Source organism: Chitinibacter sp. ZOR0017, assembly GCF_000799095.1.
Classification (GTDB): domain Bacteria; phylum Pseudomonadota; class Gammaproteobacteria; order Burkholderiales; family Chitinibacteraceae; genus Chitinibacter; species Chitinibacter tainanensis.
In genome coordinates this window covers 1-56,871 of the sequence record NZ_JTLG01000023.1, presented here as the reverse complement: position 1 = coordinate 56,871, position 56,871 = coordinate 1, and the positions used below count along the sequence as shown (strand labels likewise).

The following is a 56,871-nucleotide window of genomic DNA, read 5'->3' as shown; positions in this document are numbered from 1 at the left end:
ACCATTCACCGCGCGCCTCAATTGCTGTGATGCGCTTCACTTGACCGCCTGGCGGCCTCTTCCAACTATCGTTGCTACGTACTTGATTGCTTGGTTTTTTTAGTCCGGTAATCGGGGTACGGTGCGCAGCGGAAAGCCTGCAGAAAGACGGGCGCTCCGCGCTTTTATTTTAAAAAGAATTAGGAAGAGACATGCAAACAAACCACACCGCACTGCGCCGCGCAGTGCTGGGCGCGCTCTTGGCTGCCCAATTCAGTACCCCGATTGCCGCCGCCGTACCAGGCTGGTCTAGCAGCAAAATTTCGATGGGTGGCGTGATTAACGGGGGCTCGGAGCTACCGCTGTTGCAGCAGCGCCCGGTCGATGCGCTGTTTAGCTATGCCGGGCAGGGCGGAGATGGCGATCGCGAGAGCATTCTGACCACTGATGTGAAGGTGGAACGGCTGATGCACTATATCCGCGCGATGGAAAGCAATCTGGCCGGGCAGACCTTCATGCCGACGATTGTGTTTTATACCGTGGATGGCAGCTCCAGCCACTACACCATCCAGCTCGATCTCAGTAATGACAGCAGCAAACATTATCTGCGCAATCACTACATTAATCTGATTAGCCTCTTGAAACAGCTGGAAGGCTACAAGGATGCCAAGCATCCGGTGCCGGCCACTTTGCTGCTCAATCCTGACTTTCTGGGTGAAATGCATAAATCCTGCCAGCCCGGCTATTGCCCAACGTCGTTTGATTACGCTGTACCGGTAGCCAGCGGCTTGACCGAGGCGTTTGATTATCTGGGCCTGAATAAAGCCGATATTCCGGCTGAGTTTATGGCGGCTAACACCACCTTGCCCAATTACATTCGCTCTCTCAATTGGCTGGTGCGCAAGTTTGGCCCGAATATCCCGTATGGCTGGCATTACAACGTGTGGGCGGGTGATCAAACCGGCCACGGCTGGCTGCATCAGGCCAGCCAAAATTCGGCCTTGATCGCGCCACACGCCAAGGCGGTGAAAGATTTTCTCTACACCATGAAGGCCTACGGCAACCCCGAGGCGCAGCTCAATCCCGACTTTATCGCCTTTGATAAATGGGAGCGCGATGTCTTCTCGAAAATGGCGCTCAATGGCCTGCAGGGCGGTTATTTATACAATGCGCCCACCTATGGCGTGTACACCGAATACGTGAAGCAGGTGTCGCAATTGCTGGGCAATCAGCCAGTGATGCTGTGGCAAGTGCCAGGTGGGCATTTGCAAGTGAATGGCGATGTCGATACCCGCGGCGATCACGCTAGCTCCGATGCGACATATTTCCTGGGCGACGCCAATGTGGATTCGGCGGCGAGCAATCTGCAGGCCTATTACGGCAATCTGGCGATGCCGACTAATAGCTCTTATGTGCTTAATGGCGCCGTCACCGTAAAAGATTTCCTCAAATGCCCAAGCAGCGAAAGCGCATGCTGGCAAACCGGGCATTTGGCGCAGCTGAAAGCGGCAAATGTGTTTTCGGTGATCTGGGGTGGTGGCTCAACCACGTCGATTGCCGGCACCGATAATGTGGCCGACGATGGTGGCTGGTTGTGGAATCGACTCAAAGCGCTGGGGCTGAATAATGGCACCGGTAGCAGTGCGCCCATCCCTACCTTGCCACCGAAAGCCACCAATGCGCCGGGCGCTGGCTGCAATGCTTGGGAAGCCACTGCGGTGTATCAGGCTGGAGCCTGCGTGACTAAAGGCGGCCAGACCTATACCGCCATGTGGTATAGCCAGGGCAATGATCCAGCCACCGAGTCTGGCCCGGATGGTAGCGGTAAAGTCTGGCGCATTGTCGCCAGCGCCGCCACGGCCACACCTAGTGCGCAGCCCACCGCGACCCCAAGCGTGACGCCCGCGCCGACCGCGGTTCCCACTGCCGTGCCGACGGCTACACCAGCGCCCACCGCAGCCCCAACGGCGACGCCCACGGTGAAACCCAGCGCGACGCCAAGCCCGGACCCCACCGCCACCCCCACCGTGAAACCAACGGCCAGCCCGAGCCCTGCACCGACGGCAACACCGGGTAGTGGCGTCACCGTCTGCGCCCCCGCCTGGTCGGCCAGCACGCAATACAGCGTGGCGGGCACCGTGGTGTCGTTCGGCGGGCATAATTACCAATCCAAATGGTGGACGGTGAACGAAAACCCAAGCCAGAGCGGCACCTGGGGGGTATGGCAAGATCTGGGCGTTTGTCGCTAAATCTTGCGCGGAACCGCTGTTTAACCAAACCGCCCCTCGGGGCGGTTTTTTATTGGCCGTACTGATCAAGTTGGGCGGTAGCCAGGCAGGCTGCTAAGGTAAAGGCTCATTCGCAAACGGGGGAAGGCGATGTTTGATGGCAATCTGCCGCAATTGATGGCGGCCTACAATCAGTGGCAAAACCGGCAGGTGTATCAGGCCGCGGCACAGCTGAGCGAAGAGCAGCGGCAGGCCGATCGCGGGGCGTTTTTCCGCTCGGTACATGGCACGCTCGATCATCTGCTGTGGGGCGATTTAATCTGGCTGGGGCGCTTTACCGAGCAGACGCTGGTGACGCAGCCCTGTGGTGAGCTGCTCCATCCCGATTTTGCCAGCCTCAGCGCTGCGCGCGAGGTGCTGGATCAACAGCTGATCAGCTGGGCTGCCGGCCTGAGCGCCGAGTGGCTGGCCGAGCCGGTGACGTGGACGAGCCGGCTCTATCAATTTACCCAGACCGTGCCACGCTGGGTGCTGGTGCAGCATATGTTCAACCACCAAACCCATCATCGCGGGCAAGTGGGCACTTTATTGCAGCAGCTGGGGGTGGAGGTGGGGATTACCGATTTGCCGCTACTGGATATCTTGCAGCAAGGTCCGTCGCAGTAGCACGTGATTTATAGGGTATGGCCTGCAAGCGATTGTTGGGTAGGCTTTTAAGGCTAATACCCTACTGGGTATGTGGTGGGTAGGTTTAGCGCAGCTTATTCCAGTTGGCGATGGCTTCTTTCTTGCTGCTGCCTTGTTGGCTGATGGCGTTGCAATTGCCGTTTTTGCCAAACTTGCTGCACTGTACCCAGTAGCGATTCGAGCCTGCTTTCTGCGGTTCGGCCGGGGCACCGCATTTGGGGCAGGCTTGGGCGGAAGTGGTAGGCGTTGGGTTGGTAGGGCTTATGCTCATGGGCTGACTCACTGTCGAAGGTCGGCAAGGATAACGCGCCGGCCAGGAAAATGCATCTGTGCGCCAGCGGCTTTAGCATAGACGCCCCGCGCGCCAGAGGGGCGGCGGGGCGATCAGAGGTACTGCTGGATGAGCCGGGGGGGCTAAGTGGCCGGCTTAATGCACGGCTTGCAGCATTTCTTCGACGACTTTTTTCGCGTCGCCAAACACCATCATGGTTTTATCCATGTAAAACAGCTCATTATCCAGCCCGGCATAGCCGGCATTCATCGAGCGTTTGACCACCATCACGGTGCGCGCTTTGTAGGCATCCAGAATGGGCATGCCGTAAATCGCGCTGCTGGGGTCGTTTTTCGCCGCAGGGTTCACCACGTCGTTCGCGCCGATGACTAAAACAACATCCGCGCTGGAAAACTCGCTATTGATCTCTTCCATTTCCACGACTTTTTCATACGGTACTTCTGCCTCGGCCAAGAGCACATTCATATGCCCGGGCATGCGGCCCGCCACCGGGTGAATCGCGTAGCGCACATCCACGCCGCGCTCGGTAAGCAGATCAGTCAGCTCTTGCAGCGCATGCTGGGCGCGCGATACCGCCAAACCATAGCCAGGGATGATGATGACTTTTTCGGCGTTTTCCATCAAAAAGGCCGCATCATCGGCCGAGCCCGAGCGATAATTCTTCGCCCCGCCCGCCGCGCCATTGCCGGCGCTCACTTCGGCACCGAAACCACCGAGCAGCACCGAAATGATGGAACGGTTCATGGCTTTACACATGATGTAGGAAAGAATCGCCCCCGAGGCGCCCACGCAGGCGCCGGCGATAATCAGCACCGGGTTATCCAGCGTAAAGCCAATCCCGGCGGCGGCCCAGCCCGAATACGAATTCAGCATGGACACCACCACCGGCATATCCGCACCACCGATGGGCACAATCAGCAGTACCCCCAGTGCCAAGGCCACGGCCAGCATCATTAAAAACGCCGCCGCGCTGCCGGTGGCGTAATACACCAGCCCCAAGCCCAGCATGGTGAGCGCCAAGACCAGATTCAGCAGATGTTGGCCTTTGAAATTGAGCGCTTTGGCGCCAAAACGGCCAGAGAGCTTGCCATACGCTACCACCGAGGCGGTGAAGGTAATTGCGCCGATAAAGGCGCCGATAAACAGCTCGATTTGCTGCGCGCCACTGTGGCTGACGCCGGTGTGGAACACCGCCGCCACCGCAATCAGCACCGCCGAGAGCCCCACCAGCGAGTGCATGGCGGCAACTAGCTCTGGCATGGCCGTCATGGCCACGGTGCGGGCTTTGTAGGCGCCCACCAGGCCACCGGCGGCCATCGCGGCCAAAATCAGCCAGATGACCGGCTCATTGGCGACAAAAAAGGTGGTCAGAATGGCGATGGTCATCCCGACCATGCCATACAGATTGCCGCGCAGCGCGGTTTTGGGCGAAGAGAGGCCGCGCAGCGACAGAATAAACAGCACCGCCGCGACGAGGTATAACAGCGCAGTCAGATTAGCCATGCTCAGCGCTCCCCTTTTTTGCTTTTAAACATATCCAGCATGCGTTGGGTAACCAAAAAGCCGCCAAAGATATTGATGCTGGCGAGGAAAATCGCGATCGCGCCCAGCACGCTGGTGAGAGTGATCTGCTGGGCGTGGATATCCACCACCTGCAGCATGGCGCCCACCACGATAATGCCGGAAATCGCATTGGTGACCGCCATCAGCGGCGTATGCAGGGCGGGGGTGACATTCCATACCACGTGATAACCGACAAAAATCGCCAGCACGAAAATCGTGAGACTGGCGATGATGGGGTCGGGCCCGCTGGTGGCGGGCAGATGAGCTGCAGCAGATGCTGCCAGGGCTAGGCTTGACATGCGGACTCCTCAACTTCCTTGTTGTTATTCTGGGTATGGCTCTGCAGGGCAGGCGCAGCTTGGGCTGCAGCGAAATACACACTCTGGGCATGGGTGACCAGCGTGGCTTTCACGATGTCGTCATCCAGCTGAGGCGCATAGTGGCCGTCGGCATTCAGCAGCAGGCCAAGGAAAGTCAGTACATTGCGGGCAAACATCGCCGAGGCATCAGCCGGCATCAGCGCAGGCAGATTGGCTTGGCCGACGATGCTGACGCCGTTGACCGTGCGCACCACGTCTTGCGGGTGTGACAGCGGGCAATTGCCGCCGCCATTGGCGCCCAGACCCGCTGCCAGATCCACAATCACGCTGCCCTGACGCATGGCGGCCACGGTGTCGGCGCTGATCAGCTCAGGCGCGGGTTTGCCCGGAATCAGGGCGGTGGTGATGATGATGTCGGCCAGCGCCGCTTGCTGGGCAATCAGCGCCTGCTGGCGGGCCTGATAATCAGCCGACATTTCTTTGGCATAACCGCCGGTATGGGCAAAGGCGGCTTGTTCTTCAGCGGTGAGGGCTACTTCGATAAATTTGGCACCCAGCGATTCCACCTGTTCACGGGTAGCGGGGCGCACGTCAAAGACTTCCACAATCGCGCCCAAGCGTTTGGCAGTGGCAATGGCTTGCAAACCGGCCACGCCGGCGCCCAAAATCAGCACCCGCGCCGGTTTCACCGAGCCGGCGGCGGTCATAAACATCGGCATAAAGCGCGGGAAATACTGCGCCGCCAGCAGCACCGCGCGGTAGCCGGCAATATTGGCCTGGCTGGACAGTACATCCATGCTTTGGCCGCGGGTAATGCGCGGGATTAGCTCGAGCGCGTAGGTATCAATTTGCCGGGCCGCCAGTTGCGGCAGATGCTGAAAGCGATGGATGTGCAGCTGCGCAATCAAGACCGAGCCGGCGGCGTATTGATCAATCTCGTGGGTATCGGGCGCCGCGACTTTTAAAATAATGCCTTTGGCGGCATACAGAGTGGTGGTATCTGCGGCAATGCTGGCGCCGGCCAGCGAATAGGCTTCATCGGTCCAGCCGGCCGCCAGGCCCGCCTGACTTTGCACCAGCACCTGATGGCCCTGTTGCACCAGTTTTTTCACCGTATCGGGTGACGCCGCGACGCGGGTTTCGTCGCGCTGGATTTCTTTGGGAATCAAAAACAGCATCGGTGGAGTCCTTATGTGTGGCCGCCAGCGGACACCGGGGCCGCGCGCGGGGCGCCTTACCACTGCCTGCGCAGCGAGGTGAGGGTATTAAGCCGCAACTGTGGGCCCGTCCGTTTGACCCAGCGCAACCCCCGCCCGCCGCAGCAGCGGTGAATTTGCGCTAGCGCAAACTTTGCGCCGTTCATAGAAAATTCACACTAATGCTATTGAGAATAATTATCGTTTATATGATAATCATTCTCATCTGAACTGAAACTGACAAGGAAGCCGCAATGAACGCCTATCTGGTTGGTGCCGACGTCCTCGGCAATATCCCGCAAGTCCTGGCCGAGCACGGGATTAAAGTGCATAAACATGTGAGCGGCCGCAATGTGGCCCATCAGCGCAAACCGGCCAGCCTCAATGGCGCTGATTTGCTGATCCTGTTTACCGATTTTCTCAGCCACAACGTGATGAAAGCCTACCGCGAGCTGGCCAATGAAGAGAATGTGCGTTTCCTCGCCTGCCGTCGCTCGGTCTGTGCCTTGAGCCAGAGCCTGGAAAAACTCAATGAGGTAAAAGACTGCACGCAGTGCCCGAAGCGGAAAAAATGCAAATAAGCACAGCGGTTTGGCAGCGGTGTGTAGCCGGTGCGAACTGTGCTACAAAACCGACACTGCCGGATAAAAATTAAGGGAAAACCGCCGACTCCATTACCCTTTTGGGCATACCCACAAGGCTTGATTTGGAGGAGTTGTCGTGAAAAAGCTGTTATTACCTTTGTTGCTGGCCAGTGCCTTTGCCCACGCGGAAAACGTGGTGTTTGAGGATGATTTCAATACCGATCTTGCCAAATGGGTAGGTCAGGGTGGCGAAGATAAATCACCTATCTTTACTTCGATTCAGCCCGATCCATTAAACCCGGAAAACAAAGCCGCGCGCTTTGATAAACCGGTGAATATCGGCGATATTTTCAGCCGCCAGAAGTTTCCGGCCGGCAAATATAAGATCGTATTTGATTATCTGGGCATGTGCGGTAATAACTGCGGCGGTACGTTGGGGATTGATGATGGTCATCCTGGGCGCAAGGAGTATTGGATCGCCAGTACGGCCAATGGCTTTCCTAACCGCCTGAAAGACAGCAAAAAATGGGAACACTACGAGCTGGATTTTCGCGCGCGCTTTGATTTTCATATCAAGTGGGAACAATGGGATTCAGCCAAAGGCGCGGGCAAAGACGCCTATATCGACAATCTGAAACTGATTGCAGTGGAAGTAGCCAAGGACGATAGCAAACCGACTGGCATCGCCCCTGTCACCGCCGGTGTGGCCGGCCCGACTAGCCCGCAATCGGTGATGTACTTCCCGGCATGGGCAAAACACACAACGCAGTTCTATGCGAAAACCCTCGATACCAGCGGCGCAGCTGGCAAAATCACCGTGCTGGAATACGCATTCGGCAATGTGAAAGACAATCGCTGCGTGGTGGGCGTGGATAAAGAGGGCGTGGGCGCGGCGGGTGATGATTACTGGCACCCGATCGATGCGGCCTACACTCTCGATGGCAAAGAAGACAAAGGGGACAATGGCCTGTTTGGTCATTGGAATCAGCTCAAACAGCTGAAAAAGAAATACCCGAATCTGAAAGTGGTGATCAGTCTGGGTGGCTGGAACTGGTCGAAATACTTCTCGGATGCGGCCTTGCCGGCTAATCGCGCGGCCTTTGTGAAGTCGTGTGTGGATGCCTACATCAAAGGCGATGTACCAGATCAAAACGGTAAAGTCGTACCAGGCCTCGCGGCCGGGGTATTTGACGGCTTTGATATCGACTGGGAATACCCAGCGGCAGCCGGGGCGGACGGTAATATTGTGCGCCCTGAAGACACGCAAAACTTTACCGCGTTGTTGGCCGAATTCCGTAAACAGCTCGATGCGGTTAAACCGGGGCAGTTGTTAACGATTGCCGCGCCAGCGCCGACGTCTAAATCCGAGAAAATGGAGCTCGATAAGATTATTCCATCGCTGAACTGGATTAATCTGATGACCTACGATTTTACCGGCCCTTGGTCGGCCACAACGGGTCACCATGCCACCTTGATTGGCGGCGCGAAAGACCGCGTTTCGGTGGATAGCACGGTGGATGACTACCTGAACCGCGGGGTGCCAAGCAATAAGCTGGTGCTGGGCGTGCCATTCTATGGTTATGGCTGGACCGTCAATAGCCTAGAAAACAATGGCATGTATCAGCCTGTCATTGCCAAAGCCAAAGGCCCCTTAGAGCCCGGCGTGGCGCCCTATTCTTACCTGAAAAACCTGCCAGGCACGGTATTTAGGGATGAGAAAACTCGCGCAGCTTGGAAAGTGAATGGCAAAGACGTGTGGGTATACGACGATGTGCAGCTGATCAAAGAAAAGATCGAGTTTGCCAAGAAGAAAAAACTGGGCGGGATTATGGCCTGGGAAATTTCGCAAGACATGCCCGATGCCGAATTGGTGAACACCATCTATAACGGCCTGCTGAAGAAATAAGGCAAGTTTTCGCCCTACCTAGCACCCGCCAGCTTGCTGGCGGGTTTTTTATTGCCTAGAGACAGCTCAGCCTAAAACCCGCTGCGCCGCCTGTTCGCCCCACCAGCTGGCTTCTTCGAATACCGATAGCCCGCTTAAATCACTGTGCGCAAACAAAATCTGCCCGCTGTGCTGGCGCAGGGCGGCGAGGCCGCTGTGGCTTAAAAAACCAGGAATCGGGCTGCTCATGGCGTGGCCGCGTAGGGTGATTTCGACGGCGGCGATGTGTTCCTGGGCGATGATGGGGCGATCGAACCCGTACACGGTGGCCAAATCTTGCACTGCGGTTTGATAGAGCGCATCTGCATTGGCACTGGCTAAGTGCGCGCGCACCTGGCGTGGGTCTTGGCCGGCGTAGGCGTGATAGGCAGTAAAGACGGTGTGCGCGGGTTTGGCGGCGCGGATCAGCTGGTGAGTGCTATTCACAAAGCCCAAGCTGGGGCTGCCGTACACCACATTATCCCAGCTCAGCGGCGTGTGCGCGGGCTCGGCCGGATAACGTTTGAGCAGAAAATTACTCACCTGCCAGGCCGCATGCGGCAAGGCTTGGGCGGGCTCATAGCCCAGCGTGCGTAAATCCAGCAAACGCTGCGCCACATGCAGCGGCATGGCGCAGATCACCCGCTCGGCCAGCAGGCGGATCACTTTGCCTTGCTGCCATATATCCACCGCCATGTGCTGATCTTCTGGCTGCAGCGCCACCGCCATACCCGGCAGCCAGCCACCGGCTTGGCGTAGGGGCTGTTGCATAAATTGCAAAATTGGATTGAGCCCGGTGGGCCAGGTAAGCACTGCGCCCGGCTCGGCATTTTGCGCTTCGCCGCCGCGCGCGGCGAAATAGTGCAACCCAGCCCAGGCCGAGGTTTGCGCCAGGCCAATGCCATAATCATCGCGGCAGGCGTAATCGAGATACCACAAGAGGCTGGGCGCGCGGTAGCCTTGTTGCGCCAGCCACTGGGCAAAACTGAGTTGATCCAGCCTGCGCCACTGTGGGTCCTGGCTTGAGAGCGCCAGCGGTATCGCAAACACTTTGCGCCCATCCGCGCCCACCGCATGCTGCAGCTGCTGCATGGCGGCCATAAAGCGTTGCTGCTCGGCGATTTCGGCCGCGGGGATGCCTTGATGTGGCAACAAGCCTTCTTGCCATTGCCCACGTACCCACAGCCGCTCTTGCGGCGCATGAATCAGCGCGGTTTCGTTGTAGCGGGGGCGTTCGCTGTACGGGTCGGCTTCGATGACGCCCATGGCCGCCAATAGCTCGCGCACATGGCGCGAGGCCAGCGATGGCAGGGGCAAATAGTGAGCCCCACGCGGATAGGAGCTCTCCGCGCTGGCGCCAAATTGCCCAGCGGCGGCATTGCCGGCCGGCTCGGGGCCACTGACTAAGACCACATCGCGCAACCCGGCCTGCTGTAGCCGCCAGCCGGCAAACGAGCCCGCCACGCCCGAGCCCAAAATCGCCACTTTCACTCGACGAGTTTCGCTCGGTTTGGGCAGGGGGGTATGGTCGCGCAAGCGATGCCCCTCCTGCATGCCAGGCAGATACACCCGGATAGGGATGCCCCAGTGGCTCAGCTCGCGACAGGCCGGTAGCGTCATCGCCAGCCCCAGTGCGGCGCTGTTTTGCAAAAATTGGCGGCGATTCATCGCAAACATCAGCGAATCACCTGCGACCAATCTTGCTCGAAATAATGCACCAGCGATTGGTTATTCAACTGGTTTGCTTCGACCTTAACCGGCTGCATATCGGGCGGGAAAAAGAACATCTGTCGCGTGGTTTCGCCATCGAGAAATTTCGTTTTCACGCGGTACGACGTCGGTGGCGTATAGCCGGGCTTGTTGCTCGCCAGAATAAAACCCCATTCGCCAAACGACGGCACAAAGGCATGATATGGGGTGGTATATAGTCCTACGGCTTTTAAGGTCTCGTTGATACACCAATACGAGCGGGGGGCATGCAAGGGGGACGTCGATTGCACCACCATCAGCCCGTTTTCACTCAGGTGTTTTTTCACCAGGCGATACATCGGCACCGAATACAATTTGCCCAGTGCAAAATTACTCGGGTCGGGGAAGTCAATAATTATTGCATCGAAAATCTGCTGGTTTTGCTCGATCCACTGTGCTGCGTCGGCGTTCACGACTTTGACTTTCGGGTTGGATAGCGAGTGTTGATTAAACCCGACCAGTTTTTCGTTATGCGTAAATAAATCAGTCATCGCCGGGTCAAGGTCGACCAAGGTGATGTGCTCGATCTGCGGGTATTTCAAAATCTCACGCACCGCCAGCCCATCGCCACCACCGAGCACCAGCACCGATTTGGCCTGCGGCAGTTTTTCCAGCACCGGATGAACTAGCGCTTCGTGGTAGCGGTATTCATCGCGGCTGGAGAACTGCAGATTGCCGTTGATGTAGAGGCGCGTGTCGTTTTTCCACTGCGTAATCAATAGCCGCTGATACGGCGTGGTTTGCGCGTGGATGATTTCATCGCCATACAGGGTTTTTTCGCTCCATTTGGTGAGCTTATCCGCTCCCAATAGCGCGCCCAGCAACACCAGCGCCACCACGCCGCCGCGTAACAGATGCAGCTTGGCGTGGGCTAATTCGTGGCGGAAGATTTTGGTGGTGAGTAAGGCAATGCCCACGTTCACCAAACCAAATAGCAGCGCCGATCTCGCCAGCCCCAGATGCGGTGCCAGCACTAGGGGAAACAGCAGCGATACGGCTAGCGCGCCCATATAGTCAAACGTCAGCACGCGGCTGACCAGCTCGGCAAAATCGGTTTTGCGCTGATTCAGTACCCGCATTACCAGCGGAATCTCCATTCCCACCAACGTACCGGTAAGAAACACCAAGGCATACAGCACCGAGCGAAACGGCGCGGCCGCCCAGGCAAACACTACAAACAGCAAGGTCGCCGATAAGCCGCCAATCAGGCCCACCAGCAGCTCAATCTCGATAAAGCGATCCAGCGTGCGTCCTTCGGGCACGTATTTGGATAAATGCGAGCCAATGCCCATCGCAAACAGATAGCAGCCAATGATCGAGGAAAACTGCAACACCGAATCGCCCATCAAATAGCTGGCCAGGGCCGCGGCGATCAGCTCATAGGCCAGCCCGCAAGAGGCAACAATAAAAACCGAAAGGATCAGCAGTTTTTCTCGCATGGATATTTCGATAGCTTTAGAGCAAAATGACAGCATTATGCCTGAGACAAGTAAGGAATACCCATGTTTGCCAGCTACTTGCCCCCGCTGATTGGCTATTTCAGCTACCTCGCCAGCGGCGTCGCGATGCTGATTGTGTTTGCGATGCTGTACATCAAAATTACGCCCTACGACGAATTGAAGCTGATCCGTGAAGGCAACGTGGCCGCGGCCTTATCGCTGGCCGGCGCGCTGATCGGGTTTTCGTTGGCGCTGGCCTCTAGCGCCTGGCACTTAAACCGCCTGGAATTCTTTTTAATCTGGGGCGCGCTGGCTGGGGTAGTGCAGATTGGTGTGTATGCCTTTCTGGTGAAATGCATCAAGGGTATGCCCGCGCAGATCGCGGCCAATAATGTGGCGGTGGGGATACTCGCCGGGTGTATCTCGGTGGCCGTCGGGGTGATTAATGCGGGGTGTTTGTCTTAATTTACGTGTTGGAGAATCAATATGGTTTTTCAGTCGTCGGTATTTGAAACGCGTCAAAAGATCGATGGTTTCCATCTGGGGCATCTAGAAGTCAAAGCCGGGCAAATCTGCAAAGTAGATGGCTTTGTGTTTGGCTCAATTACGATACGAGCTGGCGCTAAAATTAAAGTCGATGGTTTTGTATTCGGTAATGTCATTAATTTTGGCGGGGAATTCACCATCAACGGGTTTTTATTCGGGCGCCAAATTAACTCCGAACAAGGCGATGACCTGCGAGTGATCAATCCTACTTCGGCCTTACCCAAACCCCAAGCGACGGCCAGTTTAAGTCGACGTATTACGCGCAAATAATCTCCCACCGCGGTTAGTGAGTAAATGATGGGTACGCGAGAGAAAGATCAGTTGCGATCCGATTTACTGGAAGAAGCGATCGAATGGGGCTTAGAGTTCGGCCTCGATGCTATTTTGGACATTTTAAGCGGTTTATTTTAAGCATTTTTCTGCTTGGCAGATGGAGCACATCATGAGTCTCGGTTCGTTTATTAAAAAGCAATTTATCGACATTCTGCAGTGGAATGAGGACAGCGATGGCGTGTTGGCGTATCGCTATCCGATGGCCGATTTCGAGATTCAGTATGGTGCCAGCCTCACGGTGCGCGAATCGCAAGCGGCGGTGTTTATTAATGAAGGCCAAGTCGCTGATGTGTTTGGCGCGGGCATGTATAAGCTCACCACGCAAACGCTGCCGGTGCTCACTTACCTGAAAAACTGGGACAAGCTGTTCGAGTCGCCGTTTAAATCAGACGTGTATTTCTTTAGCACCCGCCTGCAGCTCGGTCGCAAATGGGGTACGCCGCAGCCGATTACGATTCGCGACGCCGATTTTGGCATGGTGCGGATGCGCGCGTTTGGCGTGTATTCGTACAAATTGGTCGACCCGAAACTGTTCTTTAGCGAAATCAGCGGCACCCGTGAGGTGTACACGCGGGATGATCTCGAGCTGCAATTGCGCAACCTCGTCGTCGCCACGATGACCTCGGCCTTGGGCGGCGCGGGCGTGCCTTTCCTCGATATGGCGGGCAATCAGGGGCTGATGAGTCAGAAAATCAGCGAAGCTTTAACGCCGGTGTTTGCCAAATACGGCCTTGAGCTCGATAACTTCGCGGTAGAAAACATCAGCCTGCCCGAAGAACTGCAAAAAGCCATCGACACGCGCATCACGATGGGCATGATCGGCAATATGCAAACCTACACCCAATACCAAGCCGCCAACGCCATTCCGCTCGCAGCGCAAAACGAAGGCGGTCTGGCGGGTATCGGCGCCGGTATGGCCGCTGGGGTGGGTGTGGGGCAAGTGATGGCCGGTGCAATGACCAATGCCCTGGGGCTAGGCGGCGCAGCAGCGCCAGCGGGCGCCGGGGTGGTGATTGGCACTGATGGGGGTATGGGTGTGGGAGTTATGGCAGGTGGAGTTCAGCAGCCAGTACCTCAGCAGGGTACTGCACCGGCCGCAGATCCAAACAGCCCGCAAGCCAAACTCGGCCAGCTTAAAGGCTTGCTCGATCAAGGCTTGATTAGCCAGGCCGATTACGACAGCGCGAAAGCGGAAGTGCTGAAAAAACTGATTGGTTAATTCTGGAGCAATGCGATGAGTACACTGGTGATGATTTTGGGTGTGGTCGGCGCAGTCTGCATGATGTGGGCGTACTGGGCGTTTGATGAATACCACAAGGACAAAGAATGAGCATACAGGGAGCCTGCGCCTGCGGTCAGGTGCAATATGAAGTGGATGAGTTTTTTACCCCGGTAATTCATTGCAATTGCGATACTTGCCGCCGCGTACTCGGTACGCCATTTAATAGCGTGGCGGGCGCCAAGCGTGCGCATTTTCGGGTGCTGGCGGGGCAAAATAAGCTCAAATTCTTTGAATCATCACCGGGCAAAGCGCGCTATTTTTGCGGCGAATGCGGCACGCATTTGTATGGTGAAAAAGCCGGGCAAGAAAACCTGATTGTGCGCGTAGGTACCTTGCAAGACGATCCGGGGATTCGAGGCGGGATGCATATCTGGACTTCACACCGTAAGGCTTGGCTGGGGTATGAGGGCTTGGCTGAATATGCAGAGTGGCAGCCGGGGCGATAACAGAATGAAGGATGATTGTTGATGTTCCGTGCCGCTTGCCCCTCGTGTGGCGCTGAGGTGCTTTTTCGCTCCACCATTTCTGCTTTGGCGGTCTGCGAGTATTGCCAGAGCCGGGTGCTGCGCAATGCTGACGAGGTGAAAGACCTTGGCAAGATTGGGCAGGTGCTCGAAGACTATTCGCCGCTGCAAATTGGCGCCAGCGGCGTCTTTGCCGGGAGCGCGTTTACGGTGCTGGGGCGGATTCAGTTGCGCTACGCCGCAGGCCTGTGGAATGAGTGGTTTATTGGTTTTGCTGATGGCAAATTTGGCTGGCTAGCCGATGCCAGCGGCCAGTATATGGTGACTTTGCCGTTGGGGCTGGCCAGCAATGCGCCAGCCTGGACAGCGCTGCAGCCCGAAGGGCGTTACGAGCACGGCGGGCGAGCATTTGTGGTGACCGACAAGCGGGTGGCCAATTGCGTCGGCGGGCAGGGCGAATTGCCCTTTGTGGTAGGCAACGGCTATCAGGCGCAGGTTGTGGATTGTCGCAGTGGCGAGCGCTTTCTGACGCTGGATTATTCCGATGTATCCGCAACGCAAACCCAGCCGCAACTCTATGTGGGTGAGGCGGTGCAGCTTGCGGCGCTGCAAATGCAATTGCTGCGCAGTGATGAAGATATTCAGCGTAGTGCCGGGCGCATCAAGGGTGCGGCGCATGTGCTCGACTGCCCCAATTGCGGCAGCCCTTTGCCGTATCGAGCCGGGGTGGCGACGCAACTGGTCTGCGCGGCGTGTGGTTCGGAAGTCGATTGCTCGGGCGATCGGGCGCTGGTGCTGGCCAAGCACACCGAGGCCGAGCGCTATCATGCCACGCTGGATTGCGGCGATGGCGCGATGATCGAAGGCGTGAAATGGACCGTCATCGGCCTGATCGAAATGGCCGAAACCGATGATGCGGATAGCCACTGGACCGAATACCTGCTGTACAACTGGCAGCAAGGCTTTCGCTGGCTGGTGGAAGCGCAAGATGGCTGGAGCTGGGTGACGGTGCTCAATCGTCTGCCGGAGAGCTGGAGCGCGCAGCATGTGGTGCTCGATGGCCAGCGCTATCCACAGCGTTTTCCCGCCTATGGCGCCAAAGTGCTGTATGCCGCCGGGGCGTTTAACTGGCGGGTGAGCGTTGGCGATCGGGTGCATTTGCAGGAATACCGGCAGGGCGAATTCACGCTCAGTAAAGAAGTCAACGCCGAAGAAGTCGTGTGGTCGCAAGCCAAGGTGGTGAGTAATCAGCAAATCGCGCAGTGGTTTGGTAAACAAGACATTAAAAGCCTGCGCCCAGCGGGCGACGATGGCGAGGTGAGCCGTAGCCTGGCCTGGCGCTATACGCTGATTTTGCTGGCCATTAATCTGCCGCTGGCGCTGTTTGCCGATGAGCTGATCGAGCAGCTGTTCTGGACGGGGATTGCCGCCTATGCGCTGCATTGGCCGCTGAGTCAAGGCAATGGGGATGATGAATGAAAGCCGGTTTGTATAAGCTCTACTGTATAGCCATCATCACCATCTGCACCTTGTTTAATCTCTCGTCTTGCAGTGAGTCATCGTCGTCTTCATCCGGGGGCAGCCGAGGCTGGAGTAGTGGCTCGTCCTCAGGTGGCTGGAGCTCGGGTGGGGGGCATAAATGAAGCGTGATGCGCAGGCGCTGGCCAGCTTGGCCCCGCCTAATCTGGCCGTGGGCCGGCATTTAATCGCCGACTTGAGCGGCTGCCCGGCCAGCTGCTTGGCCGATCCAGACCTAATCGCCGCCGCCATGCTGGCCGCCGCCCGTGCCGGGCAAGCACAGGTGTTGCAGCAGCATTTTCATCATTTTGGCCCTGCGCAAGGGGTGACTGGCATGCTGCTACTGATGGAATCGCACATCAGCATCCATACCTGGCCCGAGCATGGCTATGCGGCGGTGGATTTATTCATGTGCGGTGCTGCCAATGCCGCGGCCGCGCTAGCGGTGTTGCAAGTGCAGCTGCAGGCCAGTACGGTGCGCGAGCAGGTGATTATGCGCGGTTGCTAGTGTCGGGGGTATGGCCCTAGAGGCTAATGCCAATATTGATTTGAAAGGGATACCTGTTTGGGTATCCCTTTTTTATTGCGATTGCCGCATGGCTGCTAGCCGTGGCGGCAAGCCTTGCCGCTGCCGCCGAGCGGTTTTGCCCATTGCGCCCGCAGATCGGCCCCGGGGCGTGCTAAAAGTGCCATTAAATCAGGCGCTCAGCGCGGGAAGCTGAGTGCGTTTAGCGTTGGCATATTTTGTGCTTGCATTAGGCTGTTCTTATGGAGCTCCTCGGCATGCTGTCAAAAATCGACAATCATTTTCGCAATCAGGAAACAGCGCTCAAGCTGCGTTCGTACCGCCAGGAAGTGCTGGCTTCCAATATTGCCAATGCAGATACGCCCAACTACAAGGCGCGCGATTTTGACTTTAAAGCGGCCTACGAGGCGGCGCGCCAGCAGCAGGCCCCGGCGCAGCTGGCCACCAGCAATGCCCGGCATCTGCAGCCCAGCCAAACCATCGATCTCTTTACCCCGGGGCTGCAGTACCGCAACGAGCGGCAGCCCTCGATCGATGGCAATACCGTCGATATGGATACCGAGATGAAAGAATTTACCGACAATGCGATCCGCTATCAGGCCTCTGTCACCTTCCTGCAGCGGCGCATTGAATCGATGAAAACGGCACTGACCGGCCAGTAATCAAGTAAAAGGCGCACAACAGCATGTCGATGTTTCGAGTATTTGATGTGGCGGCTTCGGGGATGCGGGCGCAATCGGCGCGCCTGAATGCCGTGGCCAGTAATCTGGCCAATGCGGAATCGATTACCAGCTCCAACGGCCAACCCTACCGTGCCAAGCAGGTGGTGTTTCAGGCTCAGCCTTTAACGGCGAGTAACAAGCAATCGGTGGGAGTGCAGGTGGCGGGGGTGATCGAAGATCAATCACCGCCCAAGATGGTGTTTGACCCGAAAAGCCCGTTTGCCGATGCCAATGGCTATGTGGCAATGCCGAATGTGAATGTGGTGGATGAGATGACCAATATGATCTCGGCCTCGCGTTCTTACCAAACCAATATTGATGTGATGAATACCGCCAAAACCCTGCTGATGCGTACGCTGTCGCTGGGTCAGGTGTAATTGAGGAGTTAAATCATGGCTACCACCCCAGTTTCTGGTTCTTCGTTTGATTACAGCTCGCTCAATACGCGCAAAACCACGACCAAAACGGAAATGGAAGAGCAGCAAGATCGCTTTATGAAATTGCTGGTCAAGCAGCTGCAAACTCAAGATCCGATGAATCCGATGGATAACGCGCAAACCACCAGCCAGATCGCTCAGATCAATACGGTGAGCGGGATCGAAAAACTCAACCAAACCATGTCGCAAATGGCCGGCATGTATGCCGGCACGCAGGTGATGCAGGCGGCAAATCTGATCGGCAAAGAAATCCTCTCGCCCGGCAACGGTTTCCGCTTTGATGGCTCAACGGCTGCAGATCTGCGCGTTACCGTGCCAGATGGGGCGAGTAATGGCTTTGTGACGATTCGCGACGAAAAAGGCGTGGAAGTGACCAAATTGCCAGTCAATACCACGACATCCGGTCTGGTGCAGGTGAATTGGGATGGTAAAAAACCGGACGGCAGCATGGCCGCGGCCGGTAATTACACGATTACCGCCTCGGCCGTGAAAGATGGCAAGGATATTGCTTTACTGCCAACGACCTGGCAAATCGCCAAGTCAGTCGAGTTTGGTAGCGATGGCGTGAGTGTCTATCTCACCAACGGTAATAAAACAGGATTCGGCACCATCGTGCAGATCCGCGATGCGAAAGCCTAAGTAAGGAGCGAATCATGGGTTTCCAGCAAGGTTTAAGTGGCCTGAATGCAGCGGCCAAAAATCTGGACGTGATCGGCAATAACGTTGCCAACGTGAATACCGTTGGCTTTAAAGGCTCGCGCGCTGAATTTGCCGATATTTATGCCAGCACCTTTGGTACTGCCGCCAATATTGCCGGGATTGGTGCCAAAGTGACCACGATTGCCCAGCAGTTTTCGCAGGGTAATACCACCACCACCAATAGCCCGCTGGATATTGCGATTACCGGGAATGGTTTTTTCCGTATGCAGGATCAAACCGGCAGTATCAGCTATGCGCGTAATGGCCAGTTTCAGCTGGATAAAGAAGGTTTTATCGTGAATAACGGCCAGTTTTTAACTGGCTGGCCAGTGGATGCCGGTACCGGTATTTTCCTGGAAGGCTCTACACCACAGCCGATTCAGCTGCAGTTTTCCAATATTGGCGCGCGTGCCACTGGTGCCTCAGGCGTGACCGGCGCAGGTTTGACCATGGGTCTGAACCTGAATGCGGCGGATAAAGTGATTCCGGCCAGCATTACGTTCTCATCGACTGACCCAACCACTTACAACTACTCGACCTCGGCGACAGTCTATGACTCGCTGGGTGTGGCGCATACGCAGACTTATTACTTCCGCAAGCAAGACCCGGCTGCAGGTGGCGCGACCAATACTTGGGATGTGCGCTACACCTTGGATGGCAAGGTGGTGAATTCTGATGCCTCAATCGGGGTGCAATCAGCGGCAACGATTTCTGCTGCCACGACCGCAGCCTCGATTGGTGGTGCGACAGCCGCTTCGGTGAATGCCGCAATCGCGGCCGCAGCCGCCACCGAAGGTACCGCAGCGGCAGCTGCAGTGGCCACCGCGGCAGCCACCGCGGCGGCAGCGCCCGGCGCAACTGCTGCAACAGTACTGGCCGCCGCACAAACGGCATCGGCCACCGCGGCCGCTGCGGCAGGCCTGAAAACCACGCTGACTTTCGATACCAATGGTAAGCCCACCGGCTTGCCAACCGGCGGCAGCACCTTCTCGGTGAGTGCCGCCGCACTGAATAATGGTTCGTCTGGGCTGAATTTCCAGATGTACTTTGATAAATCGACCCAGTTTGGTAGCCCGTATAACGTGAATACCCTCACGCAAGATGGTTATACCGATGGGATTTTGACCGGTATTTCGGTGAGTAAAGAAGGGGTCGTGCAAGGGCGCTATTCCAATGGGCAAAGCCGCAATGTGGCCAAGATCGTGCTCTCAACCTTCACCAATCCACAGGGCTTGCAGCCACTGGGTGATAACCGCTGGGCCGAGTCGTTTAACTCTGGGCAACCGCTGACCAATGCCCCGGGTCGTGGTAATACCGGTTTGCTGCAAGCCGCCGCTTTGGAAGACTCCAACGTCGATCTGACTAGCGAGCTGGTGAACCTGATTACCGCCCAGCGTAACTATCAGGCCAATGCGCAGACCGTCAAAGCGCAAGACACCATCATGCAAACCATTGTGAACCTGCGATAAGTCTTAATTCATGGATAGACTGATTTATGTGGCGATGACTGGCGCCCGCAATAGTGAAGTGCGCCAGACCACCATCGCCAATAATCTGGCCAATACCTCAACGCCAGGTTTTCGGGCCGAGTTGGCTGCCGCCCGGGCTATTCCGGTCTTGGGTGGCCCTGGCCTCTCAACTCGCGCGTTTACGGTGCAGCAAACCCCTGGCGCAGATATGACTGCCGGCAGCTTTCAGCAAACCGGCCGTGATCTGGATATCGCGATTCGTGAAAAAGGCTGGCTCACCGTGCAAACCGCAACCGGCGAAGCCTATACCCGCAATGGCAGCTTGATGGTGGATGCCAGTGGTTTGCTGAAAAACACCGCCGGTGAAATTGTGCAGGGCGAAAATGGCCCGCTCACGGTGCCGGAAAATAGCCGGGTGGTGTTTGCACTGGATGGCACGGTGAGTGCGATTGATATCACCAACCCCGGGCAGGTGGTGGAAGTTGGCCGGCTGAAGCTGGTGAATCCGCCGGAAAACCAGCTCGAAAAAGGCATGGATGGCTTATTTCGCCTGCGCGATGGGCAAGTGGCCCAAGCCGATCCGGCGGTGACCGTGGCTTCAGGGGTGATTGAAGGTAGTAATGTTAATGCGGTGGAACAGCTGGTGAATATGATCTCTACCCAGCGCCACTTTGATTTGCAGATCAAGTTGCTGCAAACCGCTGATCAAAATGCCCGCTCAGCCAGCTCGCTGCTGAATCTGAACGGCTAATCGATAGTTAAAGCTTTAAGAAGGAAGCCCGCATCATGATGCGCTCGCTGTGGACCGCCAAAACCGGCATGGATGCCATGACATTCAATATTGATGTCGTGTCGCACAATCTGGCCAACGTGAACACCAATGGTTATAAGCGCGAACGCGCGGTGTTTGAAGACCTGATGTACCAAACCTTGCGCCAGGCCGGCGGGGCGTCGAGCCAGCAAACCAGCTTGCCGACCGGCGTGTATGTCGGTACTGGTGCGCAGGTGGTGGCTACGGTGCGCAATCACTCGGTGGGCAATCTGCAGCGTACCGAGGGTGCGCTGGATCTGGCGATCAATGGCGATGGTTTCTTCCAGATTGCTTTGCCCGATGGCACCACCGGTTATACCCGTGATGGCGCGTTTCAGGTGAATAGCCAGGGCACTATCGTAACCTCCAGTGGTTACGAGTTGTCGCCTGCGATTCAGGTGCCGCAAGGCACCACCAAGGTGACCGTCGCCGCCGATGGCACCGTGTCGGCCATTGTGAATAATAATGCGGCAGCGCCGGTGCAAATCGGTAATATCCAGACCGCGACCTTTATTAATCCGCCGGGTTTAGAGTCGATGGGGGGCAACCTGTATCGTGAAACGGTGGCCAGTGGAGCGCCCACCGTGGGCCAGCCGGGCACCAATGGCTTGGGCGCGATCAATCAGGGTTACACCGAAACCTCGAACGTGAATGCCACGGAAGAGCTGATTAATATGATTCAGGCGCAGCGCGCATTTGAAATGAATTCGCGCTCTGTCACCACTACCGACCAAATGCTGGCCAAACTGGCTCAACTGTAAATGATGATTCGCTTCCGTTTCTTGCGCATGCTGGGCGCACTTGGGCTGGCCGTATTGCTTAATGCCTGCGTTGCGCCACAAAGTGTGATTACTCAGCCCACCTCGGCCCGCGCGCAGCCAGCGGTGGTGACGGCGGCGAATAATGGTGCAATTTTCCAGCCCGGCACGGCCCGCTTGCTATTCGAAGAGCCGAATGCGCGCCGGGTCGGCGATATTTTAGTGGTGACGATTGAAGAAACCCTGTCGGCCGCTAACAAAGCCAATAGCAGCACCAACCGCAATGGCTCGTTCACGCTAGAGGGCTCTGCCGATGTGCCGTATCTGCCTTCAGCGATCACCAAGCTGTTTAATGCCACGGCTGACCTAAGTAGTACCAACACCTTTGCCGGCAAAGGTGAAACCAATAGCACCAATACCTTCAAAGGCTCGATCGCAGTGACCGTGACCGATGTTTTGCCCAATGGCAATCTGGCGGTCGGTGGCGATAAGCAGATTGTGGTGAATGGCTATAACAATGTGCTGCGCTTTACCGGGGTAGTGAATCCTAACGATGTGAAAGCTGGCAATACGGTGTCGTCGACTCGGGTGGCGGATGCCCGCATCGAGCAAGTGGGGCAGGGCGCAATTAATGACGCCAATACCGTGGGCTGGATGCAGCGCTTCTTTCTGTCGGTGTGGCCATTTTAATGGAGGGGTATATGCGTAAGCTTATTATTGCCATTGCGCTTTGTGTGTATACCCTGCCAGTGTATGCCGATAAATTAAAAGATCTGGCTAGTTTTTCAGGCGTGCGCAATAACCAGCTGGTGGGTTATGGGTTGGTGGTGGGTTTGGATGGTAGCGGCGATCAGACCACGCAAACCCCCTTCACCGTGCAATCGGTGATGAATATGCTCACCAATATGGGGGTGCAGGTGCCCACCGGGGGCAATATGCAGCTCAAAAACGTGGCCGCAGTAACGGTAACGGCAACCTTGCCACCGTTTGCGCGCCCGGGGCAACCCTTGGATATTGTGGTGTCTTCAATCGGGAATGCCAAAAGCCTGCGCGGCGGCACTTTGCTGATGGCACCACTGAAAGGGGCCGATGGGCAAATTTATGCCATGGCACAGGGTAATCTGGTGGTGGCTGGTGCTGGCGCGGCGGCCGGTGGCTCTAGTACGCAAGTGAATCAACTGGCGACCGGGCGGATTCCGGCCGGGGCCACGGTGGAGCGGGCGGTGCCGACTTTGCTGGGTAATGGCGAGTTTATCCAGCTCGAATTGCTGAAAAGCGATTTTTCTACCGCTAATCGCGTGGTCAATGCCATCAATGGTCAGGTTGGGCCGGTGGCGGCGGCGCTGGATGGGCGGGTAATTCAGGTGCGCGCACCGCAAGATCCAAACCAGCGCGTGGCCTTTCTGGCTCGGCTGGAAAATCTGAATGTCACCCCGGCCGAAGCGTCGCCCAAGGTGATCATCAATGCCCGCACCGGCTCGGTGGTGATGAATCAGGCAGTCACGGTCGATCCGTGTGCGATTGCCCACGGCAATCTGACGGTGACGATTCTGGCCGATAACAAAGTGGAGCAGCCCAATCCGCTGACCAATGCCAAGCCGGTGAAAGTGCAAAATGCTGAGATTGATATCGAAGTAGGCAAAGGCCCGGTGGTGCGCTTGCCCAAGGCCACGAATCTCAATCAGGTGGTGCGCGCGCTGAATGCGGTCGGCGCTACACCGCAAGATTTGCTGGCGATTTTGCAGGCAATGAAAATTGCCGGGGCGCTTAATGCCGAGCTGGAAGTGATCTAAGTCCTTATTGGTTGCCTTGGGGGTATGGTGCTCTAGTCTTTGATTGGATTGGTTTGTGGACCTATACCCCTATGGCCTGGTTGCCTGGCGCGCCCCTTGTGGCGCGTTTTTTATTTTCGGCACGCTCTTTGCTTGGTAATGGTCCTGTTTGCAGGAGTTTGCCATGCGCACCGTCGCCCCCTTTGATTCAGCCGGTATGAGTGCCGATCCACGTAGTCTGGATCGTTTGCGCGCGGGTGCGGCTGCGCAAAGCCCGGCTGCGACCAAGGCCGTAGCGCAGCAATTTGAAGCCTTATTACTGCAGCAAATGCTCACCGCCATGCGCAAATCAGTGCCGCAAAACGAGCTGGAACAAGGCGTTGCCGGCGATACCTTCCGCGCGATGCGCGATCAGCAATGGGCCACAACCTGGGCGCAAAATGGCGGTATCGGCTTTGCCAATACCATCGTTAAACAGCTGGAAATCCAGCGCAACCCGGCGCTCTTGAAAGAGGTGGCCACTTCGCCGCTTGCAGGGCAGCTCTTGCCACAGTTGCGCAAGCCTACGGTGCAGCTGGCTGGTGGGATTAGTGTGCGGGCGGCAAAACCTGCCGCCGAGGTCGCGCCCCTTGCCGCTACGTCCGCTGTGAGTGGCAAGCTCGATGCCCAAGCCGGCGGCGCGGCACCGGCCTTTCTGGATAAGCTGGGCGAGGCGGCCAAAACCACGGCGCAGGCGCTGGGCCTTTCGCCCCATCTACTGCTCGCGCATGCGGCGCTGGAAACCGGCTGGGGGCGCAAAAATATTAAAACTGCCGACGGCGGCGATTCGCACAATCTGTTCGGGATAAAAGCCGGTGCGGGCTGGCAGGGCAAAACGGTGGATGTATTGACCACCGAATACGTGGATGGGATTGCGCAAAAGCGCATCGAGAAATTCCGCGCTTACGACTCTTATGGCGATGCGCTGGCTGATTACGCCGGGCTATTGAAACGCCGTTACGGCGATGCCTTGGCGCAGGGCAATAGCGCCTTGGGCTTTGCTCAGGCCCTCGCCAATGGTGGCTATGCCACCGATCCGAAGTATGTACAAAAACTGACCCGCATTGCAGACCGGGTCGCCGCTCATCTGGGTATGGCGCGCTCAAGTTAAGCCGCCAGCCACCGATAGAGACTGCAAGGGGTTAGATCATGGCATCATCTGTTTTCAATATTGGCGTGTCGGGGCTTAATGCCGCCAATCTGGGCATTACCACCACCGGCCATAATATTTCGAATGTGAATACCGACGGGTTTTCCCGTCAGGTATTGCGCCAGAGTGCGCCGTATCCGCTGCTATCCGGTAGCGGCTTTAACGGCCTGGGCGTACAGGTGGATACCATCGCCCGGATGTATGATCGCTTTCTGACCAAAGCAGTGGAAGTGGCGCAGACTCAATCGAGCTATCAGCAAACCCGGCTCGCGCACCTGACCGAAATTAACAATATTGTGGCCGACCCCAATGCCGGGGTGTCTCCTGCGCTGCAAGACTTTTTCAGCTCGGTGCAAAACGTCACCACCAATCCGGCCAGCCCGCCTGCGCGGCAAGCCATGCTGACCAGCGCACAAACCTTAGTTAACCGCTTTCAGGTGTTCAACCAGCGTCTGCAAGAGCAGCGCAATGCGCTGAATGGCGAAATCAGCAATGCAGTGAATTCGATTAATAGCTATACCCAGCAAATCGCCGAGCTTAATAACAAAATCGTGGTGGCCCAATCGTCAGGCCAGCCGCCTAATGATCTCTTGGATCAGCGTGACTTACTGGTTAAAGACCTGAATAAACTGGTGAAAGCCAATACCATGACCATGGATGATGGCAGCATCAACGTGTTTGTGGGTAATGGGCAGGGGCTAGTGGTGGGCGGTAGTGTGAGCAAGCTGGTGGCCGATAGCAACCCGGCCGACCCAAGCCGCATTACCGTTGGTTATATGCAGGATAACCAAACCATCTTTATGCCGGAATCACAGCTGGCAGGTGGGCAACTAGGCGCCTTGCTGGATTACCGTAATCAGGCGCTGGACTTGGCACAAAATAGCCTTGAGCGCACAGCGCTGGGTATGGTGGAATCATTCAACCAGCAACACAAAGCCGGGCAAGATTTGAACGGCAATTTGGGTCGTAATTTGTTTGATATTCCACGCAGTAATTTCGTGGAATTTAGCGTCGGCGGCACCAATATCCGGGCGACTTCACCCAATGGCACAAATGAAAGCAGTGATTTTTCGATTACGGCCAGCGGTACTGGTTATGTCATCAAACGTTTGTCGGATGGCGCTACCAGCGGGGTGGTGAATTTGGGTAGTACCGATCCGGTTACAGGATTAACGCTATCCGCCGCGTCGGCCAGCTTAAGCTTACCGGCCCAAGGCAGCTTTGCTTTCCCACCAGCGATTGGCACGATTAATAGCAACAGCAAAAACACTGGTACGGCGCAACTGACAGGCTATATCAGCGATATTAGCCAGCTCACGGCCAGTAATTATGAGCTGAGCTTTGATGGCAGCAATTATTCGCTGTACCGGATGAGCGATGGCACACGCACATCGTACACTGCCGCGCAAATGGCGCAGGGTATTCAGCAGGATGGGATGAGCTTTCAAATCGCTTCGGGCACGATGAACCCGAATGACCGCTTTGTGCTCAAACCGCTAGAAGGGGTGATTAGCTCTTTGTCAGTGCGCATTACTGACCCTAAACAGATTGCCGTGGCAGCGCCCATGCTGGCGACCGTGGCTAAAGCCAATACCGGCAGCCTGAAAGTGGTAGATCATGTGGTGAATACGCCGAGTGTGAGCAGCACCGATGCTGCACTTAACCCGGCGATTCGCAATCCGGTGAATATCAATTTCACTTCGCCGACTAGCTTTACCTATACCGATACCGTGACTGGGGTTACCTCGGCGGCGCAAACTTATACGCCAGGGATGAGTCTGAATGTGAACGGCTGGACGATGAAGCTGGATGGCACGCCCGCAACCGGTGACGTCATTAATGTGACGTCGAATATTGGCGGCTCGGCCGATAACCGCAATGGCCTGGCGCTGGGCAAGCTGCAGACCACCCGGATTCTGGAAGGTGGTACCGCCACGTATCAGGAATCCTATGGCCGGATGGTGAGCAAAATTGGTACCCAGACCAATGAAGCCACCATCATGAGCAAGGCTCAAGATAAATTATTAAGTAACGCGGAAGACAGCCGTGACTCGGTGTCGGCCGTGAGTTTGGATGAAGAGGCGGCCAACCTGTTGCGTTATCAGCAGGCCTATCAGGCTGCCAGTAAAGTTATCCAGATTGCGCAAACGGCCTTTCAGGAAATCCTGAATATTGGTCGTTAAGGAGTTTGATCATGCGGATCGCAACCACCACCCTTTTTAATATCGGCAGCGGCAATCTACAGCGCCATATTGCCGATCAGGCCAAGCTGCAAAATCAGCTCTCGACTGGGCGCAAGATTTTAACGCCGGCCGATGATCCGATTGCTTCGGCGCGCATTTTGGATATTACGCAGGCCAAATCGATTCAGGAGCAGTACAGCACCAATAGTACGGCCGCGGACTCGTTTATGCGCCTGTCGGATAGCACGCTGGATCAAGTAATGAATCTGATTCAGAACGTGCAAGAACTTGCAGTGAGTGCCGGTAATCCGGCGCTGGGCCCTGCAGAAAAGAAAATGAAAGATGCCGAGCTGCAAGGGCGTTATCAGGAGCTGCTGGGGCTGGTGAATACCACCGACGGTCAGGGGAATTATCTGTTTTCTGGCTACAAAGGCGATGTGCGCCCCTTTACCGAAACAACCTTTGGGCAAGTGGTATACAACGGCGATGATGGCCAGCGCTTGGTGCAGATCTCTGATGGGCGGCAGATTCCGATTTCTGAATCCGGTGCTGATGCGTTTCAGCGGATCAAAAACGGCAACGGCACTTTTGTGACTGCCTATACCGCAACCAATACAGGCACCGGGATTGTGAGCCCCGGTGAGGTTTTAAATAGCACCGCGTGGGCGAATGCGCCGGCCCCACGGGATTTTAAGGTGGCTTTTCAGGTCTTGCCTGATCCGCTAGACCCCAATAAAACCGTTACGACTTATGATCTGATCAATAACACCACCAATACCTCTTTGATTGATGGGGCGACGATCCCGCGGGCAGCGGGTACGGCATTCCCGCGTACTTATACCGAAGGCGGTGATATTATTTTTGCCAAGCAAACCGGTGAAACGGCTGCTGCTTGGGATTTTGGTGTGAAATTGAGTGTGAAAGGTGCGCCGGCAGTGGGCGACCAATTTACCGTTAAGCCAAGTAGCAATGTTGATTTGTTTGCGACCTTGGGCGCGCTCTCGAGTGCACTCAATAACCCTGGTTCAGGGTCGACTGGCGGGGCGGCGTTTCAAAATCAACTCAATACGGCCTTATCTGATTTATCCAATGCGCTGGGCAATGTGCTGACAGTGCGCTCTTATTTAGGGGCGCGGATGAAAGAAACCGAGTCGGTCAACGATACGACCGAAGATCTGAAACTGCAGCATGCCAAAACCCTGTCGGGTCTGCAGGATTTGGATTACGCCTCAGCGATCAGTGAGTTTGCGCAAAACCAGATGGTGCTGGATGCAGCGCGTAAATCTTTTGCCCAAGTGCAGGAGTTGAGCCTGTTTAAATACATATAATGGCCACATTCACCGTCAGCTCACGGCCCGCGATGCGGGCCGTTGTTTTTCGAGGATGTAATGAGTAAAGGTAAAACCCAGTATGTATGCCGCAGCTGCGGGGGGCTTTCGCCCAAATGGCAAGGCCAGTGTCCGCAATGTGGTGAATGGAATGCGCTAGAAGAGCAGGTCAGTTCCCCAGCGACAACCCAAGGGCGGTTTCAAAGCCTGGCCGCGGATGGGCAGATTAAGGATTTATCTGCGGTGGAGGCCGAAGAGCTGCCCCGCACGCCAACCCAACTCAGCGAATTGGATCGTGTCTTGGGCGGCGGTCTGGTGCCCGGTGGCGTGGTGTTGATTGGCGGTGACCCCGGTATCGGTAAATCAACCTTATTGCTGCAGGCATTATCCCGCTTAGCTCAAGAGCACGCTGTGCTGTATGTCAGCGGTGAAGAATCGGCCCAGCAAATTGCTTTGCGGGCCCGGCGTCTCGAGGTGCCGGCGGCAGGGGTGCGCCTCTATCCGGAAATTAGCCTTGAGAAAATCCTGCTGGCTTTGGAGCGAGAAGCCCCCAAAGTGGCGGTTATTGATTCGATTCAGACGATCTACACCGAGGCGCTGACCAGTGCGCCGGGCAGCGTGGCGCAAGTGCGCGAATGTTCGGCGCAGTTAACCCGCTTTGCAAAGCGGCACGGGACTTCAATTTTGCTCGTCGGGCATGTGACCAAAGAAGGCGCGCTAGCCGGTCCACGCGTGCTGGAGCATATCGTCGATGCGGTACTGTACTTTGAAGGCGATACCCACTCTAGTTTTCGCTTAATTCGGGCGATCAAAAATCGCTTTGGTGCGGTGAATGAATTGGGAGTCTTTGCCATGACCGATAAGGGCTTGCGCGAGGTCGCAAACCCGTCGGCATTGTTTTTAAGCCAGCATGAAGTACCGGTGGCGGGTAGTTGTGTGATGGTCACGCAGGAAGGCTCGCGGCAGATGCTGGTCGAAGTGCAGGCGCTCGTCGATGATGCCCATGCCGCCCAGGTAAAACGTCTGGCGGTTGGGGTGGAGCAAAACCGGCTAGCGCTTTTGTTAGCCGTATTACACCGTCATGCCGGGATTGCCGCCTTTGATCAGGACGTCTTTATTAATGCGGTGGGGGGGGTGCGAATTAGCGAGCCGGCAGCTGATTTGGCGATGCTGATAGCGATCGTGTCCTCGCTTAAAAATCGCCCATTGCCACCAAAACTAGTGGTGTTTGGTGAAGTCGGGCTCGCCGGTGAAGTGCGCCCTGTGCAGCGCGGGCAAGAGCGTTTACGTGAGGCCGCGAAGCTAGGGTTTAATCTGGCGATTATTCCGAAGGCGAATCGCCCACGACAGCCGATTGAAGGCTTGCAGGTAATTGCAGTTGATCGCTTGGAGCAGGCGGTAGACGCGGCGTTTTAATCGCAACCACTGCGCAGAAATTTGGCGTACTAGCTTGAAATCGCCTGCGATGCCCTAAGCTCTATAGAAAGGCTTTTGCTAGCCCGGTTTTTTGTTTAGCATTCGGTCTATCGACCCCACCTTCTGGAGAATACAATGAGCGATAAAATCACCTATGTCACTGATGCGAGTTTTGACGCAGAAGTTCTGCAAGCCAGTGGCCCGGTGTTGGTAGATTACTGGGCAGAATGGTGTGGTCCTTGCAAAATGATTGCCCCAATTCTGGACGAAGTTGCCGAAGAGTATGCTGGCCGTGTAAAAGTGGCCAAACTCAACATCGATGAAAACCAAGCGACGCCACCGAAATTTGGTATTCGCGGCATCCCAACCCTGATGCTGTTTGTGGATGGCGAAGTTAAATCGACTAAAGTTGGCGCACTGTCTAAATCGCAACTGACCGCCTTCCTCGATAGCAATATTTGACATTGCGCTGGATTTTGAATTAGTCTGCTTCTAAATTGACTGCAGTGGTGATTAATCGCCACTGCAGCACTTCTCTGCTGCATCCTTCGTCCTTCCCCCCTTTTTCTACTGTACCAATCAAAAAATACTATGCATTTGTCCGACCTAAAACATCTGCACGTCTCTGAACTTGTTGATATGGCGATTCAATCAGAGATCGATGGCGCTAGCCGCATGCGCAAACAAGACGTGATCTTTGCGTTGCTGAAAAACCGGGCCAAAAAAGGGGAGAGCATTTTCGGCGAAGGGACGCTGGAAGTTCTGCCTGATGGTTTTGGTTTCTTGCGTAGCCCAGATACTTCATATTTGGCAGGGCCAGATGATATTTACATCAGCCCAAGCCAAATTCGCCGCTTTAATCTGCATACCGGTGACACCATCGAAGGTGAAATTCGTATCCCTAAAGAGGGCGAGCGTTATTTTGCGCTGGTAAAGGTTGATAAAGTCAACGGCGAGGCCCCAGAAGCTGCCAAGCATAAAATCCTGTTTGAAAACCTGACTCCGCTGTTTCCAACTGAGCGGCTCAATCTTGAGCGCGATATCAAAGCGGAAGAAAACATTACCGGCCGGGTGATTGACCTGATGTCGCCGATTGGTAAAGGTCAGCGCGCGTTGCTGGTGGCCCCGCCTAAATCGGGTAAAACCGTGATGTTGCAGCATATCGCGCATGCGATTACGGCTAATCACCCTGAGGTGACGCTGATCGTCTTGCTGATCGATGAGCGCCCAGAGGAAGTGACCGAGATGCAGCGTTCGGTACGCGGGGAAGTGGTGAGTTCTACCTTTGACGAGCCAGCTACACGCCACGTGCAAGTAGCCGAGATGGTGATCGAAAAGGCCAAACGCCTGGTTGAGCACAAAAAAGATGTGGTGATCCTGCTGGATTCGATTACCCGTCTGGCGCGCGCATATAACACCGTCATTCCTGCTTCGGGAAAAGTTCTGACCGGTGGTGTGGATGCCAACGCCCTGCAGCGGCCTAAACGTTTCTTCGGCGCCGCGCGCAATATCGAAGAGGGTGGTAGTTTGACCATTATCGCCACCGCGCTGGTCGATACCGGTAGCCGGATGGATGATGTCATCTACGAGGAATTCAAAGGTACGGGTAATAATGAAATCCAGCTGGATCGCCGCATGGCTGAGAAGCGGATTTTCCCGGCTATTAACATCAATAAATCCGGCACTCGCCGCGAAGAGCTGCTGATCGAGCAAGATAAACTGCAGAAAATCTGGGTTCTGCGCAAGCTGCTCTACCCAATGGATGATCTGGAAGCGATGGAATTCTTGATGGATAAGCTCAAAGCCACGAAGAGCAATCTGGATTTCTTCGACTCAATGCGCCGATAAGCTTGCAGCGCAACGCCAATTCGACGATAATGCCCGTTTTGTAGCGCCGGCAAAACCCCGGCGCCCGTTACCCTAGGAAAAACCATGAAACCAGAAATTCATCCAGAATACAAAGAAGTTATTTTCTACGACGCAAGCGCGGACTTCAAATTCCTGACTCGCAGCACTATGCATGTGAAAAGCGCCGAGACTATGACTTGGACTGACGGCAAAGAATATCCAGTATATCGTCTGGACGTATCTTCTGAATCTCACCCGTTCTACACTGGTAAACAGAAAATCGTTGATACTGCTGGTCGTATCGAGAAATTCAACTCTAAATTCGCGCGTTTCTCTCGCTAATTTATCGAGTTCTGCAAAAAAAGGCAGCGTGCTACGCTGCCTTTTTTGTTTTCTGCATGTCACAATCAAGTAAACACCTTTCTATTCTGCCATGCTGACTTATACGCCTCCCGAGTCGCGGCCGCTGGTGCCGCAGAAAGAACAAGACAAACCCTGGCTACTGATCCTGCTGTGCCTGTTTTGGCTACTGCCGGGGCTGTTTGGTCATGATCCGTGGAAACCACAGGAGAATGAGCACGCTGCCGTCATTGCCGGCCTCTTGCGCCACAATCCTTGGGTGGTGCCGCTTCTGGCGGATCAACCATATTTTGATAGCGCACCCTTGTATTTCTGGTGTGCAGCGATTGTGGCCAATGCCCTAAGCTGGTTTGGGGTTGCTTTGCATGATGCCGCCCGGTTTAGCACCGGCTTATGGATGGCCTTGGCCTGCTGGGGGACAGGGCTAGCGGGGCGGGAAGCCTTTGGCCATCGCTTTGGCCGCTTAACCGTGGTGCTGCTGCTTGGCAGTCTGGGCTTGCTGACCTGGGGACATCATATCTCGCCAGCGGTCTTGCCGCTCACGGCCTTTGCCTGGGGGATTTACGCATTACTACTGGCGCAGCGTCGCCCCGTTAGTGCTGGATTGGTGTTGGGGGTGAGTTTACTCACGCTCTTGTTGGGGGCTACCTGGGCGGATGCCTTATTGCTGCTGTTGTTGGCACTTGGTTTGCTAGTCTGGCCGGCGTGGCGGCAGGCTGGCTTTGCGGTCACCCTGGTCACGGCGCTGATTGTTTCCTTGCCGCTGGCGGCCTTGTGGGGCTATGCGCTACATGAGCACAGTAGTGAGTTGTTCCAGCACTGGTGGCGCAATTATGCCTGGGGGCCGTATGGTGGTGCCGGGCAGGTGGTCTGGCTGCACCAGCCGGGATTTTTGCTTTCGATCCTAGTCTGGTTTGCCTTTCCGGTACTGCCGCTAGCGGCATGGTCGCTGTGGCTGCATCGACGGGAATTACAGCATGGCCCGTGGCCGCTGTTGTGCTGGTTGGCGCTGGGTATCACCTTGTATATTGCCCTAGCAGGCCATCCCGCCGAGTTTACAGTCTTGCCACTGTTGCTGCCCTTGAGTTTGCTCGCGGCTGCGGGTGTGGATGACTTACGCCGCGGCGCGGCCTCGGCGCTCAATTCCTTTGCCATTTTAACCTTAGGCTTGGCAGCTGTGGCCATTTGGGTCATCTGGGGGATTTTGCTCAGTGGTGGTCAAGGCCCGGTTGCGGTCTGGCTCGCCCGCTATACCTCGGCTGCGATGCAGATTGAATGGGTTGGCTTTGTGTTGGCACTGGTGGCGAGCCTATTGTGGGGCAAGGTGCTCTTGCGCCCTCGGGCACTGGGCCGTAAAGCGATTACTAACTGGACTTGCGGCGTGATTTTGGTGTTCTCGGTGCTTGTTGGTTTATTCCAGGGCTGGATCGATAGTGGTAAATCCTATCGGCCGGTGGTGCAGCGCATAGAATTGCTCACAGCCCGTGTGCAGCCGCCTTGCATTGATGCCAGTAATTTGCCTTCCCCGGTGGTGGGAGCGCTAAGCTATTTCTCGACCAAACCGGTGATTACCCAGCCGGGTAATGCTTGCATTGTGGCGGTGCGCTTGGCTTCTACGCCAATACCCCTGCCGTGGAGTGAGCTGGGAGAAGTCGCGCGCTTGGGTGAAAGTAAAGAGCGCTTCGTGGTGTACTTAAAGTAAGGGCCACAGCAATAAAAAACGGTGCAATGAGCACCGTTTTTTATTGCATCCATTCTTGATTGATAGTGAGCGCAATTATTGGTCTTGATGCGCGGCGGTATCTTCTTTGATTTTTCGACGCACATACAAGTAAATATAAATCGCCATCACCAAAATAAAGCCAATGGTAAAGACGCTAAGCAGGCCAATATCCGATGAAAAGAGGGTGCTGAGTGGTGTGTTTTCCATGATGCATCTCCGGTGTTTATGCTTTTACTGTAGGCCGGAATGCCGAAGGAATTATTGATGCACATCAAGCGCTGGTGAGGTGGTTACAGCACCTCGCTGGTGCGATTACGACCCTGATGTTTGGACTGGTACAGCGCATCATCGGCGCGCTTCATGATGGCATCCAGATTAAGATCATCGGCGCGCATCAAGGTCAGCCCCAGGCTGCTGGTAAAACGCACCTCACGACCATCTTCTATTGCAATCACTTGTGCGGCAATGGCGCAGCGTAATTGTTCGGCCAGTTGCCTTGCCGTATCCAGATCGGTCGCGGGCAGGAAGGCGATGAATTCTTCCCCGCCAATGCGGCCAAGTAAATCGAGTTCGCGTAACTGGCTACGACAGAGGCTGGCCATGGCTTGAATGGCCAAATCACCCACTTGATGGCCGTAATTGTCATTGATTTTCTTAAAGAAATCGATGTCTAGCATCAGCAGGGCTGCGGGTTGCTGCATGCGTTTGCAGCGCAGTAATTCTTGTCCGGCGCTTTCCATGAAGTAGGCGCGGTTGGCAAGGCCGCTTAAGCTATCGGTGGTGGCACGTTTTTTTAGCTCTTCTTCAAGCCGCTTGCGCTGAGTAATATCGCTTAAACCCATCAGCAAGGTGCTGCCATCGTGCGCCTCGGTCACTGACATCGAGACGCTGGCCCAGAATGGTGTGCCTTCTTTATGCCGCAAGAGGCATTCCACATTATTGAGCGCACGGCCATTCATGGCGCTATCGGAGTGATGGATAAAGTCGATGCGGTCGTAATACAACTCAAAAGCCCGTTTAGATAAGGCTGCCGCCTGCGGCAGGCCAAAAACCCGTGCCGCATGTTGATTGATGTAGGTGATATAAAAGTCCGGCAAGCGTGCCAAGACCAAACCCACGGGTGTGGTTTCGATCATTTGCCGAAAGCGGGCCTCACTGGCCGAAAGCTTGTGTTCTTTTTGCCGTAAATGCCGCCCTAGTCGCTGCGAACGCCAAAAGAAATAGGCCGTTAGCAAGGACAATAACAACATCAAGGTACTGCCCAGCAAATAGAAAAACACCGTACTTTTCCATTGCTGCAGGAAATGGCGGCTGTCGATGCGCAGCAACAGCACATAGGGCAGTTTACCGAGCTGGTTCGCGCTCAATAAGCTGATGCCGGGCTCATTCGGTAGCTGGATTTGCAAGGTTTGGGCTTCGGCACGTTGAATACGGGCAATCAGGCCGCTAGCCAGGTTGGGCAGTTGTGCCTCAGCGGGGGCGTGGGCAAGCGGGCGCAGGCGCGCATCAAGCAAATACAATTCCTGCTCGGGGCCATAGCTGGTGTTGGCCAATAATTGCGCCACCGTGCTGGCCTCAATGCGCACTGCCAGCGTGGCCAAGGTTTGTTGTGCACTATTTTGCACGGTCTGGACCGCAATCAATGCGCTAGGGCTGGCGGGCAGCCAGCGTAATTCCGGCGTACTGCTCGCTAGCCCGTGGCCATAGTCGAGGCCCATTTCTGCGGGGCTCTGACCATCTGCCACCGCCAGCACATTGCCGCGTTCGTCCAGTAGCGCCAGATTGCTGGCAAACGGCAGTTGACGCAGCTGGCCGGGCAATTGCTGCGCCACGACATCAATCGGCGTGCCGGCTTGTAGAGACGAAACGAGCGGATTGAGCCCCAGCTGCAGCTGTTGCTGCCATTGCGCCAGCTGCAGGCCGACCATTTTTTGGGCGTGCAGATTATGCTGTCGCGCGGCCAGAAATTGATTCTGATAGCTGGCGCTGATCTGGTAGGCCAGCAGCATAATCATGCCTAGCCCGACCAGAATGGCCAGCGTAATCAATAGGGTCATGCGGCGGGTTGCCCGCCAAGCAGTCCAAACCATGTGCTGATGTCGTTCCCGTAACACCCGTAGTGTAGCTGTTCAGCCCATTCCCGCTGACGAATCAGTCGCGGAAATTCTGGAATTGCAGCGGAAAATCGACTGACTTGCGCACCACGGCGATCGTTTCCTGCAACACATCCCGTTTGGCGCCGCTGACGCGTACTTCGTCGCCCTGAATGGCGGTTTGCACTTTCAGTTTGGAGTCCTTGATGTGCTTGATGATCTTGCTGGCCAGCTCACGATCGATGCCATCTTTGATCTTCAGCACCTGTTTCACTTTATTGCCCGAGACTTTTTGCACGTCTTCCTGTTCCAGTCGCTTGCTGCTATCGGGTTCTTTCTTTTCCAGCGCCGGAAACAGAATGTCTTTGATCTGGTCGAGCTGGAATTCCGAATCGCCGTGGATGGTGATCAGTTTGTCTTTTTCATTGAGCTCGACTTTGGCGCTGGTGCCTTTAAAGTCGTAGCGGTTCACAATGGTGCGCTCCGCAATATCAATGGCATTTTTCAGCGCCACCATATCGGTTTCGGAAGTAATGTCAAACGAAGGCATGCACGCTCTCCACAAAAAAAGGAAAAAGGCAGCGAACAACTCGCTGCCTCAGGAAATGAACGCTGCGCAGGTTTAGCCGAAATGGCAAACGTAGTGCAGGGTTTCTACGGTTTCGATTTCAAAGCTGGAATTGCCAGGAACATTAAAAGATACCCCTGCGCCGTATTCAGTTGCAGTGCTTTCGCCAGCAAGCTTTACGCGGCATACCCCGGCAACCACTTCCATGATCTCAGGTGCGCCAGTGTTAAACACCAGTGTTGAGGGCAAAATCACGCCCACCGTTTTTTTGCTGCCATCGGCAAACACCACGGTGTGGCTGACGCATTTACCATCAAAATACACATTGCCCTGTTTCAGGACCGATACATTGTCAAACTGGCTCATTGCTTACCCTTATTTCTGTAAAACTTCAGTGAGAATGGTTTTGGCAATAAACCCGACCATGCCCAAACCAAGCGCAAAAAACAGCACCATGGTGCCATATTTGCCGGCTTTGGATTCCTTGGCCAGGTTGTAAATGATAAAACCCATGTAGGCCATCAGGCCGGTACACAGAATCGTGGTCGAGAGCGTGGTAAACGTCTCTTCGTCCATATTGATGAGTGCTTCCAGCATGCCTTAATACCTGCAAATGGATCGAGTGATTGATCCGTCAGTGGTGCCGCCGCGGCGGCACCTGGGGTGATGATTATTTCCGGTTCAGACGGCCGGCAATGCGCATGCGCAGAGCGTTGAGCTTGATAAAGCCGCCCGCATCATTCTGATTGTACGCGCCGCCATCATCATCAAAAGTCGCGATGGTTTTGTCAAACAGTGAGTCGGTTTTAGAATCGCGCGCCACGACGATGACATTGCCTTTATACAGCTTCAGGCGTACCCAGCCGTTCACGGTTTTCTGGGTTTCATCGATCAGGGTTTGCAGCACTTTGCGCTCAGGCGACCACCAGTAGCCGTTGTAAATCAGGCTGGCGTAGCGTGGCATCAGGTCATCTTTCAGGTGGGCGACTTCACGATCCAGCGTGATCGATTCGATGGCACGGTGGGCTTTCAGAATGATGGTGCCGCCGGGGGTTTCGTAGCAGCCACGCGATTTCATGCCCACATAACGGTTTTCAACCAGATCCAGACGACCAATGCCATGCTTGCCGCCTAGCTCGTTCAGCTTGGTCAGCACTTGTGCAGGTGACAGGCGCACGCCGTTGAGCGCTACGATGTCGCCTTGTTCGAATTCCACATCCAGATATTCAGCAGCATCGGGTGCAGCTTCTGGGCTGACGGTCCAGCGCCACATTGCGTCTTCGGCTTCCGCTTCTGGGTTTTCCAGATGGCGGCCTTCATACGAGATGTGCAGCAGGTTGGCGTCCATCGAGTAAGGCGCGCCACCGTTGCGGTGTTTCATTTCCACCGGAATATCATTGGCTTCGGCATAAGCCAGCAGTTTTTCGCGGCTCAGGAGATCCCATTCACGCCATGGGGCGATCACTTTCACTTCCGGCATCAGCGCATAAGCGCCGAGCTCGAAGCGCACCTGATCGTTACCTTTACCGGTCGCGCCATGGCTGATGGCCTCGGCGCCAGTTTCGCGGGCGATATCGATCAGGCGTTTGGCGATCAGTGGGCGGGCGATGGAAGTGCCGAGCAGGTATTCACCTTCGTACACGGTGTTGGCGCGGAACATTGGGAATACGAAGTCGCGCACGAACTCTTCACGCAGATCATCGATGTAGATGTTTTCTGGCTTGATGCCGAATTTCAGCGCTTTTTGGCGTGCGGGTTCCAGCTCTTCACCTTGGCCCAAATCTGCTGTGAAGGTCACGACCTCACACGCATAATTGTCTTGCAGCCACTTCAGGATCACTGACGTATCCAGACCGCCGGAGTACGCGAGAACTACTTTTTTCACATCAGACATGAAGAACCTCGATGAATATGCACAAACGAGCCAAATGGCCCATAACCTAGTCTAACGCCAGTCGCAAACCAAAGCTCACGAATAGCGTACCAATCAGTTTGTTTAAGAGTGATTTCAGCCAGCGAATGCCGCCCAGCCGGGCTGCCAGCGTGGTGCCAGCCAAAATCAGGATAGTCAGATAGCTAATGCTGACCAGCTGGACAATCAGGCCCAGCGCCGTAAAGGTGTGCCAGACCTGCGGATAGTGCGGGTCGACAAATTGCGGAAAGAAAGCCATGAAAAACAAAATGGCTTTGACGTTCACCAGCGAAATCCCCAGTGCCGTTTTAAAGGCCTGTCGTGGCCGGTAGGCGACAGGCGCGGTGTCACTGGCCACGCTCGGTGTGGCTGATTGCGGGCGCAACTGCGACCATAAAATCTTGCCACCCATATACATCAGATAAGCTGCGCCCAGATAGCGCACAGCATCAAACGCGACCGGATGCGTCTGCATCAAGGACGCAACTCCGAGGGCTGCAGCAAGCATCAGGATAAAGTCACCCACCACAATCCCGCCGGCGGCGGCAAAACCAGCCGCCCGGCCACGGGTGGCGGCGGTGGTCAGCGCAAACAGCGAGTTGGGCCCAGGTGCCAGAATAATCAGCACGGTGCCCAGTAAATACGCCCAGAGATCGGTAATGCCAAACATACTAATTAATCGTCAATCCGGCCCAAAAGCAGGAATTCAATCACGGCTTTTTGTACATGCATGCGGTTTTCGGCTTCATCCCAAACAACCGATTGTGGGCCGTCGATCACTTCTGGGTCGACTTCTTCACCGCGGTGCGCAGGCAGGCAATGCATGAATACGGCATTGGCCTTGGCTTGCAGCATCACTTTTTCGGATACTTTGTAATTAATGAAGTCTTTTTTGCGCTGCAGCGTTTCACGTTCGAAACCCATTGAGGTGCACACATCGGTGGTCACAATATCGGCATCGCGGGCGGCCGAGAATGGATCGCGGAAGACTTCAAAATTCTCTTTGCTGTATTCCTCATCATCCAGCACGGTCATGTCGTAACCTACTGGACAAGCGAGGTTCAGCTTGAAATTAAACAGCTTGGCCGCTTGCAGCCAGGTGCGCGAAACGTTGTTCGAATCGCCGATCCAGCACACGGTTTTGCCTTCAATCGAGCCAAAGCGCTCGATATAGGTAAAGATATCGGCCATGATCTGGCACGGATGGTATTCATTGGTCAGGCCATTAATCACCGGCACCAGCGAATTTTCGGCAAAGCGATCGATGATCGATTGCTCATAGGTACGCACCATCACGATATCGACCATGCGGCTGATTACCTTGGCTACGTCTTCGATTGGCTCACCACGGCCCAGCTGGGTGTCTTTAGATTGCAGGAACATCGCATGGCCGCCCATTTGAAACATCCCAGCTTCAAAAGATACGCGGGTGCGGGTGGATGATTTTTCAAAAATCATGCCCAGCACTTTGCCTGGCAGCGGCTGATACAGCTCGCCGGCGCGCAGACGGGCTTTGAGCTTGGCCGCGCGGCTAAACAGGTATTGGTATTCTTCGAGACTGAAATCGGTGAACTTCAAGTAATGGCGCATCTGGACGGTGTTCCCGAACAGCCCTAGCATGGCCGTTCAAAATGGCTGAAAAAACCAACATTATTCAGCGTTTTACCCATTTCTGGCAAGCGCTAAACAATTCTGGCCGCTCGGCAATCGGTACTTGTACTAAGTTCGCCGCGCTTACATTTCTGCCGGCAAGTCGGCGAGCAATGCTATAATTGCGCCAGCTGGCCCCGTCGGCCAGATTAACACCTCAGTTTGGCATCCCTATGATCTGTAATCCGTACGAAATCATCATTCAGGGCATTACCAGCAATGGGCGGGAATTCCGTCCTAGCGACTGGGCCGAGCGCCTGTCCGGCATTTTGTCGACCTTTGGCGTGGATCAAAAGCTATCGTATGCGCCGTATGTGCGGCCCATGATGCACAACAATGTGCGCTGTGTGGCGGTGGATCGCCAGCTCGAAAAAATCGATCCGCGTGTCTATAGTTTTATCATGACCTTTGCCCGGGATAACGATCTGCAAGTGGTGGATTGCCGCTCGCTGATCAAAGGCATTGAAAAGAAATCGGCCGAACGCTAAATACTTCATTTCTCAAAACTGAAAGCCAGCTGAATAAAAGCTGGCTTTTTTGTTATTAATCAAGCTTTGTCGTGATCTTTTAACTTGCTGCAATGCAGCACTGTGCTTATTCTGCTAGATGAACCCCCTCGCCACTGGGCGGGGCATCCATCCTCCAGGAGAAAATCATGAAGCTCAAAGACAAAGTCGCCATCATCACCGGTTCGGCCAGCGGGATTGGCGAAGCCACCGCGGTGCGGTTTGCGGCTGAAGGCGCGAAAGTGGTGGTGTGTGATGTAAACCAGGCCGGTATCGACCGCGTGGTGGCTGATCTGCAAGCCACCGGCGCTGCGGCCGTGGGCTTTGTGGTGGATGTGACCAACCCCGCGAGCATTGCCGCAATGGTGAGCGCAGTGAAAGCACAGTGGGGGCGCATTGATGTGCTGGTGAACAATGCCGGGATCACCATGGATGCCCAGCTCTACAAAATGAGTGATGATCAGTTTGATCGCGTCATCGACATCAATCTGAAAGGTGTTTACAACTGTACCAAGGCCGTGGTCGACACCATGATCGAGCAAAACAGTGGCGTGATTCTGAATGCCTCATCGGTCGTGGGCGTGTACGGTAACTTTGGCCAGACCAATTATGCGGCAACCAAATTCGGCGTGATCGGCTTTGTGAAAACTTGGGCGAAAGAGTTGGGCAAAAAAGGCATCCGCGCCAACGCCGTGTGTCCGGGCTTTGTCGCTACGCCGATGGTTAAAGCCATGCCCGAGAAAGTATTGCAAGGCATGGAAGAGCGTGTGCCGATGAAACGCCTGGCCCAGCCAGAAGAAATCGCTAGCGTGTATGCCTTCCTCGCATCGGATGATGCCAGCTACATCAACGGCGCCGCCATCGAAGTCACCGGTGGCTTGACGCTGTAATTGGCGGTCAGTGCCGCAATAAAAAACCCGCCAGTGGCGGGTTTTTTATTGGCTTGAATAGTAGATCGAGCTAGGGGTATTGCCCGCTAGGCTATTCTGTCATTGGTTTCGGGTCGTATACCCGTACTTCATTGATCGGCGCGCCTTCCCAGCGGATTTTCCACTGGCCGTTTTCCACCTGCCAGTACAAGCGCTTGCGCATCTGATTATCCAGATTGTTGCTGGTGTAATCCTGCTCAAATGTCGTTACCAGCTGTGGCTCAGGGCCGGTTACGGCGAACATGGATAGATCGCTGATTTTCACTTTGGTCCACTGTTTGCCAGCATTAACCGCCATTTTTTGCAGGCGCCAGCTGGTCAGGTTTTGGCCTTCCGGGCTTAAAAAGCGGCTGCCGTAAAAATTCAGATAGCGCTGGTTATCTAGCGATTCCCAGGCGGTGCGCCATTGCTCAATCAATTGCCGGGCGGCTTGTTGGCGCTGCTGCCATTGTTTGAGCTCCAGCCATTCCACTTTCGGGGTAACGATCACCGGGGTGGCACCCACTTGCAAATACTGCGCCACATTCAGCATTTCTTCGTTGGTGAGTACCACGCAGCCATTCGAGGCTTGCGGTGGGCGGGCATAAGTGGCGGCGGGGCTACCATGCAACCAGATGCCGTAGCCGGTTTTTTTGTCGCTTTTATCCAGCTCATTCGGGTAGGAAATCGGCCACGCGCCAACGCCATACAGGTCAGCCCGCTCGCCGTAGGTTTTATCCAGCAAAGGGCGGGGCAGGTGTTTATTCACAAAATACACGCCGATTGGTGTGCGTTGATCGCCTTCCACCTGTTTGCCAATCCCCAGTTTGCCCACCGTTACATAATGGTCGATCACCATTTTGGGTGTGCCATTCTGGTTGGCAAAGACATACAGCCGCGAGGTGTCGGCGTCCACCAGCACTGCGTATTTTTGCTCGGGGGCAAACTGCAGAATATTGGCCGGCACCATTTCGGGTGGGGTGGGCATATTGCGATAGTTGATCCGCACCTGCGCTTCTTTGCGCAAATCGGCCAGCCGCTCGGCCAATTGCTGGTTTTGTCGCGCTTGCTCCGCGCCGCCGCCGATGGTACTGAGCGGCATGGCGCGCATGGCGTAAAGATCGGCACTGAGTAGATGCGCGAGGCGGTAATTGGGTTGCTCGGCCAGAATGGCATCGACAGTAGCGCGCGCATCGGCCATTTTGCCGGCGCGGATCGCATCAATCGCGGCCAGGATGCGTTCTTCGTGATTACCCGTGGCGGCGGTGCCGACTTGATCCGGGCGCAGGGTGTAGGGGCGATTGGCATCGTCGGGCAGAAAATGGCGAGCAGCTGGCGCCAGAATAACTAGCGCCAGCAAACACAGCCAGCGCTTAGCGCGGCGGGAAATATGCATCATGCAGCTTCAACCAGTCGCTTAGCCGCCAATCCGTTCATCGCTGATCAACCAGCGTGAACCGACTTTTTCCAGAATCAGCGTTTTACCCGTGCTGGTCGACAAACGATCGGATTTGTAATCCTGCCGCAGCCGCACTTTGGCGGTTTTCTCGTCAATCATTTCGACCCGTACATCGCGCAGATCGACACTAATTGATTTCGGCGAGCTAATTTTCGCTTCGCGATCTTTTTCCCAGTTGCTGCGTCCGCCCGGTGCTTTGAAGTTTTTCGAATAGCTATTGAGATAGCCTTTCACATTCTGGCGGCTCCAGGCATTGGCCCAGCCTTCAACGCTGGCCAGGACTTGCTGCTTGGCGGCGCTATCCGATTTCTCGGCTTTCGGCGTTGCGGTTGGAGCGGCCGTGGCTTTTGGCGTGGCGGTCGGTTTTGCCGTTGGCGTCGGTTTGGCGGTTACTACCGCCGTTGGTACTGCCGTCGGCGCCAGTGTTGGACGCGGGGTGATCAGCACCGCTGGCGCAGCAGTAATTGCCGGCTTGATGGTGGCGATGGTGACAGGTAATGGTTTGTTGGTCGGCGCCAGCGTGGTGGCGGCGGTGGTGGGCTTGCTGCCTACTGCACGGCCGGGCTGGCTAAAGAGCGAATCCACCAGCTTCAGTTTGGTCTGGATTTGCGCGTTGTTGCTTTCCAGTTGCAGGGCTTTATCGTAGGCCTGCGAAGCCAGTCGTGCATACAGATCACCCATGTTTTCATGCGCGATGGCATAGCTTGGGTTGGTCTGGATCGCCATTTGCAGCGCAGTGCGCGCTTTATCAAATTGGCCCTTGTTGGCATACAGCACGGCCAGATTATTGTAGGGCTCGGGCAGCTGCGGGAATTCTTCCGAAATCTGGGTGAAGGCCTTAATCGCCTCATCGCTGCGACCAAGCTCGCTGAGCGCCAGCGCGCGCAGGAAGCGCACTTGTGCATCTTTCGGGGTTTTAGCCAGACTCTTGTCCGCACGCTCCAGTGCCTGGGCAAATTGTTTGCTGCGGATCAGTTGCTGGATATCGTCGCTGTCGGCAGCATGGGCGGACAAACTAAACAGCAAGGGCAGGGCCACAAACAAGGTGCGTAATGCAGACATGGGTATTCCGGGGTTAAGGGTCTCGGTAAACTGGCGGCGATTTTAACAAAGAAACTCTGGTTTTGCCTTATGAACCTGCCACCAGCCCTAAGCAGTGTCTTGTTACTGCTCTGCTCGAACGTTTTTATGACCTTTGCCTGGTATGCCCATTTGAAAAACGGCACCACCAAGCCCTGGTTGCTGATGGCCTTGATGAGCTGGGGCATCGCGCTGTTTGAATACCTGCTGCAAGTGCCCGCCAATCGGATCGGGTATCAAGTGTATAGCTTGGCGCAGCTGAAAATCTTGCAAGAAGTCATTACTTTGTCGGTATTTATCCCCTTTGCCATCTTCTATATGAAGCAGCCATTCCAGTGGAATTACGTCTGGGCGGCGCTGTGCATGGTGGGGGCGGTGTATTTTATGTTTCGCGGCTGAAAGTAAGTCAGTTTTAGTATAAACTTCATGCAATTGCAACTGACATCATTAATGGCTAGGTATATATAAATGGATAATTAAATAATCTTGATTTTCAGCAAGAAAGCAAAAAATTAAATCCTAGCATTGGTCTTGGATATCCCTGTTATTTGCTATGCAGCATGTTTGGTTTGTCTGTAACCGATAGAGTTAGCAAGCCATTGATAATGGAACAAGGTTGAATTAAAAAATAAAGTCTTGTTTGAAGCTAAGGCGAGCAGTAAGTTAATCGTTCATAGGCTGGATCTCAAATGGTGTATAAGCAAAAGCGTTGGGTTTGAGCCACAGCCGTGGCGGGAGGTGCTAAAACCTGATAGTCTTAATGTGGGTTGTATGATAGGTGCTTGTCAAATTCTGAAGTCGATGCAGCTTGCTGGCAAAAACATCCAAACTAATAAGCAATCCTAAGCTTTGCGCAGAGTAGAGTTCGTTGGATGGTTTAATTTATTTTTATGTCAGAATGTAGTTGCGACTATCAAAGTGCCGCTTTGGGTGAGTGCCGGCTAATTTTACAAAGGCGCGTCAATGTTGCGCCAATGAGCATGAAAGTCAAAGAGCGTTGCTCGCCTATTAAAAGTTCAAAGATTAAACTAATTAAATCTAAGGTGCTGGTGTGGCTAATTTTCCTATTTTTTTATCTGTTGCTCTGGTGGTTCGCAATAGCTCTGATTATTTAGACGATTTATTGCTGGAGGCAACTGATTTGCTCTCTTCGTTGGTGAGTGATTATGAGCTGATAGTGGTTGATAATGCATCAATAGATGATAGCGTAATTAAGTTAAAATCTTACACGTTGGAAGACGGGTTGCCGAATTTGCAGGTCTATGCATTGACTAAAGAAGTTGATGGAGATGCAGCCGCGTGGGTGGGATTAGAAAATGCTCTGGGTGATTATGTTGCTGTGATTGATCCTGAGCTGGATAGTATTCAATTTTTGCCTGAAATGTTGGAAAAATCCCTCAGCGGAGTGGATGTGGTGTTTGCAGCTAATTTGATTAAATCGCCACAAACTTTGACCTATAGAATGGCTTGCTTGATTTTTAATGGCCTTTATAAGCGATTTCATGGTGTTCGGCTTTCTCAGGATGCGCCACCTTGTCGCATATTAAGTAAAAGTATCATCAATTTCATATTGCAGCATCCGCAGCCAGCGATTGCATATCGACATTTGCCTGCAACAGCCGGATTTGCACGGGTCAACTTAAACTACAGTGCTGTGCCAAAGGCCTCACGTACTAAGCCTTTGGGTGAAAGTATTGATCGAGGCATCAAACTTCTAGTTGCCACTACACATGCCCCAATGCGGCTAGTCACTTCACTTTCGTTGTTTGGAGCTTTTGCGAATGTGCTTTATTCTTTTTATGTAATTGCAATTGGAATCTTTTCTGCGCATGTTCAGCCTGGATGGATTAGTCTTTCTCTTCAACAATCTGGAATGTTTTTCTTGATTTCTCTGGTTTTGTTGGTTCTGGGTGAGTACATTCTGCAGATGGCCTCGTTATCAAATGAAGGGCCGCTTTATCATATTGGTAAAGAATTTACGAGTGCACGTATGACTCGCCATAAAAAACTAAACCTAGAAGTTGTTGCGACAGAATCAACTTCTCCAGTGGATATACGCTGAGGAATGTCAGTATGTCAGAGAATCTTGGCCTTCAGGATGCAGTTATTATAGGTGGTGGGTTTTATGGCGCTGCTATTGCAATATATCTCGCGAAGCAGCGTGGTTTTAAACGAGTCCTGATCATCGAACGTGAGTCATCACTGTTAACCCGTGCCTCTTATAATAATCAGGCTAGGGTTCATAATGGCTATCACTATCCACGCAGTTTTACAACAGCCTATCGCAGTCGTGTTAATTTGCCTCGGTTTGTTCAGTGTTGGCCTCAAGCCGTAAAAATAGACTTTACTAAGTTATATGCCATCGCGCGAAGAAACTCAAAAGTGACAGGGAAGCAGTTTCAGCGGTTTTGTCATGAAATTGGTGCTCGAGTCGAGATAGCAAAACCAGAGCAGCGTGCTTTGTTTTCATCTCAGCTGATCGAAGATGTTTTTTTAGTCGATGAGTACGCCTTCGATGCGATGAAATTGGCGTCTTGGGCAGAGGACGAAATAAAACAATGTGGTATACAGGTGAGATTTGAATCATGTGCGACTGCTATTTATCACGGACCTGATAATTCAGTGCTCGTTCAAGTGAAAGAAAAAGGCCTCGCAGAGGTGACCATCGCTACTCGATTTGTTTTTAATTGCACTTATAGTGGGCTTAACCAGTTTACTGGCGATTTTCCTGGTACGACAACAAAATTAAAACAAGAGATTACCGAGATGGCCCTGATGCAAGCTCCAGCTGAGCTGGAGGGGTTTGGTATTACGGTGATGGATGGGCCTTTTTTTTCTATGATGCCATTTCCTGCTCGAGCATTACACACGTTATCACATGTTCGCTATACCCCACATCTTCATTGGATAGATCAGCTAGGGATTAATCCTTATCAGAAGTTAGAACAATACGAGCGGCAAACACGCGTGGAGCGCATGGTTAGAGATGTAGCACGTTATGTTCCCTCCGTGCTGAGGGCACGATATATTGACTCTTTATTTGAAGTAAAAACTGTGCTGGTCAAGAATGAAGGCGATGATGGTCGACCTATTCTATTTGAACGGCATGCAGAAATTCCTGGGTGTTTCTCAGTATTGGGTGGGAAGATAGATAATATTTATGATGTGCTTGAGCGGCTAGATGATGAGAATCTTTGTTTTTTTTAATGTGATAATTTTCTAGATTTGAGACTGTAAATGGCGAACGCGCTTATTGGATTTTCAGGTTTTGTTGGTAGTACTCTGCTTAATCAAGCATCCTTTGATTTTCTGTATCGATCGACGAATATTGATGAAATAGATGGCAAATCATTTGATATAGTGGTTTGTGCTGGCGCTCCGGCGCAAAAATGGGTCGCGAATCTAGATCCTGTGGCGGATCGTCAAAAAATTGAAAGTTTAATCGATCATCTTAAAACTATTAAATGCAAAAAGTTCATTTTAATTAGTACGGTTGATGTGTTTAAAAATCCAAATGGTGTAGATGAGGCGAGCTTTGTTGATGAGATTGATTTGCATGCTTATGGCTTACATCGGCGTTTGTTGGAGAAATTTGTTGAGTTGCATTTTAAAGATTACCTGATTGTTCGTTTGCCCGGTTTGGTGGGGCCTGGCTTGCGAAAAAACATAATTTACGATTTCTTGCATCAAAATAATTTGCATTCGATAGAAAGTCGCGGTGTTTTTCAGTTTTATCCAATGGTCAATCTTTGGTTTGATATTCAAACCGCACTCAGTTCAAGTTTAAAACTAATACATCTGACGGCTGCTCCGATTAGTGTTGCCGATGTTTCATTGCATGGGTTTGGCAAAGAATTTCACCAGCCTTTAGAAGGATCGCCGGCAATATATGATATGCGTTCACGATATGCTGCTGTGTTTGGTGTGGATGGGCATTATCAATACAGTGTGCGCGATACAATTCATGCAATTCGATCCTATGCTCAATCTGAGAAATATCATGGAAAAACTACGGAGCGCGCACAGTGAGACTTGGAATATCAAATATCGCATGGGATGTAGCAGAGGATAGAAAAATTGCTCAGTTACTTGCTCGCTATGATATCGATGCGATTGATATCGCTCCCGGGAAGTATTTTCCAAATCCAAACTTGGCCTCAACGGATGAGGTTCTTCGGGTGAAGGCTTGGTGGCAGGAGTATGGCATTGAAATTACAGGCATGCAGGCGCTGTTGTTTGGCACTGCGGGTTTGAATGTTTTTAGTAGCCCAGAATCACAGCGGCCATTGATTCAACATCTAGAAAGTATTTGTCGTATCGGCGGTATCCTTGGTGCGACGCGAATTGTATTTGGTTCTCCAAAAAATCGAGATCGCACAGGCTTGAGCGATCAAGAAGCGTTGTCGATTGCAGTGCCTTTCTTTCGAAGAATAGGAGACATAGCCCAGTCGCATGGTGTCATTGTATGCCTTGAGCCAAATCCAATTTGCTATGGTGCTAATTTCATGATTACCAGCGAAGAAACGGCTCAGGTGGTTAAGAAAATTGCTCACCCTGCCGTGAAAATGCAATTAGATACAGGCGCGTTGAGTATTAATCAGGAGAGCGTCTTTGAGGTGCTCCAAGCGCATGCACAAATAATCGGGCATATTCATGCCAGTGAGGCTGACCTATTGCCTCTGGGAGATGGGGTTTGTGACCATGTGAATCTCAGTCAAGCATTACGTCAATACCTACCTCGACATCTCGTTGCAATTGAAATGCTGGCCACTAAAAATGAGCCGCATGATCAAGCCATTGAGCGGGCATTGAAAGTCGCGATCAAACATTATCGCCACTAGAAGGAGAGCCCCGATAAATGAAATGGCTTATCCTCATATTGGGTATTGCATCCAATGCTGCTGCAAGTGTTCTAGTCAAAATTGCAATGATACCACCTCGAAAATTCCCTTCTCTTAGTGACCCGATTGCTGCTCTCGGCAATTGGCCGTTCTGGCTCGGGCTTGGATTGTATGGGGTTGCTTTTCTACTCTATGCCGCAGCATTGGCGCGCCTTCCGCTCAATGTCGCCCACCCCATCTTAACTGCAGGAGCAGTAGCAACGGTCGCATTGTGTTCGGCCGTGATTTTTCGAGAGCCTTTTCACTGGACTACCGGTGCAGGGATTCTTTTGGTCATAGCCGGTGTTGCACTGATTACCACTAAAATAGTTTAATGAAAAAATGACTTCAAATATGAACTTTGAAAATCGTGCGGCTTTGCAAGTCCCTGAATTTGATACGTTGTTTTGGTTGGATAGAAGGCATCCATGGTGCGTTGTTGTGCCAGTGATTAACGAAGGGGAACGGATTAAAAGCCTACTTTCCCGAATGGAAGCGCTCAAGATCCCCGATATCGCAGACATCATCATTGTTGACGGTGGCAGTACGGATGGATCATTGGAATTAGATTTGCTCAAGAAGTATGGAGTTCGCGGATTAATTGTGAAAACTGGCCAGGGTAAATTGAGTGCCCAATTACGTTGCGCATACGCTTTTGCACTGGATTATGGATATAAAGGAATTATTAGTATCGATGGGAACGATAAAGATGATCCGGAAGCGATTCCACGCTTTATCGAAGCGTTAAATAATGGAGTTGATTTCGTGCAGGCCTCGCGTTTTATTAAAGGGGGTGTTGCCGAAAATACCCCGGCCTCACGCAACTTTGCCATACGATATATTCATGCTCCGCTACTTAGTTTTGCATCGGGTTTCAAATGGACAGATACAACTCAAGGTTTTCGTGCCTATAGCTCTAAAATGTTATCCGATCCTGATATTGGGATATTTCGTGATGTTTTTTCAAGCTACGAGTTACTTGCTTACCTTTCTTATCGTGCTCCAAAACTCGGATATCGCTGTTTGGAGTTGGCGACAATTCGTCGATATCCAAGGGGTGAAGTGCCAACAAAAATCAGTGCATTTAAAGGGAATCTATCAGTTTTGAAGATTCTCTTTTGTGCTTGTTTGGGTTTGTATAACCCATAAGGTTTTCTTGTTTGATATGTGGCGCTAATTTATATTCTAGTTGAAAAAATGTGAGTTATGTTATGGTTGGCATGAATTCTTGGGTTTTAAAAATTGGTAGGTTGCCTTTTTTGCTAAGATTTATTGCATTAGTGGTGTTTTCGTTTGTTGTTTTTTATTTTAGAAACTCTGATGCATTTCAACACCCAATTTTGTATGCCGAAGACGGGTACTGGATTGCGCGTGCTTTGAATGGTGGTTGGATTGAAGTATTTATTAATGCTCGCCCAGACTATTTTGTTTGGGGTAATTTGCTGTTGATGTTTTTGTCTGTGCAGACATCACTTGCATTTTCTGGGAATGCCTTGTTGTGGCTGCCAGAAGCTGTAGCATTTTACTCTCTGCTGTTTTTCTCACTTGTGGGGACGGCATGCTTTTTCTTGACGGAGAAGCTATTGTCCTGTGCCGCTAGATGCATTCTGTTTTTTTTGATTCTTCTGTTGCCATTAGGGGATACTAGTTCGGAGATTATAGGTCGCCTGAATAATATCGGTTATGCTTTTTATTTTTTAAGTGTTTTGCTGCTGATTGGGCGTGGTACTTTGCTACTGACAAGATTTAAAGTCAGGCTGATTGACTTGGCTTTGTTGTTGTGTGTTGCAACCAACCCTATTTGCTTTTTTGCTGTTGTTTCTTATTTGTTAGTTTTTGAATATAAAGCTAGTGATGCTAAGTTATTTTTATTAAAGAATAAATTCTTGCTGACTGGGCTGCTTGTTTTGGCGGCCTTTATATTTTTTCGCTATGCTCAGAATGGTTTATTGACGTCTAGGGGTAAGAATGCATCCAATTTTGTGGTTGAAAATTTATTGGAGGTGCTTGTAGCTAGGTCAATTCTCTACCCTTTTGTCTTTCCATATTACTCGGCGTTCAATGACTACTGGGTTATTGGCATTTTTGTTTTATTTGTTGGTTTGGTTATTTTTGCCCTTATTTTTGCTGGAAATTCTTTTTCGAGAAAGATTCTTTTGCTGTTGTTCTTTTGGGCTGTTCTTGCGTCTGCTGCAACTGCGTTTATGCGCCCTGTGCTGACAGAGCTTTTGAATCATTATTCTTCTAGCTACCCGGATAGGTATTTTTACGGCACAAATTATATAGCTGTATTTGTTGCTGTCCTTGCTGTTGACCTAATTAATAATAAGGGACGCCTACGCTGGTTATGTGCCGCATTAACAGTCTTTACATTAGGGTTGTATCTAACTAATCTCACCTTTCTTTTCGAAGGAAGGAGCCCGCGTACTTTGCTAATGACTGATCTGTCCTTTAGGGAGCAGGTCTTTTCTGTTTCAAATAGCTCTGGCCAAAAGTGGCATCGGGATTTTGGTTATGCCTTCCCATCTGGTGACCTTCCTACGGGTGAGATGTTGGAAGGTAAAACGTATACGCAGTTAATTCCGTTATTAAGTAATCACGTGTCCTCTATCGAGATACAGTTTGCGACTTATCGGCGATTAAATTCTGGAAGTGTGCTTGTTGAACTTTTTTCTCCGTCTGAAGAGTTGCTTCATAGAGAATATATAGATGTTTCCACTCTTGTTGATTATGGTTATTTTAAGATAAATTTAAAGAAGGAGTTAAATTTTAAAGAACTTGATGTTAAGTTGAAGCTAACGCCAGTTAAAGCGAAGCCTAGTAATGCAGTCGCGTTAGTTACGCTCGATAGAGAAAAGAATTTTGACAATAAGGCCGCTGCTATATTTCAAGAGCAGCATGTGACATCTAAACGTTTATATCCAGAGCAATATGTTCCAACAGACAGCTTGTTTCCAGAGTTGAAAACTGGAAAATATGATTTGCATGTTGATGCTGAGCGGTTAGTAGGGAGATTTTTAAGTTATAGGGTTAATGTTGCTCATAATGAAGAGGTCTTTTATCCTGATTATCTTGTAAGAATGCCTATTTATCCACGATCTTGGAGTGTTAATATACCTTTTAAATACTTTCCAAGTGTTGATGTCTCCCAGTTCTCAGGCGCTAGTCTTGCTGCGGGTGCTAATATGAAAGTATTGTCAGAGTTGGTTGGTATGTCGCGCTATTCAGGTGTTGGTAGTACAAAAAGTGGAGAGTTTATTAAAGGGTCAATATATGAGCAAAATATTCCCATTGCTTTTAATAGACTTTCTGGCTTAAGTCTTCAGTTAGGTACCTATGGAAGGAAGAATACGGGCCTGATGTATGTAGAGATTAAAGATGCTAAAGGCCGGTATGTGCACAATGAGTCTGTGCAGTTGTCTCGTGTTCCTGATTCCGAGTATTTTTACTTTAGATTTAAACAGGATTGGATTGCAATGAAAGGGGTGGACGTTGTTGTTTCATTGTCATTTCCTGATTCGGTTCCGGGAAATGCTATCACGGTATTATTTACCAAGAATATGTTTGGTCAGGCTTATGATGCAACAATCAATGCGGAGCCTGTTCTCGGGTATTCATTTGACTATAGAACTTTTGTTGATTGAGTATTAGCCTATACATATGCTGGTTGTAGTGTTAAGCCAACCTTTTCTTGGTGGAAGGGGTTGGTTTTCTATTTTGCAGTGTTCGCTATGTGTTGGATTGTTGCCTGTTGACGTTGTTTTACTGATAACGAATTTATGTCCGATTGATTGCAGTGATGATGATTTTTCTTTTTTTTATGTGCGAAATGCTTGATATCTACTGTTAATCATTCAAAGCTGATATAAAAATCCTACTGTGTGCTAATTTGATTCGTCCGAGAGACTAAGATGGTTGCCCTTCTGGTTTTGGTGATGCAGGCAGTTTTAATAAGGTAGTAGGAATCATCGCTGCAGCCTATTCACTTTATTTTCTGTGTATATTCATCGCGCATGCAAGACGATTGAAGGGGGCGTATGCTTTCCTCATAAAAGCATAGTCGTGCTGTGATTGTTGTCGCGCTATCATCCGATCAGGGTTACCTAAAGCTCGTCCCTGTTTTGAGTAGGGGGTGTTGTCAGGCACAGGCTACAGCTGCTTTGCTCGCGGTTCGCCCGCGGCATCCCGCCAGGCGCACCCTTGGATTTTCCCAACGGCGGGCCAATATCAACGCTTGCGCGATCTGCGTTATAATGCCCAGTTCTGGAAAGGAGTAATCATGCCTATTTATGCTTATCGCTGTGCCGAATGTGGCCATGCTGACGAACATATGCAGAAAATGGCCGACGCGCCGCTCACTCAGTGCCCCGCGTGCCAGGCCGAGAAATACGAAAAACAACTGACCGCCGCCGGCTTTCAATTGAAAGGCAATGGCTGGTATCAGACCGATTTTAAAAATAGCGGAGCCTGTGCGCCCAGCTGCCCACCCGGCGGTTGCCACTAAGCCCCACAAGGGATCTGTGTGACTAGCTTTCTCAAGCGCTACCTGATTACCGGCCTGCTGATCTGGATTCCGCTCGCCATTACCATCTGGGTGCTCAATACCCTGATCGGCACGCTCGACCAGATCGGCGCCATTTTGCCGAACGAGCTGCGGCCAGATTACTGGCTATTGCGGGGTATGTCCGGCAGCATCCCGGAACTCAACGGCGCGCGGCATATACCTGGCTTTGGGGTCATTCTCACCTTTTTGGTATTGCTGTTTACCGGCATGGTGGCGACCAATGTTTTGGGCCGCCGCCTGCTGCAATTGGGTGAAAGCCTGCTCAAGCGCATCCCGATCGTGCGCTCGATTTACAACAGCGTAAAGCAAGTGTCCGACACCGTGTTTTCGGATTCGGGTCAGGCTTTTCGCAAAGCGGTGCTGGTGCAGTTTCCGCATCAGGGCACCTGGGCGGTCGGTTTTCATACTGGCACCCCGGGCGGTGAAATTGGCGACAAACTCGATGGCGAGCTGATCTCGGTGTTTGTGCCAACCACCCCCAACCCCACCTCCGGCTTTTTGTTCATGGCGCGTAAAAGCGATGTCAAAGAGCTGGATATGAGCGTGGATGAAGCGCTCAAGTATGTGATCTCCATGGGCGTGGTGATGCCGGCGACCAAGCCGGTGCCCGCACCCGACACCACTCACTCGCCGGCCACGGTCTAAGCGAGCGGGCGGCCAACCATTTTCGATGATTTAGGGAAATTCAATGCGTACGAATTACTGTGGTCTGATCAACGAGCAATACCTCGGCCAGACTGTGACTTTGCAAGGTTGGGCTCATCGTCGTCGTGACCACGGTGGCGTAATCTTTATCGATTTGCGCGATCGCGAAGGCATCGTGCAAGTGGTGATCGATCCGGATACCCCGGAGGCCTTTGCCACCGCCGATAGCGCGCGTTCTGAATATGTATTGGAAATCAAAGGTATCGTTCGTGCGCGCCCAGAAGGCACCACCAACGCCAAAATGATCTCTGGCCAGATCGAAGTCTTGGCCAAAGACATCATCATCCTGAACAAGGCCGAAACGCCACCGTTCCAGATCGACGACGACAATTTGTCGGAAAACGTGCGCCTGCAAAACCGCGTGATCGACCTGCGTCGCCCCACCATGCAGCGCAATCTGAAACTGCGCTACAAAGTGGCCCTGTTGGTGCGTAACTTCCTCGATACCCGTGGCTTTATCGACATCGAAACCCCGATGCTGACTCGCAGCACGCCCGAAGGCGCGCGCGATTACCTCGTGCCATCTCGCGTACACGACGGTCAATTTTTCGCGCTGCCGCAATCGCCACAGCTGTTCAAACAGCTCTTGATGGTGGCCGGTTTCGATCGCTACTACCAGATTACCAAATGCTTCCGTGATGAAGACCTGCGCGCTGATCGCCAGCCTGAATTCACCCAGATCGATATTGAAACTTCGTTCCTGAACGAAGAAGAAATCATGAATATCACCGAAGAAATGGCCCGCCATGTCTTCAAAGAAGCCATCGGCGTAGATCTGGGCGAATTCCCGCGCATGCAATACGACGACGCGATGTTCTACTACGGCTCGGACAAACCCGATCTGCGCGTAGACTTGAAATTCACCGAGCTCACCGACGTAATGAAAACGGAAGAATTCAAAGTCTTCCGCGGCGCAGCCGACATGGACGGCGGCCGCGTAGTGGGCCTGCGCGTACCAGGTGGCGCCACCCTGAGCCGTAAAGACATCGACGACTACACCAAATTCGTTGGCATCTACGGGGCCAAAGGTCTGGCCTACATCAAGGTGGAAGATGTATCGAACATCAGCAACGCCGAAGATTCGGGCCTGAAAGCCCCGATCGTGAAATTCCTGTCTAACGACGCCCTGAAAGCCATCATCGAGCGCACCGGCGCACAAAATGGCGACATCATCTTCTTTGGCGCCGACAAACGTAAAATCGTGGACGAAGCCATCGGCGCACTGCGGATCAAAATCGGTCACGAGCGCGGCGAAGAGGGCGGCTACTTCAAACGTGAATGGAAACCGCTGTGGGTGGTGGATTTCCCAATGTTTGAATACGACGAAGATGGCAAGCGCTGGAATGCCTGCCACCACCCGTTCACCTCGCCAAAAGCCGAGCATCTGGAATTGCTGAAAACCAATCCGGGCGCCTGCAAAGCGCGCGCCTACGATATGGTGCTCAATGGCTGGGAGCTGGGCGGCGGCTCGGTGCGTATCCACCGCGCCGATGTGCAATCCACCGTGTTTGACGCGCTCGGCATCGGCGAAGAAGAAGCCCAAAACAAATTTGGTTTCCTGCTCGACAACCTGAAATTTGGCGCGCCTCCACACGGCGGCCTGGCCTTCGGTCTGGATCGTCTGATCACCCTGATGACCGGCGCCGAATCCATCCGCGATGTGATCGCCTTCCCGAAAACGCAGCGTGCGCAGTGTCTGTTGACCAATGCACCGAATGCGGTGGACGAGAAGCAATTGCGCGAATTGCACATCAAATTGCGTAATCCGCCAGTGATTGAGTAATTGTGTAGTTTGAGATGATAAAAAAGACCGCCGATGGCGGTCTTTTTTGTTGGTGGGTATGCTGTATGCTGTGTCGATCTATGGTTAATGTTTTGTCTTTTTTAAGTATTCATCGACAAAATATAAAGAGTTGCTGGCTTGGGATAAATCTGCTGCAAGAGTGGCGGCACTTTCTTTTTCAATGGCATTCATTTTTTCTGAAATAGTTTCAATTGCATTTTGTGCTTGCTCGTTGTTTAGCTGTTTGTAAAGGGCGTATGCAACTACATTGTTTTTCTCTGTCCCTAAGCCCTTTTCAAACATTTGTCCAAGTGCGGCAATAGCTCCTTTTTCCCCTTTTTCTGCCGATTTTCTAATTAGTTCCATAGCTTTTTTATAATCCTTCTTAATACCAAATCCGTTTAAATAAAATATTCCGAGCATCAGCTCAGCCACTTGATTTTCTTGCTCCGCGCCTTTCTGTGCAAAGATAAGGGCTCTCTGCTTGTCAACGGGGACGCCAATTCCTTGTGAATATCTAATTGCCATTGTTGCTTGGGCATCAGCTAGTCCTTGATCTGCAGCCTTTGAATACCATTTCACTGCAATTTGGTCGTTTAGTGCTACTCCTTCCCCGCGTCCATACATAAGGCCTAGGCCAAATTGTGCCCTTGGATCCCCTTTTTCAGCTAAGGGCTCTAGTTCTTTGAGTGCAGTTTCAAAGTCATGAGATCTATAGGCTTCAATTCCCTTATCAAAATCAGCATGAGCGGAAATTGCGATGAATGTAAAAAGTAGACTAACTAATATTTTCATTTCGTCGGGCTCTTAATGTTGTTTCAGTGCGTAGGGTGGCAGGGTTTGTTAACCCACGCTGATTTTTTCGGTGCGGCTTGATTGCTGTCGGATCGACTCTGTCCGAATGGACTTTTAATATACCATGTGAGAAAGGGGGGTATGTTTATGGCTAATTGGCAATGTATTTCTTGTAGCTTTTGCACCATTGGCAGGATATTTTCAGTGTGCGTTCAATTGCCTTAATTCTTTTGCTGGTGTGTCGTCGATTCATTTGGCTTGGGTTGGCGGCTGTGCGCCGCGGCACTCACTTCTCTTGCTTCGCCAAGAGAAGTAAGCAAGAGAAGGCGCCCCGGGCGAAAAGCGCTCCGCGCTGCCCTTGCTGCGTCGTGAGCCAAACGATGATGCAGTTTGTCTCTCTCCTTGCTGCGATTTTCGCTACACGGGAAACCAAGCCCCAACTTCACCAGCGCGGTAGATACTGGCAGCAGCATTGTGCTGAAGGCATTGTTGGTGTTTGGTTTTGTGAATATACCCCTGTGATGGTTAGAACGGATCGCCCGTGGAGCCGCGCCGTTCGGGAGGCGGTTGGCAAGGTTTTAAGATGCGGCTGTTTGAGCGTTGCGACGCTAGCGCAACGCGAG

The 56,871-nt window shown here is 53.1% G+C and carries 57 protein-coding genes; 40 read left to right on the top strand and 17 right to left on the bottom strand.

The features are described 5' to 3' along the window. Positions 1–191: 191 nt before the first annotated feature. Together L991_RS09125 and L991_RS09120 are read left to right on the top strand one after the other, a co-directional pair. Positions 192–2,228 carry a hypothetical protein gene (locus L991_RS09125; protein WP_047394442.1) on the top strand — a complete coding sequence of 679 codons (2,037 nt, stop codon included), beginning with the start codon at positions 192–194 and terminating at the stop codon, positions 2,226–2,228. A gap of 129 nt (positions 2,229–2,357) precedes the next feature. Then, positions 2,358–2,873: a DinB family protein gene (locus L991_RS09120; RefSeq protein WP_047394440.1), complete on the top strand. Its 516-nt coding sequence runs from the start codon at positions 2,358–2,360 to the stop codon at positions 2,871–2,873. A gap of 85 nt (positions 2,874–2,958) precedes the next feature. On the opposite strand, the gene L991_RS09115 is transcribed toward L991_RS09120, so the two are convergent. From L991_RS09115 to L991_RS09100, 4 genes are all read right to left on the bottom strand, one after another. Further along, positions 2,959–3,165, bottom strand: a complete 207-nt coding sequence (locus L991_RS09115; protein ID WP_052190768.1) for a Lar family restriction alleviation protein — start codon at positions 3,163–3,165, stop codon at positions 2,959–2,961. A 156-nt stretch (positions 3,166–3,321) separates the two neighbouring features. Beyond that, complete coding sequence (locus tag L991_RS09110; protein WP_047394437.1) at positions 3,322–4,689, bottom strand: NAD(P)(+) transhydrogenase (Re/Si-specific) subunit beta; 1,368 nt, start codon at positions 4,687–4,689, stop codon at positions 3,322–3,324. 2 nt (positions 4,690–4,691) lie between these two features. Then, positions 4,692–5,048 carry a proton-translocating transhydrogenase family protein gene (locus tag L991_RS09105; protein WP_245575229.1) on the bottom strand — a complete coding sequence of 119 codons (357 nt, stop codon included), beginning with the start codon at positions 5,046–5,048 and terminating at the stop codon, positions 4,692–4,694. Beyond that, the gene (locus tag L991_RS09100; RefSeq protein ID WP_047394435.1) at positions 5,036–6,247 is read right to left on the bottom strand and encodes a Re/Si-specific NAD(P)(+) transhydrogenase subunit alpha; all 1,212 of its coding nucleotides are present in this window, start codon (positions 6,245–6,247) and stop codon (positions 5,036–5,038) included. The genes L991_RS09105 and L991_RS09100 overlap by 13 nt, the downstream gene beginning before the upstream one ends. A gap of 272 nt (positions 6,248–6,519) precedes the next feature. On the opposite strand from L991_RS09100, the gene L991_RS09095 reads away from it, so the two are divergent. Together L991_RS09095 and L991_RS09090 are read left to right on the top strand one after the other, a co-directional pair. Beyond that, a complete protein-coding gene (locus L991_RS09095; RefSeq protein WP_028448592.1) occupies positions 6,520–6,846 on the top strand; it encodes a DUF2325 domain-containing protein in 327 nt (108 codons plus the stop codon). 139 nt (positions 6,847–6,985) lie between these two features. Next, positions 6,986–8,755, top strand: coding sequence for a glycoside hydrolase family 18 protein (locus L991_RS09090; RefSeq protein ID WP_052190767.1), 1,770 nt, complete (start codon positions 6,986–6,988; stop codon positions 8,753–8,755). Between the two features lie 66 nt (positions 8,756–8,821). On the opposite strand, the gene L991_RS09085 is transcribed toward L991_RS09090, so the two are convergent. Continuing rightward, the gene (locus tag L991_RS09085; protein WP_197053853.1) at positions 8,822–10,450 is read right to left on the bottom strand and encodes an NAD(P)/FAD-dependent oxidoreductase; all 1,629 of its coding nucleotides are present in this window, start codon (positions 10,448–10,450) and stop codon (positions 8,822–8,824) included. Beyond that, complete coding sequence (locus L991_RS09080; RefSeq protein WP_047394433.1) at positions 10,450–11,961, bottom strand: polyamine aminopropyltransferase; 1,512 nt, start codon at positions 11,959–11,961, stop codon at positions 10,450–10,452. The genes L991_RS09085 and L991_RS09080 overlap by 1 nt, the downstream gene beginning before the upstream one ends. A 63-nt stretch (positions 11,962–12,024) precedes the next feature. Between L991_RS09080 and L991_RS09075 the strand changes: the two genes are divergently transcribed. The 22 genes from L991_RS09075 (at position 12,025) to L991_RS08970 (ending at position 33,324) form a co-directional block, all read left to right on the top strand. Further along, a complete protein-coding gene (locus L991_RS09075) occupies positions 12,025–12,426 on the top strand; it encodes a DUF350 domain-containing protein (protein ID WP_034618613.1) in 402 nt (133 codons plus the stop codon). A gap of 21 nt (positions 12,427–12,447) precedes the next feature. After that, the gene (locus tag L991_RS09070) at positions 12,448–12,777 is read left to right on the top strand and encodes a hypothetical protein (RefSeq protein ID WP_047394430.1); all 330 of its coding nucleotides are present in this window, start codon (positions 12,448–12,450) and stop codon (positions 12,775–12,777) included. 172 nt (positions 12,778–12,949) lie between these two features. Then, positions 12,950–14,059 (top strand): SPFH domain-containing protein, encoded by a 1,110-nt coding sequence (locus L991_RS09065; protein WP_047394428.1) that lies wholly within the window; start codon positions 12,950–12,952, stop codon positions 14,057–14,059. 107 nt (positions 14,060–14,166) lie between these two features. Further along, positions 14,167–14,568, top strand: coding sequence for a GFA family protein (locus L991_RS09060; RefSeq protein ID WP_047394426.1), 402 nt, complete (start codon positions 14,167–14,169; stop codon positions 14,566–14,568). Positions 14,569–14,589: 21 nt separating this feature from the next. Then, positions 14,590–16,065: a DUF4178 domain-containing protein gene (locus tag L991_RS09055; protein ID WP_052190766.1), complete on the top strand. Its 1,476-nt coding sequence runs from the start codon at positions 14,590–14,592 to the stop codon at positions 16,063–16,065. Positions 16,066–16,225: 160 nt separating this feature from the next. Continuing rightward, positions 16,226–16,612 carry an adenosylmethionine decarboxylase gene (speD, locus tag L991_RS09050; protein ID WP_052190765.1) on the top strand — a complete coding sequence of 129 codons (387 nt, stop codon included), beginning with the start codon at positions 16,226–16,228 and terminating at the stop codon, positions 16,610–16,612. A gap of 275 nt (positions 16,613–16,887) precedes the next feature. Beyond that, positions 16,888–17,292 (top strand): flagellar basal body rod protein FlgB, encoded by a 405-nt coding sequence (gene flgB / locus L991_RS09045; protein WP_028448601.1) that lies wholly within the window; start codon positions 16,888–16,890, stop codon positions 17,290–17,292. 23 nt (positions 17,293–17,315) lie between these two features. Then, positions 17,316–17,729 carry a flagellar basal body rod protein FlgC gene (gene flgC / locus L991_RS09040; RefSeq protein WP_047394421.1) on the top strand — a complete coding sequence of 138 codons (414 nt, stop codon included), beginning with the start codon at positions 17,316–17,318 and terminating at the stop codon, positions 17,727–17,729. A 15-nt stretch (positions 17,730–17,744) separates the two neighbouring features. Beyond that, positions 17,745–18,428, top strand: a complete 684-nt coding sequence (locus L991_RS09035) for a flagellar hook assembly protein FlgD (protein ID WP_051258654.1) — start codon at positions 17,745–17,747, stop codon at positions 18,426–18,428. Positions 18,429–18,442: 14 nt separating this feature from the next. Further along, positions 18,443–19,957 carry a flagellar hook protein FlgE gene (locus tag L991_RS09030; RefSeq protein WP_047394419.1) on the top strand — a complete coding sequence of 505 codons (1,515 nt, stop codon included), beginning with the start codon at positions 18,443–18,445 and terminating at the stop codon, positions 19,955–19,957. Positions 19,958–19,967: 10 nt separating this feature from the next. Beyond that, positions 19,968–20,708 carry a flagellar basal-body rod protein FlgF gene (gene flgF, locus L991_RS09025; protein ID WP_028448604.1) on the top strand — a complete coding sequence of 247 codons (741 nt, stop codon included), beginning with the start codon at positions 19,968–19,970 and terminating at the stop codon, positions 20,706–20,708. Positions 20,709–20,743: 35 nt separating this feature from the next. Then, entirely contained in the window at positions 20,744–21,529 is a 786-nt protein-coding gene (gene flgG / locus L991_RS09020) for a flagellar basal-body rod protein FlgG (protein WP_028448605.1), read from the top strand. Continuing rightward, a complete protein-coding gene (locus tag L991_RS09015; protein ID WP_231550523.1) occupies positions 21,530–22,216 on the top strand; it encodes a flagellar basal body L-ring protein FlgH in 687 nt (228 codons plus the stop codon). A gap of 11 nt (positions 22,217–22,227) precedes the next feature. Continuing rightward, the gene (locus L991_RS09010; RefSeq protein ID WP_197053852.1) at positions 22,228–23,319 is read left to right on the top strand and encodes a flagellar basal body P-ring protein FlgI; all 1,092 of its coding nucleotides are present in this window, start codon (positions 22,228–22,230) and stop codon (positions 23,317–23,319) included. A 163-nt stretch (positions 23,320–23,482) separates the two neighbouring features. Next, the gene (gene flgJ, locus L991_RS09005) at positions 23,483–24,448 is read left to right on the top strand and encodes a flagellar assembly peptidoglycan hydrolase FlgJ (protein ID WP_047394412.1); all 966 of its coding nucleotides are present in this window, start codon (positions 23,483–23,485) and stop codon (positions 24,446–24,448) included. 38 nt (positions 24,449–24,486) lie between these two features. Further along, the gene (flgK, locus tag L991_RS09000; protein WP_047394409.1) at positions 24,487–26,670 is read left to right on the top strand and encodes a flagellar hook-associated protein FlgK; all 2,184 of its coding nucleotides are present in this window, start codon (positions 24,487–24,489) and stop codon (positions 26,668–26,670) included. 11 nt (positions 26,671–26,681) lie between these two features. Beyond that, on the top strand, positions 26,682–27,998 hold the full coding sequence (flgL, locus tag L991_RS08995) for a flagellar hook-associated protein FlgL (RefSeq protein ID WP_047394406.1): 1,317 nt from the start codon (positions 26,682–26,684) through the stop codon (positions 27,996–27,998). A gap of 60 nt (positions 27,999–28,058) precedes the next feature. Next, a complete protein-coding gene (gene radA, locus L991_RS08990; protein ID WP_047394403.1) occupies positions 28,059–29,414 on the top strand; it encodes a DNA repair protein RadA in 1,356 nt (451 codons plus the stop codon). Between the two features lie 135 nt (positions 29,415–29,549). After that, positions 29,550–29,876, top strand: coding sequence for a thioredoxin TrxA (gene trxA / locus L991_RS08985; RefSeq protein WP_028448612.1), 327 nt, complete (start codon positions 29,550–29,552; stop codon positions 29,874–29,876). A 129-nt stretch (positions 29,877–30,005) separates the two neighbouring features. Further along, the gene (gene rho, locus L991_RS08980) at positions 30,006–31,262 is read left to right on the top strand and encodes a transcription termination factor Rho (RefSeq protein ID WP_028448613.1); all 1,257 of its coding nucleotides are present in this window, start codon (positions 30,006–30,008) and stop codon (positions 31,260–31,262) included. Between the two features lie 84 nt (positions 31,263–31,346). Further along, entirely contained in the window at positions 31,347–31,604 is a 258-nt protein-coding gene (locus tag L991_RS08975; protein ID WP_028448614.1) for a type B 50S ribosomal protein L31, read from the top strand. Between the two features lie 91 nt (positions 31,605–31,695). Beyond that, positions 31,696–33,324 carry a hypothetical protein gene (locus L991_RS08970; RefSeq protein ID WP_047394400.1) on the top strand — a complete coding sequence of 543 codons (1,629 nt, stop codon included), beginning with the start codon at positions 31,696–31,698 and terminating at the stop codon, positions 33,322–33,324. Between the two features lie 75 nt (positions 33,325–33,399). Here L991_RS08970 and L991_RS16960 read toward each other — a convergent pair whose 3' ends face one another. The 8 genes from L991_RS16960 to argF form a co-directional block, all read right to left on the bottom strand. Next, positions 33,400–33,552 carry a DUF3149 domain-containing protein gene (locus tag L991_RS16960; protein ID WP_081986607.1) on the bottom strand — a complete coding sequence of 51 codons (153 nt, stop codon included), beginning with the start codon at positions 33,550–33,552 and terminating at the stop codon, positions 33,400–33,402. A gap of 83 nt (positions 33,553–33,635) precedes the next feature. Beyond that, positions 33,636–35,402: a GGDEF domain-containing protein gene (locus L991_RS08965; protein WP_047394398.1), complete on the bottom strand. Its 1,767-nt coding sequence runs from the start codon at positions 35,400–35,402 to the stop codon at positions 33,636–33,638. Between the two features lie 94 nt (positions 35,403–35,496). Next, positions 35,497–35,988: a YajQ family cyclic di-GMP-binding protein gene (locus L991_RS08960; RefSeq protein ID WP_047394395.1), complete on the bottom strand. Its 492-nt coding sequence runs from the start codon at positions 35,986–35,988 to the stop codon at positions 35,497–35,499. Between the two features lie 72 nt (positions 35,989–36,060). Further along, the gene (locus tag L991_RS08955; RefSeq protein ID WP_028448617.1) at positions 36,061–36,372 is read right to left on the bottom strand and encodes a pyrimidine/purine nucleoside phosphorylase; all 312 of its coding nucleotides are present in this window, start codon (positions 36,370–36,372) and stop codon (positions 36,061–36,063) included. A 9-nt stretch (positions 36,373–36,381) separates the two neighbouring features. Beyond that, on the bottom strand, positions 36,382–36,603 hold the full coding sequence (locus tag L991_RS08950) for a DUF2788 domain-containing protein (protein ID WP_231550522.1): 222 nt from the start codon (positions 36,601–36,603) through the stop codon (positions 36,382–36,384). A gap of 73 nt (positions 36,604–36,676) precedes the next feature. Further along, on the bottom strand, positions 36,677–37,900 hold the full coding sequence (locus L991_RS08945; RefSeq protein WP_028448619.1) for an argininosuccinate synthase: 1,224 nt from the start codon (positions 37,898–37,900) through the stop codon (positions 36,677–36,679). Positions 37,901–37,946: 46 nt separating this feature from the next. Further along, the gene (gene leuE, locus L991_RS08940; RefSeq protein ID WP_047394392.1) at positions 37,947–38,588 is read right to left on the bottom strand and encodes a leucine efflux protein LeuE; all 642 of its coding nucleotides are present in this window, start codon (positions 38,586–38,588) and stop codon (positions 37,947–37,949) included. 5 nt (positions 38,589–38,593) lie between these two features. After that, positions 38,594–39,508 carry an ornithine carbamoyltransferase gene (gene argF / locus L991_RS08935; protein WP_028448621.1) on the bottom strand — a complete coding sequence of 305 codons (915 nt, stop codon included), beginning with the start codon at positions 39,506–39,508 and terminating at the stop codon, positions 38,594–38,596. A 233-nt stretch (positions 39,509–39,741) separates the two neighbouring features. Between argF and L991_RS08930 the strand changes: the two genes are divergently transcribed. Continuing rightward, entirely contained in the window at positions 39,742–40,056 is a 315-nt protein-coding gene (locus L991_RS08930; RefSeq protein ID WP_028448622.1) for a DUF3579 domain-containing protein, read from the top strand. A 167-nt stretch (positions 40,057–40,223) separates the two neighbouring features. Next, positions 40,224–40,964 (top strand): 3-oxoacyl-ACP reductase FabG, encoded by a 741-nt coding sequence (gene fabG / locus L991_RS08925; RefSeq protein ID WP_047394389.1) that lies wholly within the window; start codon positions 40,224–40,226, stop codon positions 40,962–40,964. Between the two features lie 91 nt (positions 40,965–41,055). On the opposite strand, the gene L991_RS08920 is transcribed toward fabG, so the two are convergent. Next, positions 41,056–42,381, bottom strand: coding sequence for a murein L,D-transpeptidase family protein (locus L991_RS08920; RefSeq protein ID WP_051258656.1), 1,326 nt, complete (start codon positions 42,379–42,381; stop codon positions 41,056–41,058). An 18-nt stretch (positions 42,382–42,399) separates the two neighbouring features. Then, a complete protein-coding gene (locus L991_RS08915) occupies positions 42,400–43,503 on the bottom strand; it encodes a tetratricopeptide repeat protein (RefSeq protein WP_047394386.1) in 1,104 nt (367 codons plus the stop codon). 69 nt (positions 43,504–43,572) lie between these two features. Here L991_RS08915 and L991_RS08910 point away from each other — a divergent pair, with 69 nt between their 5' ends. From L991_RS08910 to aspS, 11 genes are all read left to right on the top strand, one after another. After that, positions 43,573–43,920, top strand: a complete 348-nt coding sequence (locus L991_RS08910) for a DMT family protein (RefSeq protein ID WP_028448625.1) — start codon at positions 43,573–43,575, stop codon at positions 43,918–43,920. A 652-nt stretch (positions 43,921–44,572) separates the two neighbouring features. Continuing rightward, a complete protein-coding gene (locus tag L991_RS08905; RefSeq protein ID WP_047394383.1) occupies positions 44,573–45,583 on the top strand; it encodes a glycosyltransferase in 1,011 nt (336 codons plus the stop codon). Between the two features lie 11 nt (positions 45,584–45,594). Beyond that, positions 45,595–46,728, top strand: coding sequence for an FAD-dependent oxidoreductase (locus tag L991_RS08900; protein WP_047394380.1), 1,134 nt, complete (start codon positions 45,595–45,597; stop codon positions 46,726–46,728). Between the two features lie 30 nt (positions 46,729–46,758). Continuing rightward, positions 46,759–47,550: an NAD(P)-dependent oxidoreductase gene (locus tag L991_RS08895; protein WP_047394377.1), complete on the top strand. Its 792-nt coding sequence runs from the start codon at positions 46,759–46,761 to the stop codon at positions 47,548–47,550. Further along, a complete protein-coding gene (locus tag L991_RS08890; protein ID WP_047394374.1) occupies positions 47,547–48,362 on the top strand; it encodes a sugar phosphate isomerase/epimerase in 816 nt (271 codons plus the stop codon). Before L991_RS08895 ends, L991_RS08890 begins: the two co-directional genes overlap by 4 nt. 17 nt (positions 48,363–48,379) lie before the next feature. Next, the gene (locus tag L991_RS08885; protein WP_047394370.1) at positions 48,380–48,736 is read left to right on the top strand and encodes an EamA family transporter; all 357 of its coding nucleotides are present in this window, start codon (positions 48,380–48,382) and stop codon (positions 48,734–48,736) included. 19 nt (positions 48,737–48,755) lie between these two features. Next, positions 48,756–49,550 carry a glycosyltransferase family 2 protein gene (locus tag L991_RS08880; protein ID WP_197053851.1) on the top strand — a complete coding sequence of 265 codons (795 nt, stop codon included), beginning with the start codon at positions 48,756–48,758 and terminating at the stop codon, positions 49,548–49,550. A gap of 50 nt (positions 49,551–49,600) precedes the next feature. Next, a complete protein-coding gene (locus L991_RS08875) occupies positions 49,601–52,045 on the top strand; it encodes a hypothetical protein (protein ID WP_156129034.1) in 2,445 nt (814 codons plus the stop codon). Positions 52,046–52,680: 635 nt separating this feature from the next. Next, on the top strand, positions 52,681–52,905 hold the full coding sequence (locus tag L991_RS08870; protein ID WP_028448626.1) for an FmdB family zinc ribbon protein: 225 nt from the start codon (positions 52,681–52,683) through the stop codon (positions 52,903–52,905). Positions 52,906–52,917: 12 nt separating this feature from the next. Then, the gene (locus L991_RS08865) at positions 52,918–53,610 is read left to right on the top strand and encodes a DUF502 domain-containing protein (RefSeq protein WP_028448627.1); all 693 of its coding nucleotides are present in this window, start codon (positions 52,918–52,920) and stop codon (positions 53,608–53,610) included. A gap of 43 nt (positions 53,611–53,653) precedes the next feature. Then, a complete protein-coding gene (aspS, locus tag L991_RS08860; protein ID WP_028448628.1) occupies positions 53,654–55,453 on the top strand; it encodes an aspartate--tRNA ligase in 1,800 nt (599 codons plus the stop codon). 84 nt (positions 55,454–55,537) lie between these two features. Here aspS and L991_RS08855 read toward each other — a convergent pair whose 3' ends face one another. After that, positions 55,538–56,248 carry a tetratricopeptide repeat protein gene (locus tag L991_RS08855; RefSeq protein ID WP_052190764.1) on the bottom strand — a complete coding sequence of 237 codons (711 nt, stop codon included), beginning with the start codon at positions 56,246–56,248 and terminating at the stop codon, positions 55,538–55,540. 380 nt (positions 56,249–56,628) lie between these two features. Here L991_RS08855 and L991_RS17725 point away from each other — a divergent pair. Beyond that, positions 56,629–56,871: hypothetical protein (locus tag L991_RS17725; protein WP_231550521.1), on the top strand; the 243-nt coding region annotated here is incomplete at its 3' end.

Excerpts from the sequence above, each read along its gene's own strand:
- flgG (WP_028448605.1), top strand. The coding sequence starts at position 20,744 with ATGATGCGCTCGCTGTGGACCGCCAAAACCGGCATGGATGCCATGACA.
- L991_RS09055 (WP_052190766.1), top strand. The coding sequence starts at position 14,590 with ATGTTCCGTGCCGCTTGCCCCTCGTGTGGCGCTGAGGTGCTTTTTCGC.
- L991_RS08965 (WP_047394398.1), bottom strand. The coding sequence starts at position 35,402 with ATGACCCTATTGATTACGCTGGCCATTCTGGTCGGGCTAGGCATGATT.
- L991_RS09085 (WP_197053853.1), bottom strand. The coding sequence starts at position 10,450 with ATGTTTGCGATGAATCGCCGCCAATTTTTGCAAAACAGCGCCGCACTG.
- L991_RS08930 (WP_028448622.1), top strand. The coding sequence starts at position 39,742 with ATGATCTGTAATCCGTACGAAATCATCATTCAGGGCATTACCAGCAAT.
- L991_RS08915 (WP_047394386.1), bottom strand. The coding sequence starts at position 43,503 with ATGTCTGCATTACGCACCTTGTTTGTGGCCCTGCCCTTGCTGTTTAGT.
- trxA (WP_028448612.1), top strand. The coding sequence starts at position 29,550 with ATGAGCGATAAAATCACCTATGTCACTGATGCGAGTTTTGACGCAGAA.
- L991_RS09030 (WP_047394419.1), top strand. The coding sequence starts at position 18,443 with ATGGGTTTCCAGCAAGGTTTAAGTGGCCTGAATGCAGCGGCCAAAAAT.
- flgB (WP_028448601.1), top strand. The coding sequence starts at position 16,888 with ATGCTGTCAAAAATCGACAATCATTTTCGCAATCAGGAAACAGCGCTC.
- L991_RS08945 (WP_028448619.1), bottom strand. The coding sequence starts at position 37,900 with ATGTCTGATGTGAAAAAAGTAGTTCTCGCGTACTCCGGCGGTCTGGAT.
- L991_RS09075 (WP_034618613.1), top strand. The coding sequence starts at position 12,025 with ATGTTTGCCAGCTACTTGCCCCCGCTGATTGGCTATTTCAGCTACCTC.
- L991_RS08960 (WP_047394395.1), bottom strand. The coding sequence starts at position 35,988 with ATGCCTTCGTTTGACATTACTTCCGAAACCGATATGGTGGCGCTGAAA.
- L991_RS08975 (WP_028448614.1), top strand. The coding sequence starts at position 31,347 with ATGAAACCAGAAATTCATCCAGAATACAAAGAAGTTATTTTCTACGAC.
- L991_RS16960 (WP_081986607.1), bottom strand. The coding sequence starts at position 33,552 with ATGGAAAACACACCACTCAGCACCCTCTTTTCATCGGATATTGGCCTG.
- flgJ (WP_047394412.1), top strand. The coding sequence starts at position 23,483 with ATGCGCACCGTCGCCCCCTTTGATTCAGCCGGTATGAGTGCCGATCCA.
- L991_RS09125 (WP_047394442.1), top strand. The coding sequence starts at position 192 with ATGCAAACAAACCACACCGCACTGCGCCGCGCAGTGCTGGGCGCGCTC.
- L991_RS09015 (WP_231550523.1), top strand. The coding sequence starts at position 21,530 with ATGATGATTCGCTTCCGTTTCTTGCGCATGCTGGGCGCACTTGGGCTG.
- L991_RS08910 (WP_028448625.1), top strand. The coding sequence starts at position 43,573 with ATGAACCTGCCACCAGCCCTAAGCAGTGTCTTGTTACTGCTCTGCTCG.
- flgC (WP_047394421.1), top strand. The coding sequence starts at position 17,316 with ATGTCGATGTTTCGAGTATTTGATGTGGCGGCTTCGGGGATGCGGGCG.
- flgK (WP_047394409.1), top strand. The coding sequence starts at position 24,487 with ATGGCATCATCTGTTTTCAATATTGGCGTGTCGGGGCTTAATGCCGCC.
- L991_RS08920 (WP_051258656.1), bottom strand. The coding sequence starts at position 42,381 with ATGATGCATATTTCCCGCCGCGCTAAGCGCTGGCTGTGTTTGCTGGCG.
- L991_RS08970 (WP_047394400.1), top strand. The coding sequence starts at position 31,696 with ATGCTGACTTATACGCCTCCCGAGTCGCGGCCGCTGGTGCCGCAGAAA.
- L991_RS09060 (WP_047394426.1), top strand. The coding sequence starts at position 14,167 with ATGAGCATACAGGGAGCCTGCGCCTGCGGTCAGGTGCAATATGAAGTG.
- radA (WP_047394403.1), top strand. The coding sequence starts at position 28,059 with ATGAGTAAAGGTAAAACCCAGTATGTATGCCGCAGCTGCGGGGGGCTT.
- L991_RS08880 (WP_197053851.1), top strand. The coding sequence starts at position 48,756 with ATGAACTTTGAAAATCGTGCGGCTTTGCAAGTCCCTGAATTTGATACG.
- flgF (WP_028448604.1), top strand. The coding sequence starts at position 19,968 with ATGGATAGACTGATTTATGTGGCGATGACTGGCGCCCGCAATAGTGAA.
- L991_RS08870 (WP_028448626.1), top strand. The coding sequence starts at position 52,681 with ATGCCTATTTATGCTTATCGCTGTGCCGAATGTGGCCATGCTGACGAA.
- L991_RS09105 (WP_245575229.1), bottom strand. The coding sequence starts at position 5,048 with ATGTCAAGCCTAGCCCTGGCAGCATCTGCTGCAGCTCATCTGCCCGCC.
- L991_RS08955 (WP_028448617.1), bottom strand. The coding sequence starts at position 36,372 with ATGAGCCAGTTTGACAATGTATCGGTCCTGAAACAGGGCAATGTGTAT.
- flgL (WP_047394406.1), top strand. The coding sequence starts at position 26,682 with ATGCGGATCGCAACCACCACCCTTTTTAATATCGGCAGCGGCAATCTA.
- L991_RS09115 (WP_052190768.1), bottom strand. The coding sequence starts at position 3,165 with ATGAGCATAAGCCCTACCAACCCAACGCCTACCACTTCCGCCCAAGCC.
- L991_RS08885 (WP_047394370.1), top strand. The coding sequence starts at position 48,380 with ATGAAATGGCTTATCCTCATATTGGGTATTGCATCCAATGCTGCTGCA.
- L991_RS09035 (WP_051258654.1), top strand. The coding sequence starts at position 17,745 with ATGGCTACCACCCCAGTTTCTGGTTCTTCGTTTGATTACAGCTCGCTC.
- L991_RS08900 (WP_047394380.1), top strand. The coding sequence starts at position 45,595 with ATGTCAGAGAATCTTGGCCTTCAGGATGCAGTTATTATAGGTGGTGGG.
- leuE (WP_047394392.1), bottom strand. The coding sequence starts at position 38,588 with ATGTTTGGCATTACCGATCTCTGGGCGTATTTACTGGGCACCGTGCTG.
- L991_RS09100 (WP_047394435.1), bottom strand. The coding sequence starts at position 6,247 with ATGCTGTTTTTGATTCCCAAAGAAATCCAGCGCGACGAAACCCGCGTC.
- fabG (WP_047394389.1), top strand. The coding sequence starts at position 40,224 with ATGAAGCTCAAAGACAAAGTCGCCATCATCACCGGTTCGGCCAGCGGG.
- L991_RS09070 (WP_047394430.1), top strand. The coding sequence starts at position 12,448 with ATGGTTTTTCAGTCGTCGGTATTTGAAACGCGTCAAAAGATCGATGGT.
- L991_RS09120 (WP_047394440.1), top strand. The coding sequence starts at position 2,358 with ATGTTTGATGGCAATCTGCCGCAATTGATGGCGGCCTACAATCAGTGG.
- L991_RS08855 (WP_052190764.1), bottom strand. The coding sequence starts at position 56,248 with ATGAAAATATTAGTTAGTCTACTTTTTACATTCATCGCAATTTCCGCT.
- L991_RS08950 (WP_231550522.1), bottom strand. The coding sequence starts at position 36,603 with ATGCTGGAAGCACTCATCAATATGGACGAAGAGACGTTTACCACGCTC.
- aspS (WP_028448628.1), top strand. The coding sequence starts at position 53,654 with ATGCGTACGAATTACTGTGGTCTGATCAACGAGCAATACCTCGGCCAG.
- rho (WP_028448613.1), top strand. The coding sequence starts at position 30,006 with ATGCATTTGTCCGACCTAAAACATCTGCACGTCTCTGAACTTGTTGAT.
- argF (WP_028448621.1), bottom strand. The coding sequence starts at position 39,508 with ATGCGCCATTACTTGAAGTTCACCGATTTCAGTCTCGAAGAATACCAA.
- L991_RS09065 (WP_047394428.1), top strand. The coding sequence starts at position 12,950 with ATGAGTCTCGGTTCGTTTATTAAAAAGCAATTTATCGACATTCTGCAG.
- L991_RS09095 (WP_028448592.1), top strand. The coding sequence starts at position 6,520 with ATGAACGCCTATCTGGTTGGTGCCGACGTCCTCGGCAATATCCCGCAA.
- L991_RS08895 (WP_047394377.1), top strand. The coding sequence starts at position 46,759 with ATGGCGAACGCGCTTATTGGATTTTCAGGTTTTGTTGGTAGTACTCTG.
- L991_RS09110 (WP_047394437.1), bottom strand. The coding sequence starts at position 4,689 with ATGGCTAATCTGACTGCGCTGTTATACCTCGTCGCGGCGGTGCTGTTT.
- L991_RS09010 (WP_197053852.1), top strand. The coding sequence starts at position 22,228 with ATGCGTAAGCTTATTATTGCCATTGCGCTTTGTGTGTATACCCTGCCA.
- L991_RS09080 (WP_047394433.1), bottom strand. The coding sequence starts at position 11,961 with ATGCGAGAAAAACTGCTGATCCTTTCGGTTTTTATTGTTGCCTCTTGC.
- speD (WP_052190765.1), top strand. The coding sequence starts at position 16,226 with ATGAAGCGTGATGCGCAGGCGCTGGCCAGCTTGGCCCCGCCTAATCTG.